The sequence below is a fragment of the Lentilactobacillus sunkii DSM 19904 genome, from assembly GCF_001435575.1.
Classification (GTDB): domain Bacteria; phylum Bacillota; class Bacilli; order Lactobacillales; family Lactobacillaceae; genus Lentilactobacillus; species Lentilactobacillus sunkii.
This window is the reverse complement of record NZ_AZEA01000002.1, coordinates 1-57,671: the sequence shown is the minus strand read 5'-3', so window position 1 is coordinate 57,671 and position 57,671 is coordinate 1. Positions and strand designations below refer to the sequence as shown.

The window sequence follows — 57,671 nt, the reverse complement described above, 5'->3', positions numbered from 1 at the left end:
GGTGACAGCCAAACAAAGTTGACGCCCAGTGACTTGATATATGGAATCTTTTGAATAATTCCCTGAAGATCGCCAATGCCATCATTGTTACTGTCATAAAAGCTTTTAGGATAGATTTGATAGCCAACTGCGTTCTTCCACCAGGCTGGATTCTGTTGATTATTAATCAATTTGCTCACCTCTCATGATTTTTGAAACCCCTTTCACAAAACACATGATACACGCTTACATCACAATATGTCAATCGTTTGACATAAAATAACATAAAGAATTTTTCTGATATGCTATACTGATACTAATAAAACGCGATAAGAAGGTGATCCGATGCAACCCAAATTAGCTGACGTGGCAAAGTTGGCCGGGGTTTCTGTGACAACTGTTTCCCGAGTGATTAATGAGCGGGGGTACCTATCGGCAGAGACCAAAGAAAAAGTGTTTTCGGCAATGCAGCAGCTCAATTACCAGCCCAGCTTGGCGGCCCGCGTGCTTCAAGGAAAGCAGTTTAAATTAGTTGGTTTGATCTTTGCCAGCTTGGAGAATCCATTAATTGCCCAAGTTGTTGAAGAAATCGAAAATAATCTGTTTAGTCACGGATATAAGGCGATTATCTGTAACAGTATGGACAATCCCGAAAAAGAACAACAGTATCTGAAAATGCTGATGGCGAATCAGGTGGATGGGATTATCACCGGTTCCCATAATGAGGGGATCAAGGAGTACAAAATGTCAGGGCTACCAATTGTTTCCTATGATCGGTATTTCCAAAACAAAATTCCCACTGTTAGTAGCGACAACCAAGCCGGCGGAGAGTTAGCTGCTCGGACAATGATTGAAAAGGGGTCCAAGAAGTTGATGCTAGTATCAGGGAGCTTGGAAAAACGGGCCCCCAACAATAGTCGGATAACCGGATTTGAGGAAATCGCCAAAGCCCATCAACTGCCTGTTAGCGTGGTTGAATTTCCGTTTAATGCGACGCCGACCATCCGCCGGGCAACACTGAGAGAAAAGCTTGGTGCCTATCAGCCTGATGGCGTCTTTTGTACTGACGATCAAACGGCGCTGTTATGTATCCAAGAAGCGAAGAAATTGGGGATGCGGGTGCCGGAAGATGTTCAGGTGATTGGATATGATGGCTCAAATTATGTTCAAGAATATCATCCTGAATTGAGTACGATCGTTCAGCCGGTTAGTGACATTGCCGATTTGCTGGTCCGCATTTTGTTTAATCGACTTCAAAAAAATGAAGATCAGTTGTTGGATAATTATGTATTGCCGATTAAGTTACTGCAGAGGGACTCACTGAGGAACTAACTGGGATTTTTCACTTTAAAGGTTTTCATGATTTACTAAAAAATATAATATTTATCTATTTACCGCATTCAAACAGTCATTATTACCATGGAAATGACTGTTTTTCTTTTGCACTCATTTTGTCGACTGAAAATCTGAACGAAAAAAGTTGCATTGATTAAAGAATTCAGCAACATAAGTATTGACAGCGCTTACTTTTAAGACCATTATATAGATGGTAGTGGTTAATCAAAAGAGAGTTTTGTCTGATTTTTTTGGAAAAGTTTATTTTACTAAACAGAAAGGAGCTTTACTATGGCAGAAGATAACAATGCTTGGAAAGAAGCATTAAAATCTGAATCTGAATTCAGAGACTATATCACTAATTATTTTAAGGATCATGAAGAACTGACCGGTTCGTATGATATTCCTTCATATTATGAACATTACACGGTTCGTCTGGACAGTCATAAAGGGATCATCATTACTCTTGTAACCGGCGTTCAAGCAACCGGCGGCGAGTCAAACTTACCCCTTCCTTTCAAGCAAAAGGAAGTTATCTCGATTGAAGATTTTCGTAAGTTGATTTTGCACAAAAAGTTTGCCGATCAAAGTCAGACATTAGCTGACGTATTCCAGACAGTTGCTGGAATTCCAAGCGCTAATAATGATTCGAAGGATGACTCAAAGAAGTAACGGATAGATTAGAAAAATAACTTCGTGTTGTCTAAGGATTGATAGCGTGTTGCCGTTGATGGCAACACGCTTTTTTTGAATATTTGCGTATTATACAACCGCATAAGCTCTTGGATTAACAACGGGTACAATGTATGATTAATTGTAGATCTGAATATTGGAAGAGAAAATACACTGTTCTTCTCTTTTTGAGGATTTCATGAGCTCATTCTAATTCCTTGTGAGGTGCAGCATGTTAAATTATAAATTGGATATTCAAAAGCAGTCTCTTTGGTATACCAACCAAAATTATGATGATATGAAGTCAGTTCCATTTCTGGTGGTGGAAGCGGGTGAATTTTTTGCAAATCCCACTTTTTATACCAATCGAGCCGGCCATTCATTCTTTAGCATGATGTATACTGTTTCGGGTGTTGGCAAATTGACGTATCAGAATCGGGAATATTCATTAAAAAAAGGTTCGTTGGTTATTTTGGATCCGCAAATTCCTCAAAGCTATGCATCAGCATCTTCCAAAACCTGGCAGTTCACCTGGCTGAACTTTTTATCCAGTTATGGGGATGGATTTAATAAGCAACTCATTGAAGAGCCATTTCGCCCGATTGAACTGGGATCGGACAACCCTGTTGCCAAGGACCTTAAGCAGATTGTCGACAACCTTGAAAAACCTCTCAAAGAAAATGATTTGATCAACAGCGCTTTATTGGATGGCATTTATATGAAGCTGATTTCACGAAAGATGCATCGGGAAGCAACTCCAGTAAATGACAGTTACAGCGATCGGGTGTTGGACTATATTCATCAACATTATAGCGAGGATATTTCAATTGATGACATCAGTCAGGCAGCAAATTTATCCAAATTTTATCTGATAAAAGTATTTAGAGACATTACTGGTGTAACACCGTACGAGTACCTGATTTCGTACAGGCTGTTTCAAGCTAAAAAGCTGTTGAAGTCAACGGATGACAGTATTGATGCAATCAGTGAAAGAGTTGGTTACAACAATAGCAGCGGGTTTATCAGAGCGTTTAAGAAACGATTCAACATAACACCTGATAAATATCGAAATATCCGTTCCCAATAAATCATTAATTACACACAGGAAAGCAGGAGGTCGTCGAAAGATGATTTCCTGCTTTTTAGTTTCGGGGCTCTGAAGAAGGCGTGGTTGATCTATCATCGCTTGTGGAATTGGGGACCACAGTTACAGGACTTTGATAATTGCGATATAACGCCCCAAAGAACACTCCACGATGCCAAATTCATCAGCAGTACAAAAGGCGTTACAAACGACTGTAGTGCGTCCAAATCTTCAGGACATGAAAATGGGAACCTACGAATCAAGCAATTCGTCGGTTCCCATTTGAGTTTCGTCGATAATAACTAGTCCATTGGTAGTGGTTAATTATTAAACGATATTATTGTGACCCCAAAGTTGTTCGTACTTGAATCCAGTCAAGCTTTCAACAACTTTCTTTGTTTCAGGATCAACATCTGACATCTTGCCACCGGCTTTAAGTCGATCGATTTCAGCACGGAGGATACCATGATGCTGACGATCCAAGTGGAAGAAGTAAGTGATAACGTGGGCTGCAAGAAGCATGACACCTGAACCAAGAACCATCCAGATAATCAAACCATTCATAGCAGTTGCACTTTGAGTCTTAGCAGTTTCGCTGAATCCAAATGCGGAAAGAACGATACCAGTTAAGAATGGTGCAAGAGCTGAAGTTGTCTTACGGGCGAAGGTCATGATACCAGCAAAGACACCTTCACGACGTTGTTTCGTAACGATTTCATCAACATCAGGAATAAAGGTATAAACAGTCCAAGGAACATAACCGGTACCGGAGTTTGAAACGCCCCAAGTAACCTGTAATGCATAGAGGGCCATGATTCCCCAACTTGTTCCTGCAGCTTGGCCGTAGAAGAGGGCAGCGTAGCAGGCAACGGTGAAGAACATCATAAGGTACATGATTCGAAGTAACTTGGAAGGTCCAAGTTTACTCATAATTTTTGGCCATACCAAGTTACATGGAATACCAATGATTGATCCAAAGGTCAAAATGTTTGATGCTTCTGTAGGGTTGCTCTTCATTGCGTACACGATGTAGAAGACGTAAGTAGCACCGATAATATCACGAGCGGTGAATGAGCAAAGATAAATAGCTAAATGCAATGCGTAAGACTTGATTCTAAATACTGAACCCATGTCTTTGATCATGTTCCAAAGGGCAAGAAGTGGATTGCCTGTCTTTGCAGCACTTTCATTAACGATTGAAGCAATTTCTTCAGGTGAACCTGAAGTTTCACGTTCAAAGGTTGAGAAGTAAGTTAATCCAATTGCCAAGCAGAATACAACGGCAAGAATGATACCAACAGTTAAGAATGCATTAGGGTTGTTCTTACCCATAACGGCAAATACTCGGCCAGGTAACCATGATGCCAGGAAGGTTGCCAGTGCTGACCATAACATACGGGAACTTGATAATTTCGACTTCATGTCATAACTATCGGTCATTTCAGCAGCCAAAGTTTCATAAGGGATCATAACCAAGGCTGTAAAGGCTTCCATTAATAGGTATGTTGCAAGGTAGTACCAGAATCCCATGTGAGCTACCCAAATGATAATGTATAAGAACATCAATGGAATAGCAATAAGCAAGAAGAATCGACGACGACCAAATTTGCGACCAAGCTTAGTGGCACCAAAGTGATCGGTCATGTAGCCCATCAGTGGACTGATAAATGAATCGGCAACACGGGCGATGGCTAAAATCGTTCCGGCAAGGACTGGTGACAAACCACCAAATGCTGTATAGAAGAACAGGATCCAAGTAGAAGCAACGGACATCGCACCGTTTCCGAATAAATCGGCGGCACCATAACCAACTATGTTGCGCCAAGTAACTTTTCGTTTCAAAATGCTTTCCTCCTTAAAGTTGAGAAAATTGAGAAATTTCTCGTTAATCAATGTATGTGATGAAAACGTTCGCAGGGTTACGTAACCGCTTACAGGTATTATTTAACTTCTTTTTCTTTGAGAAGTCAATGAGTTTTTACAGCATTTTAGTAAAAAGAATGGCAAATAGATTAATATTGTTGCCACAAGCGTTTTGAAAGCAATATATGCATATATTATGGCTAATAAATGAGAAAAAATAATTACTATCTAAAAATTGTGGGCAAAAATTAAATAAGTTTTACTAAAAGCATTGACTATGATTATTCCCATAGTAGAATGAATCATGATTTGTGAGCGAAAACGGTTGATAGGGCCAGATGTCCAATATTCAGCCAGACTAATTTAATTCAATGAACATTTTAATTTCGCAATATTGTTGTATTCAGGTATTAAAAATGAAAGGTAAAACAACCATGAGGGTAGAAAATAAATTAACAGTCCTTTCGATCTTGTGTCTTTCACTGTTAACGATGTCGATTGGTGCAACTGCAGCCACAATTCCGGAAATTGCAGCCGAATTTCCAAACGTTTCAAGAGCGACGATTGAATTAACCGTGACAATTCCATCCATCACAATGGCAATCTTTGTGATTGTCAGCAAATTTTTGGATTCAATCATCGAGACCCGAAAGATCACTTTGGTCGGATTGTCTCTGGTCATCATATCTACAGTGATGTCGCTGGTTTCACCATCAATCACATTCCTGCTCTTTTCACGGGCGTTGCTGGGGGCGGGAATTGGTTTGTTCAATTCATTGGCCGTCAGCATGATAGATTTTCTATATAACGGATCGCTCCGAGAAAAGCTGCTTGGTTATCAGAATACTTTTCAAGGGATTGGTGCGACAACCGGAGCACTCCTGGTCAGCCTCATCTTGATGGCTTTCAATTGGCGCATGGCATTCTTGATTTATTTGATCAGTGTCCCGATCTTTATATTGGATATGATGTATACGCCTAATGTGAATTTCAAAAAGGGTCAGACCGATGACACAGTTGCCGGAAAGCTATCGAATTCAGGCCTGAAGAAATTCGGGTACTACTTTGTTTTGTTGTTTGTATTGATGCTGGCGTATATGACAATCAATATTAAATCACCGTCATTTATTGCTGATAGCGGGATTGGCAATGCGTCAATGGGATCCTTGTCAGTTGTCGTCATGTCGGTGGGAACAATCTTTGGCGGTCTGATGTATGGACCACTTGTGAAGATCACCAGGCAATACACACTCTTTGTAAGCGTGGGACTGATGTTTACCGCAATGTACATATTGTCTGGAGCAAGCTCTGTCTTTTCAGCATTCTTGGGAATCTTCATTATCGGCTACTGTTTTGGATTATATGTTCCTGCTATTTTTTCACGGGCCTTGTCAACAATGCCGCCACGTTATTCAAATGGCGCATCAACGGTCTTACTAATTGGCTCAAATATGGCAAATTTCTTATGTCCGTATGTCGACAAAGTCATTGATTCAAGCAATGATGCCCGCATATTGTTCTTACGATTTGGAATTTTGCTAACGGTGCTTGCAGCGTGGGAATTGGTTCATGCATTCAAACTTTCGCATTGAGAATGCATCTATCGTTATCATTTTGAAATCATTCGAGGGGGATAAAAATGATGGTAAAATTACAAGATGTTGCTGATACAGCTGGGGTTTCAATTTCAACCGTCTCCAAAATTTTGAATAATGACACAACGCTGTCTGTATCCGAGACGACCAGACAACGGGTCCTTGGGGTGGCCAAACTTCTCAAATATCGCAGAAAATCCAGTCAATCACCGCAGCGGTATGCAATCATTTCATCGATTGAAATATTTCGTGCTAAAAGTGATTACCATTACCAAGCTCTTCGTTCAATGATCGAAACAGTCGCCACCTCAATGGGGATCACTGCTCAGACAGTGGTTTTTAAGAGCAATACTCAGCCAAGGTTATCCGGATTTGACGGGATTCTTGCGTTGGGGCATTTTACCGACCAGCAGATTCAGTATCTGATCGATAGTGAGGTTCCGGTTGTTTCCGTTGGGGAGAACTTGTTTTCCAGCGGGATTGACAGCATTATCTCCGACCTGGACACGCCGGTTGCCCAAGCGATCGATCATTTTCGGAAAACCGGCCAGGACGACATTGGCATTCTTGCTAGACATGAAAACGTCAAAGACAGTGACGGCTTGGACGATCCGTGGACGCGAGCAGTTTTAAAACACTTGAGACGCGGGGGAATTTATTCCAAAGATCGAATCTTTTGTGGCTCTTATGGTCCTGAAGCCGGATTTGATCTCATGAATCAGGCAATCGAAGCTTGCGGTGACAACTTGCCGCATGTTTTCCTGGTATGGGATGATTCTATGGCGATAGGTGCATTACGCGCATTAAAGCAAAGTAAAATCAAGGTTCCTCAACGAGTCAGCCTGGTCGGGACTGATGATATTGACATCGCAAAGTATACGCAACCGGCTCTTTCAACGATTAGGGTTCACAATGAGTCAATGGTTGAACAGGCTTTACAGATGCTTTTTGACCACCCCAAAGATCAATCTCTGATTCCCAAGTTGGTGATTGTTGGGACAAAGTTAATTCAGCGTGAGAGTAGTCTGTAATCATTTGGACTGTCAAAGCAATATTTGACAGTTCCTTTTTTTACCCTTGAATAACCAAAAAGAAGCAGGTACGATGAACAATTGCCGTTCATCGTGCCTGCTTCTTGAATTTTACCGGTACATATTATTTGTTAAAAGTATCAGATTCAACTTCGCGGATAAAGGTTGCCAGATGATCATAATAAACATCCGGGTTGTCGATCATATGATGGTGACCGCCTTCAGGAGTTGATACAAATTTGGCATTTGGAATCATCTTGGCCATCCGTTTACCAGTTGCGATCGGCATGGTTTCATGTTCGCCAAAGGTAACCAAAGTCGGCACTTTAATGTTCTTTAATTGATCAGTGAAGTTCCATTCAGCCAACTTTCCAGTCACAACGAATTCATTGTCACCTTGGAAGGCACCGTAGATATCGGTGTTGGTAACATCAATCAAATGTGACAGCTTTGAAGGCTGCTTACGGTCGATGTAACCCTTGTTTAAGATATCAACGTATGATTGATACTTGTCGTTGTCATAGTCGTTCTTGGCTTCGCATTCCTTCATGTAGGCAACTTGATCAGGGGTCAAGGCTTTTTCACGAACTTGTTCCAAATGCTCAGTGTAGTCGTCGATCCGGTCAACCATTGAAGAAATGATGGCACCCTTTAAGTGCTGACCGAATTTAGCTGCATATTCTTGAACCAGTAAACCACCCCATGATTGGCCGATGAGGTAGAAGTTATCCAAGCCGAGCTTGTCGCGAACTTCATCGACTTCGTTTAAGAAGTAATCATAGTTCAAAATGTCCTTGCGGTTCTTAGGATCGCTGAAGTCAGGACTGTCTGAGTACCATGATCCCAATTGATCGTACATGGTAACCTGAACGTCCAAGCCTTGTTTCTTTAACTGCTTGGCAGCGTCTTCCCAATATTCATGTTCACCACCAGGGCCACCGTGTAATGCCAACAAATGAATGTCACCGGTACCTTGCGTGTTGGTCCATAAGTGATAGCCATTATCCAAAGTAATGATCTTTGTTCCCTGTTTCATAAAATCACCTATCCTTATTCGTATTTATAAAAATCATATCACATTTACTGTTGATTATCATCGGTAGGAAGCAACGGAAGCTCAATCTTTGAGGCACCCAGATCAATCGTGTACGAGATGTCCTGGTTACTGCGGATTGTGTAATCCATGTCGGTTGCGTAAATAATAATCCCAAGTTGATGCCCTTTAAGCAGACGCCAGAACGTTGGCTGGAAAGGCATCGTGAAATCATAATACTGGCCTGGCTTGAGATCATCTGATTTATAATTATTGGTCCGGTTTTGCATGTTCATATGCGCATCGGTAAATTTCTTATAGGCCGTTTCTTTTTTCTCAGGCAGAAATTCTTTTAGATCATCCTTTCGCCAGTGGTATCCGGTAAGAATTTTTTGGGCGGAAAGGACTTGGGGAACGGCAGTTAGCCGATGGGCATTGCCATAATCGACCAAAGCGACACTCAGTAGGCCAAGATCTGCGCTGCTGGTTGCCCGTAAAGTAATCTTCACCTGGCCGTCAACGGTCATGTCGTGGTCAAGCGGTTCCGAAACCAATTTAATGGCATGTTTATTCAGCTTGGAGTGAGTCTTTGTGAACAACGCTTTTTGCCATTTCTTGGTGTTGGCAATATATTCTTTGAATAGATCATCCGGCAATTTATCACTGAATACGTGATTTTCGTTGAGATTGGTCAGGCGGCCATTGTCCAATGAAATGGTTTCGACGTTAGCGTCACCACCCCAATCTTTGTAAGTTGTCCAAGTTTCCGGTTCGGCATTATCCTGAACCAAAACATCAGGCAGGATTTTATTGGCTTGGTTATCGACGTCCAATAACTTGTTGGTCAGCCAGAGATTGACCATATCCGTAAAATCAACGGAACGGAAGTTATTTAAGTATTCATGCTGGCCTTGATGGAGGACCAACTTTTGAGTAATGTTTTCATTCTTCAAAGTTTGACGAAGATTGTAAACGTGTGACAGCTTGACGTTCCAGTCGTTGAGGCCGTGAACCAGCAGCATGTCCGCTTTGATATTGACATTCTTCAACAAATTCCGGTTGTCCCAAAAACTGTTGTAACTGCCGGTTGTTCGATCCTGGCCGTTGGTCAGCTTTTTGAGCTGATCAAGCCATGTGTCCTTAATTTTGAGATAGTCGGCAGCCGACTGCTCACGACTGAACGTCAACTCGCCGAGCACGTCGGCATCCTCACCTTGGAATCCACCAGGGGCAACGACCAAGCCGTTTTCGCGGTAGTAGTCGTAGTAATTGGAAATACCGGCTTCGACGACGGCAGTTTTCAAACCATCAACTCCGGTCATCGCTGCGGCTGTTGAAAGGGTTCCAAGATATGAGCGGCCGGTCATACCGACACTGCCGTTTGACCACCAAGCCTTGATACCGACTTGATCGTTCCGGTTGGTAAACGCGGTTCGATCGCCATGCAGCCATTCGATAATTGCAGTGGCACTCAGTGTTTCATCAGGGGTTCCGGTTGTCCGAACACCGTCAGAATCTTTTGTCCCAACGCCCGAAGAATAGACTACCGCGAAGCCGCGGGCCAGAAAGTAATCATTTAATGCGTAAGTCCAGGTTTTGACAAACGATTCTTCAGCGACTTTGCTGGTCGCTTTGACTTGCCGTGGGGCAGGGAGGTTTGAGTTGTCATAATCAACTTTGATATCGTCATAGGTTAAATTGTTGGGCTGCTTACGGGTGATTTTTTCTTGATTGACATCATGGGTCAGTGCATCAGCCTGCTTGTCATTGGTTCCCTGATCATATGGGCTTTCTGTGAAGACAATCGGAACTTTTAAGCCGTTTTCGGTATCGGCCGGACGGATTATTTCAGCTTTCAGGAGGTCGCGTTTACCGTCATGATCGTTATCCAGCGGGGCTTCAACGTAAACGACGTCATGAATCAATTTACTGGTATCAAATACTGCTTGAGACTTGCCGTTGAAGATTAACGGCCGTTTTAAATCATCGGTTCCAAAGAATTGATGATAGTAACCTTGACTGGCTAAATAATCGATCAGCGTTTGGCCAAATTTGGTGCGGGTATTCAATAATTTGTACCATGCATCAATCACTTGGTTGCGGTTCAGCGTATCGTCAACGATGGCAGCTGGAATTCGATATTCCTTCATGGCCTTGAATGGATCGGTGAGTTCAAAGTCCAAACCGACTTCAAATCCCAATAACTGGAGGCCGACATTATAGAAGGCGAGTTTTGTGACCGAATCGGAATTCGTGGTGTATTCATAGGCGTTGAGCTTTGGTGTTGCCATCAAGTTGGAAACTTTTTGGACCCGGGTTGCCAAACTTTGCTTTTCAATGAAGAACTTGAGTAATAATTGCCGGTAAAGCATAACCGGGTCAGCCATCTTTTTTGTTCTGGATGTCAGAAAGTGAATATCTGCGAGTTCCTGGACGATTTTGTCATGGCTGGTTGGAACGTATGCAAACTGATTGATTTTCATATAATTGCCTCCAGAAAATGTTTGTTATCGCCATTATACCTTACTTTGAAGCGTGCGAGACGGCCGTTTTCATTCGAAATTCTTTTGGCGTTTCACCAGTGACTTTTTTAAAGACTTTGGTGAAATAATTGATGGTTGAAAATCCCGTCATTAATGCGACATCGGTGATGGTTGACGTTTGGCTGCTCAGAAAATATTTTGCCTGTTGAACCCGCTTTAAATTAACGTAATCAGTGAAGGTGATGCCGATTTCATTCTTAAATCTTCGGGAGAGAAAGGATGCATTGACACCGATCTCCTGTGCGGTCTCCGATAGTGATAATGGATCGCCCAAATTAAGCAAGACATAGTCTGCTGCCCGTCGAACAATTGGGGAAAAGCCCGGCGTTGACGTGGATTGAACCAGTTGACAGTAATCTTCAGTCATCGAGTTGACCAGCTTATGCAGGCCCGCTATTGAGATTTGCCGTTCGATGAGCAGAGCGTACTTTTCAGACATATCGTCGAGATATACTGGGTGCACACCGCCCTTATGAGCAGCAATCCTGCAGATGGTATTGAATACGAAACAAATATTTTTGGATGAACGAAGCGGTTTATTGGGGATTCGATTGGAGAAAGAGTCAAAGAGTCTGCCCATGGTTTGATTCAGTTCATTGACGGCCACCTCGTTGCCAGTCGCAATTGCATGGGTGATTTTGTCCTCATTCGAGTAGTTTTGTTCAATTTGGTTACGATGTTCCGAGTTGACGACAACCACCGATTTCTCCCTTGGTTGAATGCTCCGGGTGATTTGTGCTCCCTGCTGGGCGTTAACCGGCGACTTGATGAAAAGATTAACCAGGAGAACACCCACATCGGTCAGCTGGTCTGGTGACAGGATCGGCAGGCTTTGATAAAACTGTTCCAGCTGATTGCGATCGCTGATTTTGAAAGAATTTTGAATCATGATGGTGCTGATTTCATCTGTTGTTTGTGAATTTGTTAGGAACGGTCCCACAACAACCGCACCGTCAGCCGGTGTCGACAGCCTGACAGCGACATAGGAAAGCCTTGCCGGGTCAACGTACGATAAATAGTCGGTCTGCTGAAAATTTTTGACTTCCCGTAATATTTCTGCCACGGGAGAGACTCGTTCAAAACTGGCGACTGGATTGTCCTGAAATTGCCCAACTGGTTTGCCACTCGAATCATAAATGGAGACCCCCAGCTTGGTGAGCGAATGAATGATTCCAGCGATTGAACGATAATCAACGATGATAAGCAACAACTCCTTTTGTTAGCGATTACATAAAAGTCATTAAAATGCTATAAAAGTAAAAATATGACAAGTATCTGTTTAAATTTTAGCTTATAGTGAGGACATTAAACAGGAAAATCGACAATTAATATGATTGATTGGAGGAATTAATTTATGCTATACCCACTCACAACACCAAGCAGGACGCTCTTAGACCTATCAGGACTTTGGAAATTTATGATCGATGAAGAAATAACGCCCATTGATCCTGCAAAGCCACTACCAACAGACGACGTTATCGCTGTTCCGGCATCATTTAATGATCAAACGGCCTCAAAGAAAATTCGGGAACACAACGGCTTTGTCTGGTACGAAACGCATTTTGATATTGCCAAGCCGCTGCGTTCCCAACGCTTGGTTCTGCGCTTTGGTTCAGCTACTCATGAAGCCTGGGTATATCTCAACGGCCATGAAATTACCCATCATAAGGGTGGCTTCACACCATTTGAAGTTGAAATTAATCAATATCTTAACGACAGTGATAACCGCCTGACGGTCAAGTTGAGCAACATTCTCGATTATTCGACTCTTCCGGTTGGAAATTATTCTGAGACCACTGATGAAGCAGGCCACAAGCACCGCCACGTTGACGAAAACTTTGACTTTTTCAATTACGCAGGCCTTCAACGACCCGTCAAAATCTATTCAACACCGACTGCCTACATCAGTGATATCACTGTGGTGCCTGACGTTGATTTGGAAAACGGCAGTGCTGACGTCCATGTTAAAGTCGCAACTGTTGGTGACTTTGATCAGGTGAAAGTCACGCTCTTGGACCAGGATGGTCATCCGGTTGTCAGTGGCGAATCTACGGATCAAACCTTACAAATCAAAGACGTGCACTTGTGGCAGCCTCGTCACGCATATTTGTATACCGCCAAGGTTGAAGCAATTCGAAACGGTGAAGCGATTGATTCATACACGGAAGAATTTGGTGTCCGCAAAATTGAAGTTAAGAACGCCCAATTTTTGATCAATGGGCAGCCGTTTTACTTTAAAGGATTTGGCAAACATGAGGATTCTTACGTCCACGGTCGTGGGTTTAATGAGCCGGTCAATGTACTGGATATCCATTTGATGAAAGACATGGGAGCCAACTCATTTCGGACTTCCCACTATCCATATTCGGAAGAAATGATGCGTTTATGTGACCGTGAAGGAATTGTGGTCATCGATGAAACCCCGGCTGTCGGCCTGCTGGTTAACTTTGGCTTCGATGTTTCGATGCTTGAAAGTGACGATTATCAAGATGATACCTGGACGAAGCTGAAGACGGCCGATGCGCATAAACAAGTCATTAAAGAAATCATCGACCGAGATAAAAATCACGCCTGTGTCGCAATGTGGTCAATTGCCAATGAGGCAGCAACTTATTCCAAGGGGGCATATGAATACTTCAAGCCGTTATTCGATGAAGCCCGTCAATTGGATCCTCAACAACGGCCATGCACGTACACAAGTATCATGATGGCCAATCCTAAGACCGATAACTGTGTTTCGTTGGTTGATGTCATTGCACTGAATCGTTATTACGGCTGGTATGTTGGTAACGGCGACCTGGAGACTGCCGAAAAAGCAACCCGGAACGAATTAAAAGAATATTCTGAAAAGTTCCCAGATAAGCCGATTATGTATACCGAATATGGTGCCGACACGATTCCCGGCCTTCATAGTAATTACGATGAGCCGTTCTCCGAAGAGTTCCAGGAAGATTATTATCGAATGACCAGCAAAGTCTTCGATGAATTTCCACACTTTGTCGGCGAACAGCTGTGGAACTTTGCGGACTTCCAGACCAAGTTTGGGATTCAACGGGTTCAAGGTAACAAGAAGGGGATCTTTACCCGTTCCCGTGAACCAAAAATGGTTGTGCGTTATCTGAAGAATCGGTGGACTAACATTCCGGATTTTGGCTACAAAAAATAAAACATCCTGACTCAAACATTCATTGAAAAATTCACAAGCCATGCATGAAATAAACAGGAAACGAACTAAAAATGTCTTTTTAGTTCGTTTTTTTATGCTTGTAAGCACGGTCACAAATCGTTGCATTTTTAAGCTAAGAAGACTAGCCTTAATGCTGTATTAAGCGTTTCCACACACATGTGAAGGAGGTAGCTTTAATGTCTACGATTATTTCTACTTTGAAGGAATCCGGTGATGAGAACCGTGTCGCGATCACCCCGGACGTTGCAGCAAAATTAGTTCACAATCAATTTGAAGTCTTGATTGAAAAGGGCGCTGGGCAGAATGCTTATTTTGCCGATCAAGCATACGAAGATGCCGGCGCAAAGATTGTCAGCAGAGATGACGCCGTCAGCAAGGCAAATTTAATTGCCGTCGTTGATCAGCCTGATTCAGAGACTTTAGGCAAGCTTCATGAGGGACAAATCCTCATTGGTTTGCTGAAAGCATTGACTGATTTGGACGGTATCCAACAGCTTGCCAAGCAGAAGGTCACGGCCCTTTCGTTTGAACTGCTGCCACGGACGATTTCACGGGCTCAAGGGATGGACGTTTTGAGCTCACAAGCTTCAATCGCCGGTTACAAGGCCGCTTTGGTGGCCGCAGACAAATTCGCCCGATACTTTCCAATGATGATTACCGCTGCCGGAACCGCCAAGCCAGCTAAGGTGTTGGTATTGGGAACTGGTGTGGCCGGCTTACAAGCAATCGGAACAGCTAAGCGTCTGGGTGCGATTGTATCCGGCTATGATGTTCGACCCGCCTCTCGAGGTGAAGTTGAATCACTGGGCGCACAATTTTTGACCAGTTCAGTCAGTGCCGTTGGTGAAGGCGGATATGCCCGTCAATTGTCAGCGGATGAAATTAAACAGCAGCAGACTGAATTGATTGGGTTTATCAAACAAAATGATATTGTAATTACCACTGCTCAAGTTCCTGGGAGAAAGCCACCGCTGTTGGTTCCCCAAGAAGCAATTGATAACGCCAAGCCGGGTAGTGTCTTCGTTGATTTGGCAGCCAGTGATCTCGGCGGGAACGTTGCCGGATCAAAGCCCGATCAGACGGTGGTTACGGATTCCGGTGTCCAAATTATCGGTGCTGGTAATTTAGCCAGTGAAATGGCCACATCTGCATCTGAAATGTTCTCAAAGAACGTCCAGGCAGTTATTAACGATGTTTCCGATAAGGATGCCCAAATTAAGATTGATCTTGAAGACGATGTGATGAGTCAGCTGGTTGCCACCGATCATGGTGAGATTATTTCCGATCGGGTTCGAAAAGCTCTGAATCTGCCGGACAAGCAGCCTGTAAAAGCTGAAACCGTGCCGGCCGATACAGATGAAAAGCCTGCTGAAAAGGGGGATCAATAGTCATGAGTCAAGAGTTGTATACAAATTTAGCGATCTTTGTTTTAAGCCTGCTTGTCGGGTTTGAAGTTATGAGTAAAATTCCTTCGACCTTACAGACCCCTATGATGTCAGGCGCCAACGCGATTCATGGGGTCGTTGTCGTCGGGGCGTTTGTGATTGCTGCTGAAGCCGACAATTGGTATTTCTACTTGTTGGCATTCTTGGCCGCTTTCTTCGCCGCCGTCAACGTTGCCGGTGGTTATACGGTTACTGACCGAATGCTTGGGATGTTTAACCGTCCCAAGAAACAACCGAACCCTTCTGACAAGGGAGGCGACAAATAATGTCAATGCTTAAAACGATCGCATCATTGATTTATTTGCTGTCTGCGGTCTGCTACGTCATGGGTGTTCATATGATGCGTTCACCAAAGACTGCCAGAAATGGTAACCTGCTGTCCGGTTTAGGGATGGCCATGGCAGTTGTCATGATTTTAATTGAAATTGTTGCCAAAGGACAGATTACTTTGATCGGCTGGGGTGTCTTGTTTGCCGGCTTGTTAATCGGAATCCTATATGGTGTCATTAAAGCTCGTAAAGTGCCAATGACCGACGTGCCTCAATTGGTATCGTTGTTTAACGCCGTTGGTGGTGGTGCCGCTGCGACAATTGGTATCTTTGACTATACTCACGAGGCTTTGGGAACCTCACTGAGCTTGGCTTTCTCAATTCCAGTTTTACTTGATATTATTATTGGTGGGATTACCTTCTCAGGTTCATTGATTGCCACTGGAAAATTGTCTGGACATGTTGCCGGCAAGCCAATTTCATTTCCTGGAGATAAATTGATCAATGGTATCGCCGTACTTGCAATTATTGTTGCCGGGATTTGGATGATTGGTTTTCCTTCCGCATATTGGCCAATGATCTTGGCGTTGGCTGCCAGCTTGATTTTTGGACTGTTGATGACCTTACCAATTGGTGGTGCCGACATGCCGGTTGTGGTTTCGCTTTTGAACGCCTTTACCGGTTTAGCCGTTGCCTTTGCCGGATTCGTTATTGATAATCAAGTCTTAATTATCGCTGGTGCTTTGGTTGGAGCGGCCGGAACAATTTTGACCTTACAAATGGCCGAAGCAATGAACCGGTCAGTTGCCAATATCATTGCCGGCGGCTTTGGTAGTGGTGATTCCGATACAAGTACCGGCGCCGGTGCCGAAGTGCCAACCAACATCAAGAAGACAACACCTGATGATGTCGGGATGCAGCTGGCTTATGCGCATAATGTCATGATCGTTCCTGGTTATGGTCTTGCCGCAGCCCAAGCTCAACACGAAGTTGCCGAGTTGGCCAAATTGTTGACCGACGCTGGGATTAACGTCAATTACGCAATTCACCCAGTTGCCGGCCGGATGCCTGGCCACATGAACGTTTTGTTAGCCGATGTTAACGTGCCTTATGATCAAATGAAGCAACTCGATGAAGCCAACTCAATGTTTGAAAACACCGATGTTTCACTGGTTATCGGTGCTAACGATGTTACAAATCCATTAGCTCGGGAAAAGGGCAATGCGATTTCCGGGATGCCAATTCTGGATGTTGATAAATCGAAATCAGTTGTCGTCATCAAGCGTTCAATGAGTACCGGTTATGCCGGAGTTCAAAACCCATTGTTCAGTGAAGACCAGACAAGCATGATGTTCTCGGATGCCAAGAAGGGGCTCCAGGAGATTATTGCGGCTACCAAAGGGTATTTGGATTAATGATTATAATGTAGAAATTAAAAAGATCTTCGGCTGAAAATTGCCAAAGGTCTTTTTGATTGGATTTAACACCAAAAAAATACCGATTCCACGGCATGAACCCGGTCAATTGGTATGTTAAACTAATATCAATAGAACAAGACCGGGTTTTGAAAGAAGAAAGGGTTTTTACATGGCGTTTGTGGGTCAAATTGCACTCATTTTAATTGCAACTTTATTAGCAGCAGCGATTAGTCAACGGTTGGGGATGCCTGCCGTGATTGGTCAGTTGATCGCCGGGGTGATTCTGGGTCCCGGAATTTTAGGCGTGCTCCAAAATACCGAATTGATGCATGCCGGAGCTGAAATTGGCGTCATCATCCTGATGTTTATTGCCGGAATCGAAAGTGATTTGGACCTGTTGAAGAAGTATTTCAAACCGGCAATGAGCGTCGCGGCGATCGGCGTCCTGTTCCCGATGGTGGTCTTTTACATCTACGGCCAAATCATGGGGCAGGGCTTCGAACGTTCCATTTTCTGGGGCGTCATCTTTGCCGCAACATCGGTCTCAATCAGCGTTGAGGTCCTCCGGGAATTCAAAAAGCTCAACACCAAAGAAGGTGCCACGATCCTGGGGGCGGCGGTGGTTGACGATATTATTGCCGTTATCCTGTTGAGTATCTTCGTTAGTTCATTTGGCGTCGGCGGCGGAGGTTCTGCTAATTTACTGGTTGCAACTATCTATCAATTGGTTTATTTTTTAGGTGTAATTGTCCTGGTCAAGTGGGTTGCGCCGGTGGTTTTACGCCTGGCAGAGCGGCTGCCGGTCCATGGTTCGGTTGCGATTACGTCATTGGTCATCTGTTTGGCCATGGCCTGGTCCGCAGATGCCTTGGGTCTGAGTTCCGTCGTTGGGGCGTTCTTCGCCGGGGTAGCGGTATCTCAAACCAAATTTCAAGACGAAATTTCCAGCAGTGTCAGTTCAGTCGGCTACACATTCTTTATTCCAATCTTCTTTGTCAGCATCGGGTTGGACATGGAATTCAACAACGTCATTAAAAACCTGGGATTCATCGTTATCATGACTTTACTGGCAATTATTACCAAACTATTTGGTGGCGCGGTTGGAGCGTGGTTGACCAAAATGAACTGGAGCAGTGCGTTTATCGTCGGATCAGGAATGGTCTCTCGAGGTGAGATGGCGCTGATTATTGCCCAGATTGGGCTGTCTGCCAATTTGATGGCGAAGAATCTTTATTCAGAGATTATCATTGTCATTGTGTTGTCGACGATTGTGGCGCCAATGCTGCTTAAAAAGACGATGAAGGTATAAAAGGAGATAAATTATGGTTACTGAATATGCAAGTGGAGCAGTTGTTTATCAAATAAGAGACGGCAAAATATGGTACCTGCTACTGCAAAGTGCCACTTCTGACTTCTGGGGTCTGCCAAAAGGTCACGTCGAACCGAATGAAAATCTGATTCAGACGGCTGTGAGAGAAATCCGCGAAGAAACCAATTTGAAGACTCAGATTGATTCTAATTTTAAGCAAAAAGTTGAATATGATATGAATAACGGCCATCACAAAGACGTCACTTTCTTTGTCAGCCGGGTTGCACCGGAAGTCAAAGTCCGCAAGCAGGATGAAGAAATTAATTCGTTTGGCTGGTTTGACTATGAAGATGCCTACGAGAAGCTGACCTATGATAATTTACGTCAGTTGCTTAAAAGTGCCGAAGCATATATCCGCAATAAAGAAAATATCGAGGACTAGATGATGGAAAATCGCGTATTTGTCATTACAGGAGCTGCCGGCAGCGGCAAGACCACTGTTCGGGACTACTTACATGATCAATATAAAATGGCGCGGGTGATCACCCACACCACCAGACCGCCCCGGGACTATGAACGTGACGGTGTCGACTACTATTTTGAAGATGAGCATTCTTTTTTTGAAAATCATTTTTTGGAATCGGTTCACTATGCAGGACAGTACTATGGTTCATCTTATGAGGGGTTGGAAAATGCCTGGGAGAAGTCCCCGCTGGCGACAATTGTGCTGGATACAGCCGGTGCCATTACATATAAGGAAAAGTTGGGCGAAAAGGCTGTGATTATTTTTCTGCAGGTCGGTGATACCAACGAGCTTCAACGTCGAATGCAGGGCCGTGGCGATAATGCCGAAATGGTCGCCAAACGCGTCAGCAGCAAGGAGTACAACCGGGATCTCGAGATGCCTTACGAATTACAGGGCAAAGCCTACAAAGTAGTGAACCATGATTGGGAACAGACTCGCAGTCAAATTGATGAGATTGTTGAGAAATACCGTGGCTAGCTGTCGGGATAGTTGTTGCTGGTCAGGGATTATGGTAGTATGCAATAAACAGTAATAATTACTTATTAGAGGTGAATGGCATGCCTGCATCTATCGAACAAGCAACCAAGGTTTTAAAAGAAAATAATTTTAAGATGACCAAACAACGCCGTGCAATGATTGAGTTTTTAGTGGGAACAGCGACACATAAATTTGTCGAAGTCACCAGCATCGATGATTTCATGCGCAAAACTTTTCCGAATATGAGTCACAACACGATTTACCGCAACATTTCCGAGTTTGCCAACTTAGGGATCGTTGAACGTCAGGTCCAGGGCGACCGGGCATCAGTCAAATTTCAGTGTGATTTCCAACACGAACATCACCACCACTTTATATGTAGTAACTGCGGTAAAGTGATTGAATTAAAAGATTGTCCACTGAGTCCGGAGATCACATCTCAATTGGATGGCTGCGAAGTCACCGGCCATCTGTTCCAGATCTACGGTTTGTGCCCTGATTGCGTCAACTTAATGAATAATTAACTAATTATTTAGGATTCGTTCAGATTAATGTGCGATAATTGAGGCTACAAAATTTAGTAAGGAAGTTTTTTGAATGGATAACAGAATTCCACCATTAATTACGCCGTTTGCCATTCTGTCTATTTCTTTGGCACTTGGCGCTACCAACGTTGTGGTCAACAATGTCACGTCCACAAATGAAGGAACCCCTAGAACCACTCAAACGACCAATCAAAAGAAAATTTCAGATTCAATCTACGGCAAGAAGAAAAAGACTGACGATTCCGATGCCAAAACTAAAGCGGAAAAGGCAAAAGAAGAAGCAGAGAAGAAAAAGGCGGCAGAGGAATCTTCTGCGGCCAAAGCATCATCTGAAAAGGCAGAAAGTGAAAAGAATGCCAGCTCATCAGATGATCAAACGACTAATGATACAACAACGAATAATAATACGGATACCAATAAGTCCACAACTACTGGTGGGACAACCAACAAGGGTACAACTACCAATAAAGGAACAACTACTGGCGGCGGGACTGATAATTCCAATACCAATACAAATGGAACCAACACTCAAACCAAAAACAATGATTCCGATGCCTCATCCAGTAGTGCTGGGACAACCGGAACAACGACACAGAATAATAATGATGCCAACGCCAATATTACAACCGGCAACACAGGGGAGGGAGGCAACTAATGTTTAGTTTTTTGGACATGGTTAACCACTACCTGGGTTACTTTAATATTAACGTGACTCTTAAAAGTCGGATCTATACGGTCCTTGGATTCTTTGGCGATATTTATCTGTTTTACATCAGCTTTAGATTCCTTCAAAATCAAATGTTTACCAAGGGCATTCTATTGCTTCTGGTTGCCATTATTTTGATGTACTTCACAGCCTGCAACTTCTTCTATTACTTTACCAAGAGGCAGCCGTGGTTTGATATTTCACCCAAGCTGGCCAAAGTGTTACACATTCAGGAGCATCCTCGAGAAACTCAGGTTGAATCCAAGATGGGCACAACCGTGATCTCAGAAGAACGGAACGTTCCAGCGAATGGACTGTTTGATGATCAGCATCTGCTTCCAGCTAAGGTTGAAGTGAGTCCCATCCAACAGGCCAACATCGACCGGTTAGTTGCTCAAATGGAACGTCAGCAGCTGTTTCAAGCAGACTATAATGGCATGAACGATCGCAAGATTTTTGAGCTGTTGAAGGTTAACAGCAAGCCGGTCTACGCAATCGGCAAAGGTGTTTTGATGCCTTATTTCGAGATGCGCAAGCAAGGATCGGCTTTGGTCATCTATTGTGGGTTAAACCAGTCGGAAATCTATCCGGTCGGCGAGATTAGACGAGTCGGGCTTCAGTCTGTTAGTTCTTTGGACCTGACTCACGTTAAGTTGTATTTGGCGTCAGTGACACTCGTTGGCGGACCATACAAGCAAATTGGTCGGGCTGGTGTCATCGAAGCACCTCAAGATTATACGTTAAGAGCAATGGTTGCATATAAGAAACTGTAAATGAGAGGAATCAATCATGAGAATCAACGTTTTACAGCACACCCCAAACGAGGGGCCGGGATCAATTCAAGACTGGGCACACGCAAAGGGTCACCAGATGTATATTTATCATCCGTATCAGTTTGGCCATTTTCCAAGCGCCGATGAAACCGATATGCTGGTCATCCTTGGCGGACCCATGAGTCCTAACGATGATTTACCATGGATCAAGCAGGAACGGGACCTGATTAAGCAGTTACTGGCGAACAATACCCCAATCTTTGGGGCATGCTTTGGTGCCCAGCAGATTGTTAAAACGCTTGGGTATCAAGTTACCAAAGGGCCTGCAAAGGAAGTCGGCTGGGCGTCGGTTTATCGAAAGTCGGAAGTAATCCCCGGGCTGCCAAGCCAGCTGACCGCGTTACACTGGCATGAAGAGATGTTTGAAATTCCTGATGGTGCCGATTTGTTGTTCTCAAGTGACGATCTTGAAAACCAGGGATTCGTATTGAATCATCACGTGGTTGGCTTACAGTTCCATTTTGAACCAAAGGAAGACAACGTCCGTGAAATGGTCGTTAATGATTTTCCTTATATTGAAGGATCGGTATTAAATCAGACGGCTGACGAAATCTTGGCCCGACAGGTGCCGGCCGAAAATAAGAATGTGATGTTTCAGATTCTTGATTATATTTCAGAAAATCAATAATTTAAACTCAATCAGGCTTAATCCTGCAATCGTTTCGGTTGCGGATGGGGCCTGATTTTTGATTACTCTAATCTCTCATTTTTCATACATAATATGAGCATTAGATTAAAGTTTATGCAAATAAAGGTTTCCCTTTTCACTTATTGTGAATTATAATTAGATAATTACCCAAAATTATGCATCCATATTTGTTGTGAATGACGATTTGCTTATCGCTTCATTAGGCGGTTGGCAGGAAATGTAACATGATAGTAAAATTTTTGAAACATTTTTTTGACCAATCAAATTTTTTAACATATTATGGAAGTAGTATCATTCTTAGGCGATTTTAATAATCAGCCTGAAAGCATTGGAGGAAAATGACATGGCAATGATCGAGTTTAAAGATGTACAAAAGTATTATGGCGATTTCCATGCTTTAAAGGATATCAATTTAAAGATTGAAGCAGGTGAAACCGTTGTTTTAATCGGTCCCTCAGGTTCTGGTAAGTCAACTTTGATTCGGACAGTTAATGGTCTTGAACCCATTCAGGAAGGTAAATTGATTGTTAATGGTCAGGATTTGGCCAATAAGAAAACGGATGTTAACCGGATTCGCAAGAATGTCGGCATGGTGTTCCAGCATTTTAATTTGTATGCGAACAAGACGGTGCTTGAAAACATCATGTTGGCACCCAGAATTGTGTTGAAACGGCCGGAAAAGGAAAACAAAGAATTGGCAATGCAGCTGCTGGATCAAGTTGGCCTTCAAAGCCAAGCTAACAAGCTGCCTGCCCAATTATCCGGTGGTCAGGCACAGCGTATCGCAATTGCCCGATCACTTGCAATGAGACCCAAGTGCCTCTTGTTTGATGAGCCAACCAGTGCGTTGGATCCTGAAATGATCGATGATGTTTTGAACGTTATGAAAGAGATTGCCCAAGATTCCGACATGACAATGTTGGTTGTTACCCACGAAATGGGATTTGCTCGTGAAGTTGCCAACCGGGTTATCTTTATGGATGACGGTCGGATTTTGGAAGATGACACAAGTGATAAATTCTTTGATGGTGAACCCTCCAATGAACGTGCACGACAATTTCTTGGAAAAATTATTACGCATTAAAAATTTCATTATTGGGAGGTTGCATCATGAAAAAGATCATATCAAGAATTGGGTTGTTATTAACCCTCCTCTTAATGGTCGTCTCGTTAAGTGCCTGTTCAAGTTCGGCATCACAAAAGAATGTGTTGAAGGATGATAAGCAGACTAAGACGATCACTTGGGGTGTTAAAGCTGATACCAAGCTGTTTGGGCTCATGGATGTTCGAGACAACCAGATCAAGGGATTTGAAATTGATTTGGCCAAAGCCATGACCAAACAAATTCTGGGCAAAGATGGTAAAGCAAGATTCATTCAAGTTACCAGTCAAACCCGGATGCCGTTACTTCGAAATGGTAACATTGACGCCATTATGGCAACCATGACAATTACCCCTGAACGGGCTAAACAAGTTGACTTTTCCCGTTCATACTTTGATGCTGGGCAAGCCATCCTCGTTAAGAATGGTAGTCCAATCAAGAACGTGAAGGATCTGAACCATAACGGCGCCGTTGTTCTTGGTGTTGTGGGTTCAAATTCTGTTCAAAATATTAAAAAGTTCGCGCCAAAGGCTAAAGTTCTTCAACTGTCAGATTATTCTCAAGCATTGACTGCCTTGAAGTCCGGTCAGGGTGATGCATTAACCACTGATAACGGTATTCTTTATGGTATGTCAATTGAAAACCCAGGATATTCGGTTGTCGGCGGGACATTTACCAAAGAACCATATGGTATCGCTGTTGATAAAGGCCAAGGCCAGATGAGGGATGCTATGAACAGCGCGTTGACCAAAGTTGAAAACAACGGCCAATACAACAAGCTCCTTTACAAGTGGTTCCACAAGGTTAAAGGATTTGATTTTAGGGGGGCAGAACGATGATAAGTATTTTTCAAAATTATGGTGGTGCCCTGCTTTATGGTTTGGGTCAAACACTTCTCTGCAGTATTATTGCATTGATTTTCGCATTGATCATAGGTTCCGGATTCGCCATTTTGGAAGTTGTCCCCAACAAGTTCTTACGAATCATTGCAAAAATTTATATCGAAGTATTCCGGAACATTCCATTACTGGTTATCACAATGTTCTTCTACGTTGTTATTCCAATGTATATTGTTGAGATCAGTGGGTTTGTTTCCGGTACCATTGGACTGATTCTTTATTCCTCAGCATTTATCGCCGAAACGGTTCGTTCAGGTATCCAATCTGTTGATCCAGGACAGATGGAAGGTGCCCGTGCCAATGGATTGAGCTTCTGGCAGGGGATGCGTTACATTGTCTTACCACAGGCATTTAGATACGTTATTCCACCACTGGGCAACCAGTTCATTAACTTGGTTAAGAACTCTTCAGTCCTAGCCTTTGTTGCCGGGTTTGATTTGATGTATCAAGGTAACGTGATTGCTTCTGACTCACTGCAAAGTATGAGCACTTACCTTTGTGTCGGTGTTCTGTATCTGATTTTGACTTTGCCGTTGAGTTATTACATGCGTTATCTTGAAAAGAAATTGGCATAAAGGAGGAATCGAGATATGTTAACAGTCTTAGGTGCGTATTCATGGATTAACATCAGGTTCCTTCTTGAAGGGGCTTGGGTTACGATCCTGGTTTCCGTTTGTTCGATTATTCTGAGTTACATCTTCGGTGTTATCTTAGGAATTATCAGATATGTTCAAATTAAATATTTATCAGCGATCGTCGGGTTCGTGATTGATATCATCCGTAACTTACCATTGATCCTGATTATCTTCTTTACCTATTTTGGATTACCAAATATCGGCTTTAAGCCGGATCCAATCTGGGCCTCGGTGATTGCCATGGCGATCTTTGAATCGGCGATGGTGGCCGAAATTGTCCGTGCCGGAATTGTCTCAATTCCAACCGGGCAAATGGAAGGTGCCCGGTCAACAGGAATGTCTTATTGGCAGGCGTTGAGATATATTATCCTGCCGCAAGCCATCAAGAACATGATTCCAGCCATTGTTAGTCAATTTATTTCCTTGGTTAAGGATACTTCATTGGCCACAATCATTGTGCTGCCGGATTTGATGAACCATGCGCAAATCATTTACGGGCAAAACACCAACTACACAATTCCAATGTTCTTGGCGTTAGCCGTCATGTACTTCATCGTATGTTACTCACTGTCACTGCTTTCACAGTACCTCGACCACAGACTGGGAACAGCCAAGAAGTCGGGCGAAGTGGAGGAAGTTGTCCAGAGTGCGGAAAGGTAGAGAGTGTGACGAGCAACGGGTGAGGCGGTTTCTAAGGGTACTTTGATTGAAGTCCTGGGTTTGGGACTTTAATCAAAGTGCACTTAGAAGTTAGCCTCAGTTGCGTCGGAACACGTTTTATCCAAATAACAGTGAACCAACCACCAAAAACAAAATTAAAATTTACCCTTCGAAATAGGATAGCAAAACATTATTCACAAATATTAATCAAAACCCGAGTCAACTATCATGAGGTAAGTTGAATCGGGTTTTTGTATACTTTAATTAATACATGAGAGGCTTGAATTTGCCTTTTTAAATTTTAAGGACCCTTCCCATATTTTGACTCCAAGACACAAGCAGGGCCCCAGAAAACTGAGGCCCTGCTTTAACTTATTCAGCTGAATTACTTAAACGCTTTGACGTAACGACCGTTACCGGTTATCCAGCCACCGCTAACTTGATAACGCAGGCTGCCATACTTATTTGGATTGTACTTTTGTGAGTATGCAGTTTTCTTAACTTTGAGAATTGAGCCTTTTCTGATAGTACCATTCTTCTTAGCTAAGTTTGCATCTCGGTAACGGTAAATGGTCTTCTTTACTTTGATATGTTTGGTAAATTTTACATTACCAAATTTTACCAATTTCCGATTACCAGTGATATACATGCCGTTGGTCAATACATACCGGGTGGTTAAGTTGTGACGAACAAACTTGACGACTTTCACTTTAGTACCTTGTTTGATATTCCTTGTCTTGCCAGTCAGGTTCTTGTTCCTGTATGCATTCACACCAGTTGGATTAATCACAGTCAAAGTCTTGTGATCGCTTTGGTAGTATACCGGACGAACGTAATTCCACGATCCGGTAATATAACCGATCTTTCCGTCAGACTTGCTGTGATGGTTGACATCTCTGACTTTGAATCGGAGCTGACCATTTGAATCATGATAATCTCCTAGGACAACAAACATTGGCCGATTGATTCGTGGCTTTTGAACGTATTTCATGATTCGTTGTGATTTGTTGAAGTTGACGTGTTTGTATAGATAAAGCTTGTTAATGCCATAAACAACGGTGTTCTTTTGAACATTCTGTTGCCCATTTTCACCGGCGTTACCATTTCCATTGTTTCCAGGTGTCGGCTGTGGAGTAGGTGTTGACGGAGTTGTTTTTGCTTTGACAACGACTTTGGTTGTTGCAGACATTTTGCCGTTAGTATAGGTAACATAGTAGGTTCCAGCTTTGGTCGTGTCGACATAATCGCCGCCCACTCGAATGTTACTAAACGATACTGGTTTACCTTGGGCATCAGTTGCAGAAATGAATCCCATTGTTGGACTCCAACTCTCACCAACGGTCAAATCAACTTCTGGGTTGACTTTAATGCTGGTTGCGTCTGGACTGACAACAACTTTTGTCCAGACTGTCTTGGAACCGTACGTATATGAAACGTTGTATTGCCCAGGTTTCCTTGTATTGACCTGATCACCGCCGACAGTAATCTTGTTGAACGTAACTGGATTTCCATTGGCATCCGTAGCTGAAATAAATGCAGACTCAGGTGTCCAAGTACCATTAATCGGTAGATTGATTTGTGGTTGGACTTTTACATCTGTTAAATCTTTGACGGGTGACTGCTGCCAAACGTAGGTTTCAGTTATCGCAGGACGTTCTGTCATCAACTTATTGCTAGTCCAGTAGTTTTCTTTTCCGGCTGGTTGATGGTCCGTCCCAGTTTCAACTGGTACCCAGAACGGTGCTGTGTTTTTGTATTGTGCTCCATTTGGATCGGAATCAGGGATGATGCGGTTATCACCTGGAACGTCGCTTAAACGAACACTTGCGTCTACGGCAAAATCTTTTCCAAGTGTCAGTTTCCATAAATTAGGACAATCCCAGAAGAGTCCATCCCATCTCGTTACTAGTTTAGTATTGAAGCTACTGAGGTTTAATTGTTGAAGATTGGTATCTTCAAGAAACATCTGCTTCATATTTGTGACCTTATCAGTATTAAAGTTGCTCAGATTAAGCGCAGTTAAGTTTGAATCGGAACCAAACATATTCGACATGTTTGTAACATTATCAGTAACAAAGTTTGAAACGTCTAACTTTTCCAAAGAACTGCATCCGCCAAACATCAGCTCCATATCTGTTACTTTACTGGTATCAAAATGTGAAACATTAAGACTCGGTAAGGAGCTGTCACCCACAAATGTAGCATTCATGTTGGTTACGTTAGGAGTATTCCATTTCGAAACATCTAGCTCAGTTAATGAATTGCATGCTCCGAAGGTATAAAATAGCTTTTCAACGTTGCTTGTGTCCCAGTTGGAGACATCTAGTGTTTTTAATGCTTTGTCAGCATAAAAGACACTGCTCATATTGGTAACATTACCGGTCTTCCAATGAGAAACGTCCAAGCTTGCTAAGCTCAGATCATTGTCAAACAGACTTTCCATATTTTTAACTTTACTTGTATCCCATTTTGCAACATTTAACGCTGTTAGTTTGGAATCATCATGAAACATGCTGTCCATATTGGTAACATTACCTGTGTCCCAGTTAGAAACGTCTATGGAAACCAAGTTATTATCTCCGGAAAACATAGTCCGCATGTTTTTAACTTTGCTGACGTTTAAGTTTTGAGCACCTTTGACTTCCGTCAATTCAGGGAAGAAGCCGAATTCTTGTTGTGAATCTGCATCTGCATATACCCCTGGTTCGATTATGATAATTGCTGCGTTTTGTTGTACGGGCCATGCCACTCCGCCTTGGAGTGTTCCTGTCGTGCCCTTAGGACTAATGGTCAATGTCTTACTTGACGCATTGTATGTCCATTTGCAACTCCCATTAGTTCCTGTTTGGTCAGAATCGTCGGCTTTCACGGACATGGGCTGAACCAAGTTGCTTAGAAAGTTTCCACCTTTTAAGTTATTGCTCAACGACTGGTTGGCGGTTAACTGAATGTCATTCTCGGGTAAAGGTGGGGCGCTTGCACGGACTGAACAACTAGGACTCCAACTCAACATAAGTAGCGCTGCTGCAGTTGATATCCCAAATAAACACATGTCAGATACAGCGTGCAACTTTTTTCTAGAATAGAACATAATTATTCCCCCTTGTTCTAATGACGAGTTCAGGTCAATAAAATCAACGGCCTAAACTTTTCGGTTTCATTATAGCATCCATAACTATTTATGTATTACGTTTTGCTCGCCGTTTTGTTTTGCTGATAACGTCAAAAAATCCCTGTTGAATGTGCAGATGCGCACACATAACAGGGATTTACCATAGATGTTCAATTATCCAAATAAATAAACTTTACTTTCATAAGGCCGAATTTCAGCACCCTTATCATCATCATAATTACTGATGACCAACTTTGATGCCTTACCTTGATCATAGTCCCGTGTAACAGTCTGATCCGTGAAGTTACTGATGACCAACAGCGTTTTACCTTCATAATGGCGTCGGTAGGCGAATACCAGGTCATCATCAGGGTCGAGTTCTTCATAAGTACCGAATTTCACTAAATCAGAATCATGACGCAACTCGATTAGTTTTTGGTAATGATAGAAAACTGATTGTTTATCTTCAACAGCTTCTTTGGCATTAATATCCTTGTAGTTGGGATTTAGTGCGAACCATGGCTTAACGTCAGTGAAACCGGCATTTTTGCTGTCATCCCACTGCATCGGTGTTCTGGCATGATCACGTGAGCGGCTGTTGAGGTATTTCAGCATCGTTTGCGGATCGACAAGCTTTTCCTGATCAACCAACTCATGCCAGGAATTGAGGGCTTCCAGATCTTCATATTGATCCAGGCTGGTGTATTGAACGTTGGTCATACCCAGTTCTTCGCCTTCATATACAAACGGCGTTCCCTGCATCATGTGAAGGGTGGTGCCGAGCATTTTGGCTGCTCGTACCCGATATTTTGGATCATCGGTGGCAAACCTTGAGACGGCTCGCGGCTGGTCGTGGTTGTTCCAATACAGACTATTCCAACCTTTGCCATCAAGCGCTTTTTGCCAACGTGACAGTGCCTGCTTTAACTCGGTTAACTTGACCGGGGTATCGTCCCATTTACCCAAACGTGGATCTGGATTCGGTGATAAGTGAACATGCTCGAACTGGAAGACCATGTTCAATTCATGACTATCCAAGCCCGTATATGCAATTGCGTCCTTGGGGGTTGAGCCGGGCATTTCACCAACCGTCATGACATCATAGTGCGAGAGAACCTTGTCATTCATTTCATGCAGATAATCGTTTAATTTAGGACCATCAGCCACTAAGTCTTCGACAATCCCGTAAGTGGCAGGTTCCGGTGCGTCGGGTAATCCAGCCGGCTTTGAAATCAAGTTGATAACGTCCATTCTAAAACCATCGACGCCTTTGTCCAGCCAGAACCGCATGATGTTCCAAACCGATTCGCGGACCTGGGGATTCTCCCAATTCAAATCAGGTTGGCCGGGAGAGAATAAATGGAGATAGTATTGCCCACGCTCAGGCACATAGGTCCAAGCCGGTCCGCCAAAAGCAGCACTCCAGTTATTGGGTGCATGGCCGTCTACCGGGTCACGCCAAATATAATAGTCGGCATACTTGTTATTCTTTGATTGTTTGCTTTCTTGAAACCAACGATGCTTGTCGGACGTGTGGTTCACCACCAGGTCCATTAAGAGCTTCATGCCGTGATGATGGATTTCTTTAAGCATCTGATCAAAGTCCGCCATTGAGCCATAAGTTGGCAAAACCTTTTCATAGTCGGCGATGTCATAACCGTTGTCTTTTAAGGGTGAGTCGTAAATTGGGTTGAGCCACAAGACATCAACACCTAATTTTTGCAGATACGGCAGCCGGCTGACGATGCCCGGCAGATCGCCGATACCATCATGGTTGCTGTCTTGAAAACTTTGTGGATAAATCTGATAAACAACGGCATTTTGCCAACATTTGTGTGTCATTAGTATATGTACCTCCATTAAAGTCGGCCACTGAATTAGATGGCCTGTTTCGTTGATATTAACATCAGTGATGTGTGTTTGCAATCCCTATATCATCGTATCACAAACGTTTGAGTAAAAAACAAGGATAACCCCATATGGTATAATTGTCAGCAGAGAATTAGCCGAAGATAATGTGGGTTGAGAGGTGATTAAATGGCTGCAACAATCAAAGATATTGCCCGGATTTCAGGTGTTTCACCGGCAACAGTATCAAGAGTCCTATCCAATCAAAAAGATTTTTACTCGGAAAAGACCGCAAAAAAGGTCCGCGAGGTTGCCAAAAAGTTGGGTTACCAACGGAATAAAAACGCGGTTGAGCTGGTTACCCGGCGCAGCAATGTGATTGCCGTGCTGGTCAGCTAAACGGAGACAAACTTTTCCGATCAGATTTTGAAAGGGATTCAGCAGCAGGCCCTTGTCCGTGGGCTGAGTGTCATGATCATATTTGCCGGTGAAGGGGATGCAGCCGTCCAAGCAAAAGCAATTCAGACAGTGATTGAACGATCGGTTATGGGAATTCTACTGGTCGCAATTGATTTGGATCCCGCAAATGAAACCTTATTGGAAAGTGCCAATATCCCATTTCTATTCATATCAATGACGTTGAAAAACAGCGAATTTCCTTTTATTTCGTCAAATGATTTTGATATTGGCTACCAGGCCACCAAGTATTTAATTAATAAGGGCCATCGTAAGATCGGCTTCATTGCCACTGATCTGCACTCGTTTATCGGTAATTTACGGTATGAGGGCTATCGGGATGCGATGCGTGACAACCAACTCGAATTCAACGAGGACTGGGTGCGCCACGGCCATTTTACTTATTCTGACGGGGTCAGTGCCATGAAGCACTATGGAAAAGACACAGAACTTACCGCAATGATTGCTTCCAGTGACCTCGCTGGAATTGGCATCCTCAATCAGGCGATGAGTTATGGCATGAAGGTCCCAGACAGATTGGCCATTCTTGTAGTTGATGGCACTTATCTTTGTGATATTGTCCGACCGAAGCTGACAAGCCTTACCCAATCTTTCTTTGAGATGGGCGCCAAGGGGATGGACATGTTGGTCAGTGAGTCGTTCAAAGACTTCTATTCGATGTATACGCCAATCAAAATTACTGAACGTGAAAGTGTCTAGGAGGCAATCAATATGAAAGCAGTCGTATTACGACACCCGGGTGGACCGACCGCCTTATCTTATGAAGATGTACCAATGCCTGAGATTAAAGATGGGTGGACATTGCTGAAAGTGAAAGGATTTGGAATTAACCGCTCGGAAATCTTTACCAGAAATGGCTGGTCCCCGTCGGTTAAATTGCCGCGGATCCTTGGCATTGAATGTGTGGGGGAGGTTGTTGAGACAACTGATCCAAAACGACTTCAAAAAGGTCAAATTGTGGTTTCTGTCATGGGTGGCATGGGGCGTGCATTTAACGGTAGTTATGCAGAATATACATTATTGCCAAATAACCACATCTACTCAGTTGATACCCAACTCGATGTTCAGGACCTGGCAGCCGTTCCGGAAACATATGGGACAGCGTATGGTTCCTTACTTAAATTGCGCCTTGATGATGCTGATTCGCTGCTTATTCGTGGTGCAACCAGCGGGGTTGGGGTGGCAGCCGGAAAATTGGCTCGGGCGATGGCACCGTCGATTAAGTTGGTAGGTTCAACAAGGCATTTGGAAAAAGCGGACGAACTTAAGAAAGTCGGCTTTGATGAAGTTGTCCTCGATAAAGACAATCAACTCCAGACTGATAAGAAATACGATCGGATTCTTGAACTGGTTGGTGCCCTCTCATTGCCGAATTCAATGCAATTCATTAAGAATGAGGGCATTACCTGTGTCACCGGTGAACTCGGTGGTGTATGGGATCTCACTCATTTTGAACCCATTTCTCAACTGAATGGTGGTTATTTAACCAGCTTTGAATCAGGAGCCCTTAACCAACAGAAGTTCGATGATTTGTTCGATATCATTAATGATAATCAAATTGATGTGGCACCAACCAAAACGTTTGATCTGAAGCATACTGCTGATGCTCAAGCTTATCTTGACAGTCATGATAGTTTTGGAAAAGCAGTTGTGATACTTTAAATGAACGCATTCAAAAAGCCCACAAGCAGGTTGTTTGTGGGCTTTAATGGTTCAATGATTAATCTTCATTATCGATCGATGCGCTTTTTGCAGCTTCACGTTCACGATATTTTTTACTTTCATAGTAGAATACGGGGATTCCAACTGCGACAAAGATGAATGACGTTAAAACACCCGGAAGATCCGACATGATTTCACTGACAATCACGAATAGAGATCCACCAATCGCCAGGATCGGTGTGATTGGGAACAAGGGTGTTGAGAATACCCGGTGCTGGTTGGGGTTGCGTTTTCTTAACAAGAAGACACCAACGAATGCCATGACATAGAAGCAGTACACAGTGAAGATACATAATTCTGAAAGACGGTCAGCGTTAGAGAAGATGATCATGATCGTAACGATGATCAATTCTGCGATCGTTGAAAAAATTGGTGTATGCGACTTTGGGTGCAGGTATGACAAAGTCTTTGAGAATGGCAGCTGGCCACGTTTTGCCATTGCGTACATAATCCGTGGGAAAGTCATGACCTTACCGTTCATACAGCCAACGATTGAAATGATGATTCCGATACTGAGAATTTTTCCACCAACTTCACCAAATGCCTGGTTGGCAATGTAAGGGATGGCACTAGTGCCCAAACGGTGAATCTGTTCTGCTGGAACTGAACGGTAAACACCATAGGAAACCAACAGGTAAATGACAAGGACGGCTAAGATGCCAAGGGTAATGGCTTGTGGCAGTAATTTACGAGGGTTCTTAATTTCACCACCCAGGTTGGCAACCAAAATCCATCCGTCAAAAGCGAATAAAGTAGCTAAGATGGCAACCCCAAAGTTGCCGGCGGATTGATGAACATGAACCAGGCTTTGACCAAAGGCGTTTTCGTTACCGAAGAAGAGGCCGAAGATAATCAAAGCTGCAACTGGAACCAATTTGCAGACGGTCGTAATAATAGCAAAAGTAGCACCATAACGGTTAGAGAATAAATTTAAAATACCGACTAAGATAATTGTGACAATGGCAAGAATGGCATTGTACTTACTTGGGAAGCCAAAGAAATCGGATAGCAAAATCGCAAGGTAGGCGCCAAGCGAAGCAATCATTGCCGGGCCATAGATAATGATCTGCATCCAGCCGGACAAAAAGCCCCAAAGCTTACCATAAATCCGCTCCATATAGACGTACAGGCCACCGGTTTCAGGCATTTGCGAAGCAATTTCAGCAATTGTCAATCCAGCGGTGATAGTCAAAATACCACCGGCAAGCCAAGCAAACAGGGCCATTGATGTTGAGCCGGCGTCGTCTAATACGGCTGATTGACGGACGAAAACACCGGCACCGATAATTGTTCCAATCACAAGTGATAGCGCTGACCAGAGGCCAAGGTCTCTGTCCAACGTGACTTCCTTTTGTTCTTTCATGGTTGTTCTTCCTCTCTTCTCATCTCAAAAATTACGAAAATAAATAAACCTCAAAATTGTTCTTAACCAGTTACTTACTCAGCTGGTAAGACGTACTTTTCAAATCGTTTGGCATCAACATCGTTTAACTCCGCCGTGATGACTGTGCCATCATCGCGGTAGTCGGTTTTCTCGATATTGGTGTTTTCATTTAAATAGGAAACAATGTCGCCGGCACTAAATGGAATCAGGAGTGTCAGCTTCTGATAGTTCTTAAAGATCTTTTCTTTAATCATTGTGGTTAATTCCTGCAGTGATTTTTCGTCCATTGCTGACATGATCAGGTTATCGCCCTCTCTTGATGGGAAGGTGACTTCCATCTTATCGGCTTTGTTCAAAGCGACAATCATTGGAACCCCGGTGACGCCGATTTCATTCAAAGTATCTTCGGTGGTCTTCATCATCAATTCACGATGGGGATCGGAATAATCGACAACCTGAACTAACAGGTCAGCGTTAGCTGCTTCGGAAAGGGTGGACTTAAAAGCTTGAACCAATTGGTGAGGCAGTTGACTGACGAACCCAACGGTGTCACTTAATAGGAAACGTTTTTGATCCGGAAGGGTCAGCTTTCGGACTGATGTGTCCAATGTGGCAAACAACATGTTCTTAACCATAACCTGTTTGTCTTCATTTTCACCAAAGAGGTTGATCATGCCGTTCATAACGGTTGACTTGCCGGCGTTGGTATACCCGACAAGGGCAACGGTCGGCATTTCACTGCGGTCACGCTGCTTGCGCTTGGTCTGATCCGCCTTGGCTGTTTCTTTAAGTTCCTGGTTAACATGGGTAATTCGTTTTTCAAGGGTCCGGCGGTTTAATTCATATTGTGATTCACCGGCACCACGGTTGGTGGCCCCACCAGCACCACTGCTGGTACCGGTTTGCTGGTCCAAACGCTGGCTGGCACTGGTATGCAAACGTGGCAGCTGGTATTTTAATTTGGCAAGTTCAACTTGAAGTTTGGCTTCCCGGGATTGTGCCCGGTTGGCGAAAATTTCAAGAATCAGGCCGGTTCGATCGATGATTCGTGCATGGGTGTTCTTTTCGATATTTCGAATCTGGCTGGGTGACAATTCATCATTTGCCACGACGGTGTCAACACCATCATCAATGATGACTTGTGTCAGCTCTTCAATCTTGCCTTTACCGAAGTAGGTGGCGGGATCTGGTTTGTCCAATTTTTGGACCAGGGTTTCAACAACCTTCATATTATTTGCTTCAGCCAGGTTATTCAATTCTGTCATTGAATAATCAAAGCTGCTTGAACTTCGATTGAGTCCAATCGTTACTACAGGAGTTAAGCTTTCTTGTAAATCCATGTGGTGCCTCCTAATAAATTATGTGTTCAAGTATAACACACAAATGTAATTAATTCGTAGACAAAGTGTGGATGACATGGAGATGAAACAATCCCCTTTTCACAATTATTAGAGAAAATGTGATCGAATGTTATGAATTGGCTGTTATTACAGCAACCAATCTAATTGTATACGTTGCATCCATTGGTAATAAAGAATTGCCGAATTTGTAAAATTGGCATTGATTTTAATCAAATTTTAATTTAAAATGAATAAGTTCACAGATAATACATAAACAGAAGGGAAGTTTCATATTTATGAGAACAAAATCATTATTAAAGATCGGTGGCGTTGGACTACTCACCGCTCTTGTTTTAGCGGGGTGTGGCAGTAAGTCTTCCGATTCAGGCAGCAAAAAGCAATCTGCCAATTGGATGGTGGCTGCTAACATCAATACTATGGATGCGTCAAAGATGACCGATTTGATTTCGAGTCAAAACATTAACGCAACTAATGAAGGCCTTTTGAGAATGTCCAAGAACAATTCAGTTGTTCCTGGAGTTGCCAAAAATTATACCGTTTCAAAGGATGGTAAAACTTGGACATTTAATCTTCGTCATTCGAAGTGGAATGACGGCAAGCCGGTTGTTGCAAGTGACTTTGTCAATTCATGGCGACGAACTGTTAATCCAAAGACCGCTTCACAGTATGCGTATATCTTCAATAACATTCCAAATGCCGAAAAAATCAATGCCGGCAAAATGCCTTTGTCGAAACTTGGTGTTAAGGCGGAAGGTAACTACAAACTGGTTGTTCACTTAATTAAGCCACAAAGTTACTTCAAGTACATGGTTGCTCAAAGTTACTATTTCCCTGAAGAAACTTCTGTCGTTAAAAAGTATGGCTCCGCTTACGGAACTGATGCTCAAAAGAATGGTTACAATGGTCCATTTGTATTAAAGGGTTGGAACGGTACCAATGATAATTGGAAACTGGTCAAGAATCCTAAGTACTGGAATGCTAAGTCAATTAAGCTTAATACTTTGAACATCCAAGCAATCAAGGATCCAAACACTGCTTTGAATGGGTATCAAAGCGGCAAGCTGGACTTCACGACATTAAGTGGAACGCAAGTTAAACAGTATAAGAACGATAAGAACTATCACTTGTACAAACAAGCTTCTATCTATTACCTGGAAATGAACGAGAAGAAATTCCCAATGTTTAAGAACAAGAACATCCGGAAAGCATTCTCACTTGCAATTGATAAGAAACAACTTGCCAACAAAGTGCTCGCTGATGGTTCACAGGCACCTAAGGGATTTGTTTCAGATGATATGTCACAACGTAACGGTAAAGACTTTGCGGATGAATCATACGTTAAGAGTGCCGTTTCATATAACCTGAACGAAGCCAAGAAGTATTGGGCAAAGGGATTGAAGGAAACCGGCAAGAAGTCGGTTAACCTGACGTTACTCTCAGATGATACTGATGTTGCCAAACGTTCAACTGAGTTTATCCAGAGTCAGTTGACAAAACTCCCTGGTGTTAAGATTACCAACCAAAACGTACCATATAAGACCCGTCTGGCACGTTCTGCAAGCGGCCAATTTGATTTGGTTATTAGTGCATGGAACGCTGATTATCCAGATCCAAGCAACTTCTTGGATATCATGACTTCCAAGAATGCATACAACAATGGTAAGTGGGGCAACGCCAAGTATGATGCGTTGGTTAAGAAGTCTGAAGGAACAGATGCTGCCAATGAAGGCGCTCGTTGGAAAGACATGGTTGAAGCAGAAAAGGTTCTGATGAATGATCAAGGAATCGTTCCATTGTATCAACCAGCAATTTCAACATTGATGAAGCCAAAGATTCAAGGCGTGGAATTCTTCCCAACAGCACCACAGTGGAATTGGAGTAAGATTAGTGTGAAATAAGTGTGCGACGAGACCCGTTTAGGGACCGGAGTACAAGGAAAAGCAGTCAATGATGAACGTTTCGTGTTCATCGTTGACTGCTTTTTCTTGTACAGTAGGCCCCTGGGTCGTCGGAGCATAGCTCAAAGGCCGAAGGGAGCAGTAAATAAAATAACAAACACAAATCCCGCAGCCTCAAAACAAATGACCAATGCGAGCACAAACCCAAGCAGTCAATGATGAACGTTTCGTGTTCATCGTTGACTGCTTTTCCTTGTACAGTACCAAGTAGGCCAGGCAGTCTTTTAGCCGGCAACACCGCCGAATAACTAAGCCATAAAACGCACACCCAACTATCACAACGATGTCACATTTGGGATAAATCCGCTCCTTTTATACACAATTCTTGCATATCCCACATTTGCACTCCCTCCTCATATTGTGAGTAAAGGATTGATTGAATCTGTGAATCGATTTACACCTTGTGCGGTCCATTGTCATAATTGGTTGGTATTTTACCCGGAAAATCATTTCGACCAATCATTTCACTATTTATTTATAAGTGAAACAGAACGTATAAACCACCGTCAATATGGCAATTGTGATTTCACAAATACCCTGCTATACCAATTTTGTAATAGGCATATTGAATAAAAAGCAGGATTTGGTTTGCTTTTAATCAAATTTTAATTTAAAATAAGGGCATCACAAAATTTATATTTCATATCAAGAAGGGAAGTATCGCAACATGAAAATTAATTCATTAGCGAAACTCGGTGGGGTTGTCCTCGTTACTGGACTTATCCTCGCAGGGTGTGGGAGCAAGTCTTCACAATCTAAGAAACAGGAGATCAATTGGAGTACTCCGGCAGCAATTTCAACTATGGATACTTCAAAGATGATTGATTTGTATTCAGCACAAGTTGCCAATGGTACAAACGAAGGACTTCTTCGAATGGCTAAAAACAACAAGGCCAATCCGGGGGTTGCCAAAAGTTATAGCGTGTCCAAGGATGGGTTAACATGGACATTTAATCTGCGTCATTCTAAGTGGAACAACGGAGATCCTGTTACCGCCAAAGACTTCGTATTCTCATGGCAAAGAACCGTTAAGCCAAAGACGGCTTCACAATATGCATACATATTTGCCAATATTAAGAATGCAGCAAAGATCAACGCTGGTAAGATGTCACCTTCTAAACTTGGGGTTAAGGCTGAAGGTAACTACAAGTTCGTTGTTACGCTTAATAAGGCGCAAAGTTACTTTAAATATATGGTTACCCAACCCGAATTCTTCCCCCAGAATTCTAAGACAGTTTCCAAATATGGTAATGACTATGCAACTAATTCCACAAAGAATAGCTATAATGGCCCATTTATTCTTAAAGGTTGGAATGGTACCAACGATACTTGGAAGCTTGTAAAGAATACCAAGTATTGGAATGCCAAAGATGTTAAAGTTAAGACGATCAACTTCCAAGCTGTTAAGACACCATCAACTGGTTTGAACAGTTTCAACAGTAACAAGCTTGATTACACCACTTTAAGTGGTACTCTGGCTGCCAACAATAAGAAGAACAAAGCATACACGGTGTTCCCACAAGCATCAACTTCTTATTTGGAATTCAACCAAAAGAAGATCAAAGCTTTAAGAAATGTTAATATTCGTAAAGCGATGGCATTGGCAATTGACAAGAAACAAATGGTTAATAAAGTTATGCAGGGTGGGGATATCACTCCTAAAGGATTTGTTCCTGCAAGCATGGCTAAGCATAACGGTAAAGACTTTGCTTCCCAAGCTTATGTGAAGGCTGGTACCGACTATGATCTGAAAGAAGCTAAGGCCTTATTCGCAAAAGGTTTGAAACAAGAGGGCAAGAAGTCATTGAGCTTGAGCTTGTTGGGCTCCGATGACGATGATAGTAAGCGATCAAGCGAATTTATCCAAAGTCAACTTGAAAAATTACCTGGTTTGAAGATTACCGTTCAAAGCATTCCATTTAAGTCAAAATTGTCTCGTTCAGAAAGTCAACAATTTGATTTGGTTACATCTGCATGGATTGCCGATTATCCAGATCCAAGTAACTTCTTGGACTTGATGACATCAAACAATTCATATAACGATGGAAAATGGTCAAACAAGCAATACGATGCTTTGATCAAGAAATCTGAATCTACAGATGCCAACAATGAAACTGCTCGTTGGAACGATATGGTCGCTGCTGAAAAGATCTTGATGCAGGATCAAGGAATTGTTCCACTTTATCAACAAGGACAAGCCGCTTTGGTACGTTCATCTGTTAAGGGTGTTCAAGCCTTTACAACATCACCACAGTATGACTTTAGTAAGGCTTACGTTAAGTAATTATTAAATGAACAGTTCAATGTATTTGAGGCTGGTTATTGAAATCCGGCCTCTTTTACATTATTATGGGGTTTATGAAAAAATAGTTACAACATAATTAGAAATGAGAGGAACACTTATGGCAAAATACTTGGGAAAACGAATATTTTATATTATTCTGACCTTGTTTATCGTCACTACAATCACCTTTTTCTTGATGAAATTAATGCCAGGTACTCCATTGACCAATCAAGCCAAGCTGACACCGACACAGATTCATCAGATTTATAAGCAGTATGGGTTGGATAAACCCGTCTGGCAGCAATACCTGGTATATCTGGGCGGAGTGATTCATGGTAACTTCGGTACTTCATTCCAGTTCAGTAACCAGCCGGTTTCATATCTGATTTCCAGCCGTCTTGGACCATCATTGATTATTGGTGGCCAAGGAATGGTCCTCGGGGTTCTTGCAGGATTAATCGTTGGAGCTGTTGGTGCAATCAAGGCTAATACCTGGGTTGATACTTCAGCTACCATCATTTCAATTCTGTTTATCTCAATTCCTTCATTCGTTTTGGCGGTACTGTTGCAGTATTACCTGGGCTTGAAGCTGAGGTTATTCCCAATTGCCGATTGGGGCGGGTTTATGTATACCGTCCTGCCGACCTTGGCGTTGGCCGCGTCGCCGTTAGCTGAAACCGCCCGATTCATGCGGACGGAAATGGTGGACGTGCTCAGCTCGGATTATATCGAGCTTGCGAAAGCCAAGGGGCTCAACAAAGTTGGAATTATTTACCACCATGCTTTGCGTAACAGTTTAATTCCAGTTGTTACCATTATTGGACCTTTGGCCGTTAACATCATGACCGGTTCAATGGTTGTTGAAAACATCTTCTCGATTCCTGGTATTGGTGAACAATTCGTTAAGTCAATCTTGACCAACGATTACCCAACTATCATGGGACTGACAATTGTCTATAGTGCGATGCTTTGTGTTGTGCTGTTAATTACTGACATCGTTTATGGATTGATTGATCCACGAATCAGAATTAATAAGTAGGAGGGAGAATAATAATGGCAGACAATGCAAAACAAACTTCAGCTGACGATTTCACACCAATTGCCGGTGCTGATCGTGCCAAGCTGGACGACGAAAAAATCGCAACGCCATCTTTAACTTTCTTACAAGACTCGTGGCGTCGATTGAGAAAAAATAAAGCAGCTATGATCGCTTTAGTCCTGTTGATTATTCTGTTCATCCTAGCGTTTTTCTCATTTATTTTTGAAACACATAATCCAAATGCAACCAACCCGAACTTGGCGAACTTACCACCCAAGATTCCGGGCATTGATATTAACGGATTTAATGGAACTATCGAGCAATCCGGTGAACGGATCAACGCATATGCGCAAGCTCATGCTGGGAACCATTTCTATATCTTAGGGACCGATTACCTTGGTCGAGACCTGTTCTCAAGAATTTTATATGGTACTCGAATTTCACTTGAAATTGCCTTGATTGCCAGTTTCTTCGATTTGGCATTCGGTGTTGTTTACGGAATCACTTCAGGTTGGATCGGCGGCAGAGTTGATACTTTGATGCAACGAATCATTGAAATCATGCTGTCAATTCCTAACTTGGTTGTTATGGTTCTGTTAATCCTGGTATTGAAACCAGGTATGACCGCAATTATCCTTTCAATTGCGATTACCAGTTGGATTAACATGGCCCGGCTGGTCCGGGCGCAAACTCTGGAACTAAAGAATCAGGAATTTATCCTGGCGGCTCGAACGCTGGGTGAAAGTTCTTGGAAGATTGCCTTCAAGCATTTATTGCCGAACTTGAGTAGTGTCATCATCATTAACTTGATGTTCACCATCCCAACGGCGATCTTCTTTGAAGCCTTCCTGTCGTACATTGGTATAGGTATCAGTGCACCACAAGCATCACTTGGTACTTTGATCAACGATGGGCAGAAGAACTTCCAGTTCTTGCCATATCAGATGTGGTATCCAGCAATCGTTCTTTCAGTATTAATGATTGCATTTAATATCTTGGGTGACGGGCTTCGTGATGCCCTTGATCCAAAGAGTAGAGAGTAGGTGTTTTGAGATGGAAAACGATAAAGATGTTCTTGAGGTAAGAAATCTCAAAATCAACTTCAATACTTATGCCGGTACTGTTAAAGCGATTCGAGATGTCAGCTTTGACCTGAGAAAAGGTGAAACCCTTGCGATTGTTGGGGAATCCGGTTCAGGAAAAACTGTTACCACAAGAAGTATTATGGGGTTAAATTCACCCAACGCTGTGATCGACAGTGGAACAATTATGTTCAAAGGTCAGGATTTATTAAAGAAGTCAAGAAAGCAAATGGATCAGATTCGTGGCCGAGATATTGCCGAAATCTTCCAGGACCCAATGACTTCACTGGATCCGACCATGAAGATCGGTAAGCAAATTGCCGAACCCCTCATTATTCATAAGGGTATGAAACGTGAAAAAGCCTATGCCCAGGCATTGGAAATGATGAAATTAGTTGGAATTGAAAACGCCGAACAGCGGATCAACAACTATCCTCACCAATTTTCAGGTGGTATGAGACAACGAATCGTGATTGCGATTGCTTTGGTCAACTACCCGGAAATTCTGATTGCCGATGAGCCAACAACGGCTTTGGATGTGACCATTCAAGCTCAGATTTTGGACTTGATGAAGGAATTACAGGCTAAGACCAACACCTCGATCATTTTCATCACCCATGATTTGGGAGTTGTTGCCGGAATGGCTGATCGGGTTGCCGTTATGTATGCCGGTAAGATCGTGGAATATGGAACAGTTGATGAAATCTTCTATAATCCAAAGCACCCATATACTTGGGGACTGTTGAACTCAATGCCGACGATGGATACAAGTGGTACTGAATTGCCTTCAATTCCAGGAACACCACCCGACTTGTTGGATCCACCAGTTGGGGATGCATTTGCTGCCCGTAATAAATATGCACTTAAAATTGATACTGAAAAGCAGCCGCCATTCTTCAAGGTGTCTGATACACACTATGCGGCAACTTGGTTATTAGATCCAAGAGCGCCTAAAGTGACCCCACCAGCACCAATCATTGAACGTCAAAAACACTATGCTGAACTTGTTCATGAGGAACTGAACAAGAGCAAGGGTAATCATGTTGAAGAACAGGAGGAACAACTGTGATCGATTATTCAGATGAAAATAAAATATTACAAGTTGAACACCTGAAACAATACTTCAACATTGGTAAAGCCAACGAGGTTCGTGCGGTTGACGACATTACCTTTGATGTTTATCGTGGTGAAACATTTGGATTGGTTGGTGAATCCGGTTCTGGTAAAACCACGACTGGACGGGCAATCATTCATTTGTACGAACCAACGTCCGGTAAGATTATCTTCAATGGGCAAGATGTTTCAAAACTTGATTCCAAGAAGCAAAAGCAGACTTTCAGACGTGATATGCAGATGATCTTCCAAGATCCTTATGCCTCATTGAACCCACGAATGAAAGTTAAAGATATCGTTGCTGAAGGAATTGACATTAACCATTTGGCAAAGGACGATGCTGATCGTTCCAAGCAGGTTGAAGATTTGCTGGAAACTGTTGGTTTGAATAAAGACCATTCCAGTCGTTACCCACATGAATTTTCAGGTGGTCAACGTCAACGGATTGGGATTGCCAGAGCATTGGCGGTTCAACCAGAGTTTATTATCGCTGATGAGCCAATCTCAGCGTTGGATGTTTCGATTCAGGCCCAAGTAGTTAACCTGTTGAAGAAGCTGCAGCGTGAACGAAATTTGACCTATCTGTTCATCGCTCATGACCTTTCAATGGTTAAGTACATCAGTGATCGGATTGGGGTTATGCATTACGGCAGAATGCTGGAAATTGCCAGTTCGGATGAGATTTATGCTCATCCACTGCACGATTATACGGCAAGTCTACTGTCGGCGGTCCCAGTGCCGGATCCAGAGTACGAGCGGGCACGTGTGCAAATTCCATATGATGCCAGCCAAGAATTTGACGGCAAGGAACGTTCATTAGTGGAAATCGTACCGCATCACTGGGTACGGGCCAGCGAAGATGAAATACCTATGTATAAAAAGCGCGCACAGGAAGATTCACGGTTAAAAAAATAGAGTGTGCGGAACCAAGCGTTTAGAGACTGAAATCTAACAGGGGCCGACCGAAAATCGAGTTTGATTTTTGGTCGGCCCCTGTTAGATGCAAGTCTCTGCTTGGTGGAGCACAATTCGGCTAGGTAGAAGTGGAGAGGGCCCCAAGTGAAAATCGAGTTTGATTTTTACTTGGGGCCTTTTAGATGCAAGCCCTTGCTTGGTGGAGCACAATTCGGCTAGGTAGTCAGAATAAAACTAAAAACAATATCAACAAATAAACGCCATCCAAGTTTTTCATACTCGGACAGCGTTTATTTGTTATTTTTTAGAATTGAGATTAGTCAAACTATAAAGATCATTTGCATTCTTCAAAGCTGTTTGATATTGGTGCTTGGTGCCTGGATTTACCACGTTAGTTCCAGGTGTGAAATGGATCTTTTCCGTCCCGGCTTCAACAGAAGTTTTATAATACCACTTTTTGAATCGGAGAAAGTCGAGCTGATCTTTCATCTTTTTTATTCGTTGTTCAAGCGCAGCTTCTTCGTGATCAAGGTAGTCATAGCGTTCTCGAAGAGTGCCGTCACCCTGCATACAGAGGTCAATAAAGTGGGCGATATCTTTGATAGGCACACCACTTTTTTTCAGGCAATTAATCACTTCAAGAAAATTTAAGTCGTTTTGCTTAAATTTTCTGCGACCAGCATTGTCTCTTTCGACAAATGGGAGAAGTCCTTTTCTATCATAAAAGCGGATTGCCGAAGTGCTGATTCCCATTTTTTCTGCTACATCACCAATTGAATACATATTTTACCTCATTTCTCTTTTGTGTTGACTTGAACCTTGGTTTAAGTTGTACCATAAAATTATCCGTTAATCAAAAAGGAGTAGATATATAATGGCAAATAAAACATGGTTCATAACTGGGACTTCTACCGGATTTGGTCGTTCTTTGGCCACCTATTTGGTTCAGCAGGGAAATACTAATGTGGTCGCAACAGCCCGTCACACTGATCAGCTGGGCTATCTTGACAAGTATGATCACGGTCAAATTCTTAAACAAACATTGGATGTGACCAATCAGCAAGAAATTAAGCAGGCTGTCGAAGCTGCTACGTCAAAATTTGGTACAATTGATGTATTGGTCAATAATGCAGGATTAGGATACTTTGCCACTTTTGAGGAAAGCGATCTGGATGATGCAAAATATATGTTTGACGTTAATGTCTGGGGATTGGTCGATATGACAAGAGCCGTCCTGCCAACTATGCGGAAACACCATTCAGGCGTGATTGTCAACTTTTCTTCAATTGGCGGGTTGTATTCATTTCCAACTCTGGCGTTCTACCATGGAACAAAATATGCAGTCGAAGGAATTAGCGAATCTTTGGCAAAAGAAGTCAAGGACTTGGGCATTAAGGTAATGTTAATTGAGCCTAGCGGTTTCAGAACAGATTGGGCTGGCCGATCTTCAAAGAAAGTTATGCCTAAGATTGATGATTATAAGCAGTTTGGTGAAATGATTGAAAGCAATGCCAAAGGAGCTCATCATGAAGCAGGAGATCCCGACAAAGCTGCTCAAATTATTTATGATCAGGTCACCAATCATGCTGATGAATTACCATTACGGCTGCCACTCGGGAAATTCTCCAGTGATACAGCGATTGCAAAGTACAAGCAGGATCTCGAGAATTTTGAAAAGCTTCATGATCTGTCTTCATCCGCAGATCAACAATGATTTTTTGAAAGGGGAACTTTGATTGACAGAATTAGAAAAATTAGATGCAGGCAAGCCATACTATTTCTTAGATGATGAGGTGGCTGCTCGAAAAGCCAATGCTGCCAAGCTATGTCAGGAATTCAATGAAATTCCCGCGACGGAACCAGAAAAGCAGACGGCCAAGATTAAACAAATCTTTGGGAAAACCGGTGAACGGGTATCTGTTCAGTCCACGTTCAATTGCGATAACGGCAAGAATATTTCAGTTGGCGAAGATTTTTTGAGCAACTATAATCTGACCATTTTGGATATTGCGCCTGTTACTATGGGACATAACGTCATGATCGGTCCCAACGTGGATATCTACACGGTCAATCATCCAGTGGACGCCTTGCAGCGACGCAAATACATGGCTCAGGGATTTCCAGTTACCATTGGTAATGATGTCTGGATTGGCGGTAAGGCTTCAATTATGCCCGGGGTTACAATTGGAAGTAATGTTGTGATTGCCGGCGGAGCGGTTGTTACCAATGATGTACCTGATAATTCAATGGTTGGTGGCGTTCCTGCCAAAGTGATCAAGAAACTCAGACCAATTGCTGAATAAAAATAAATAAGGAACTGACTTGAACGGTTGGTTCTTTATTTTTTGATCTAAATCACTTGCCTTAAAGTCGACTCGAAGGTTTATGATAAGTAGCAATAAATGAGGTGACACGATGAAAATTAATGAAGTTTCCAAGAAGTATCAGATTGCGTCAGATACCCTTCGCTATTGGGAAAGAGTCGGTGCCATTCCTGCAGTTTCCCGGGATTCTGCTGATTATCGGGACTACGATGAAGAGGACTTGAACTGGGTATCATTTGCCATGTCCATGCGGGATGCCGGCGTCAGTGTGGAGTATTTGATTGATTATATTTCATTATTTAGGCAGGGTAGCCATACGGTTCAAGCACGAAAAGATTTGCTGAACGATCAGTTGGAAATGGTTGGAGAACGGCTCTTTAAGATGCAAAAGTCTTACAACAAGTTGAAGTATAAAGCTGAACATTATGAGAAGATTGATAAGGATTACAAAGGAAAAATGGGTGTGCATTAACAGTCAGTGATTGAAAAATTCAACATTCTTGCTAACAATCAAGTGGCTTTTAAGTTGGCTTTAAGTTGAAGTGGGTATGCTTCTTGTATTCAAATGTTGAAAGGAAGTTTTGAATCATGCCCACTTTAATTGATGATACTAAAATGATTAATAATATTGTGCCTGCGCAACTTGCTCGAGTATTTTACCCATTTATCCTGGTTCATACTGAAGATGGACGATATATGCATATGAATATATCGACAAAGGAAAAACAAGATCCGCTGTTTTGGGAATCAATGAAGTTGATTTTACGATCAAAAATATGGGTCCCGATCGGCCGAAAGTACCATCAGATGTTGGATAATGGCTGGCAGGTACCGGCAGAAGAAAACTAAATAATTTGATATAAAAATGCATTGAGTCGATTTACGGATAAATGAATCCTTAAATCAATCCAATGCATTTTGAATTTGTATTTATTTGGAATGGTCATTGCTTTGCAGAAGCAAATAGTTAGCCATTGTACCCGCTGGAAACAACGCTCCAATCACCTGTAGTGGCATCCATTTGTTCCAACGCACCGTCAGATGTTACTCGGAAGCTGGCAACCTGCGGATTAGTGCCCGTATCAACACCGCTGTTCTTAAAGACAGCAGCACTGTGATTTTCAAGAACGTTGACATACATCTGACCATTTCGCATCTGTGGCATATAAGTGAAGTCTGTCGAGGCAACGTTCATATTAGGATACTTTGCTTTGACATACGGCCAGATCCAGTTGACAACCTGCTGATCGGTTAAGTGACTGCTCGTCGCAGCCGCTGTCGATCCATTAACCGCTGAACCCGATTGCGAGGTTGCAGACGACTGTGATGAGGAGGTCGTTGGACTCGTTGCGGATTTCGACATTGTCAGATCAGACGATGTTAAACCGTCAACTTTAATTTGGTTATTACTGATAAGCGAGATGCTGTAAACAACCGGTGTTTCATCACTGTTATAAGATTTGACGATATAACTGTCGCCGTTTTGTTTGTATGAAACGTTTGACGTCTTATTGGCGGTTTCTGAGTTGTACAAACGATGATTGCTGTCGTATTCATTCACAAAACTACTGGTTGCACTGCTCGTGATATTCAGGAATTGCTTGGTAAATGGCAGCTTCTGCGCGTCGTTTCCGGAATTCTCGGTAAAGTCGGTTGCCCAAGTACCTTGAACAGCTTGAGGAGCGCCGGTCTGCCACTGGCCTGCAACCTTGGCGTCAGCAAGGATAAAGTCGCTGTTGACGTTGTGGTAGGCGGCATTGACCGTATATGCCTGATGTCCGCCATTAATCCAGTTGAATTTCATATTGTAAGATTTATTCTTATTGCTAACCATTGAGAAATTGTAAACATCATTTTGATCAGTTGATTTCATTGATTTAATCTGACTGTTGTCAATGGTGCCGTCCTGCTGAGATGTCAGCTTCCAGTACCACTGGCCGCCTTTTTTATAAAACTGAGAATATACCTGATCCCCGTTGGAATTTTGCGAATCCTCCGGGACCTTCACCTTGGCGGGTGAGAGTAGATTATTTAATTTTGTAGAATTAGCGGGTGCAGTCGATGCATCTTCCGCATTGGATTGTTTGTGGCCGCAGCCTGCGAGTAAAAGAACGCCGGCCAGACCAACACCAATCATAGGTATCATTTTCTTCATGATGTGGACCCCCTGTCGCCTTCATTATACCAGAGCTTGGCAGTTACAAGCGTTCACAATTTCTTCAAATTTTTGTGGTTCAATAAAAGTAATTAAATGTGGAGGTGATTGAATGTTGGACAAGTTGTTTACACAACATCCATATGTAGCAGCGTGGGGAACTCTTGAACTTGTGTATCTTGTTAGTCTCGTGGTATGGGCTGTATTAGGTTCCGGCCGCTTTGGTGATGTATTTGTCGCGGGATTCTTAATCCCAAGTATTATCTGTTCTGCAATTTTTTGGATTGGCTGGAAACGGAAGCACTGATTTTCACTTGAATTCTGCCAAAATGAGTGGGTATACTTTTTTATGTTTAATACATAACGAGCTTTTAATATTGGAGTGGACAAAATGAATTTAAAGCAACATCAAGAATGGCTGGTCGATTTTTACAAAAAACGCGATTGGTACAAATACTCGTCGTTTATTCGGCTGAACTTTTTAACTGAAGAAGTCGGTGAACTGTCTCGGGCAATCCGCGCAATTGAAATTGGTCGTGACCACCCTGGGGAACATGAAACTAAGGGTGAGCGTGAGTACAATCTCCATGAAGAATTGGCAGACGTAATGGATCAGGTCTTAATTCTTTGTGATAAGTATGAGGTTGATCCTGATAGTTTGATGGCGTTCAGTGAAAAGAAATTGAAGAAACGATTTAATGAAAAATAAGAGAGTGGGAAAATAGGCGATTTGATCCCAGAATTTAAGGGAATACATCAATTATTCCCGGTTCTGGAATGGTTGATGTATTCCCTTAAATGGCCGGGATCAGCCGATTTGAGCACGTTTTTGCTAAGTAAGAATGACACCACCAAAGAAGAGGCTGAGGCAAAAGTTTACACTTTTGTCCCAGCCTCTTTTTAAATGCTAATAGTGGTACTTTAATTGAATAATTTGAACTTTATCTGAGAATACGCGATAAATAAGGCGGTCACGTTTATTAATTCTTCTTGACCACATCCCTGAAAGCTCATGCTGCAGTGGCTCAGGCTTTCCTGCACCATCAAAAGGGTGGCGTAAGATTTCGTTGATCAAACTATTGATACGTTTGAGGGTTTCCTTGTCCTCGGTTTCCCAAGAGACATACTCGCCCCATGCTTTCTGGGAGAACTCCAAGGAACAATTATTCATGCTGACTTACCATCTTTGCCCAATCTTCAGGAGTGAGTACCTTGCTATTGTTATCGTCCAACTGTGATAGGGATTCTCTTATCGCCTTTCGATTAGCGTCAGTTTTTAATAAATAATTTGTTTCCTGCCAGGAATTATATTCAGCTTCCGAGATCATCACAACGTTTTTATTATCAGGCCTGGTAACGATCACTGCATCGTCATAGTCTGCAACATCGTCAGCATATTGCTTAAAGTTTTTGCGGATGTCACGGGTTGTGGTTGCTTTTATTGTTGGCATATTTATCACCTCGACAACATTATATCTTAAAAAAAGATATGTGTACACAATTGTGAACACATATCGTTAGTTTTACAAGTCTTCACTCACATTATTAAAGTATTCAACGGAATAATTCTTGCCATCCCAATTAACCTTGGTCACACTGCCGTTCTTGGTTGAAACGTCAACCGGGATATCACTCCATTTGGATACGACGTTTCGAATTAGAGTGCCATGGGTGGCTAACAGGATCTTGTCACCATCTTTTGCCTTTGCAACGACTTCATCAATGGCTGGTTTAAGCCGTTTCCAGAATGCGTCGCCACTCTCGGCGTCTTTATATGGATCCGCAGCCGCAATCATGTCCTCGGCCTTGCTGATACCAAATTCGGCAATCAGGCCATGGAATGAATTAATGCCGATCGGACCGCCAATGGTATGCCAGGTCTTGACATCGTCTTCACCTTCATAGTAGCCGAAGTTTAATTCACGAAAAGCGGCTACCGGTACAGGATCGTTTACTTGAGATGGGTTTTCTTTTAAGATGAGGGTTCCAGTTTTCATTGCTCTGGAGGTGTCACTACTATATGCGGCATCAAATGGAATCTTCTTCAGTCGCTTACCGGCATCAATTGCGTCTTCGATTCCCTTATCGGTCAATGGCGAATCAATTACACCCTGAATCCGGTGGTATTTGTTTAAATATGTCTGGCCATGTCGAACGAAATATAGTGAGATAGTCATATGTGTCCTCCTGTGTATACAATTATTTAAAACATCTAAATTATATCATATCATATCGTCATATATACAGGTATACCAATTATAAAGATTAAGCATATTCAGTTCTTTTATCAGGCAAAAGGATAATGTTTTTTGAATTGATAACGGTTTTATGCTAAACTATTAAGTCAAGTTATAGGGGGTAAATTAATGGCCGATAATATCAAAACACAAGAACAACACCATTTGGACCATGTCATCGATGAGATTCACATTTCCCAAAAGGACCTTGAGAAAAAGATCAAGGCAACCAAGCGGGATGTTAAAGATATTAATCGTAATTTCAACAACGATGTCCGGCTCAAAACTGAAACTTATAGTGGAATGATGGAAACTGCCATGTCGATTCGGCAGCAACAGCAGATGCTATCCGAGCGTGAGAACCGCCAGGAGCACGCTGCCCGTGAACTTGGGACTCTCAATAAGCTTGAGAAGAACCCTTATTTTGCGCGGATTGATTTTCGGGAAGGTGATGAGAAGCGCGACGAAACGATTTATATCGGAATGGCTTCTTTTACCGATCAGCCGGACCATTACCTGATCTATGACTGGCGGGCCCCTATTTCAAGTATTTATTATAACGGCGGCATCGGGGATGTCACATACATGACCCCCGATGGTGAACAGACCGTTGATGTCAAGTTAAAACGTCAATTCCAAATTGAAAATTCCAAGATTAAAACGGTCTTTGATACCGAGGAAGTTGTAGGGGACCAAATGCTCTTGGATGCGTTAAGCAACCGCTCCGATACCAAGATGAAGAGTATTGTCACTACCATTCAGAAGGAACAAAACCAGATTATCCGGGATACCACCTCAGACCTCCTGTTCGTTCAGGGATCTGCCGGTTCAGGAAAAACTGCGGCCGTTCTTCAGCGGGTTGCTTTTCTGCTCTACCAATATCGTGGTAATTTGCATTCTGGTCAGATTATTCTGTTTTCACCTAATCAACTATTTAATGATTACATCAACCAAGTACTGCCTGAACTGGGCGAGCAGAACATGGTTCAAATGACCTTCTATCAATATAGCTCCCACCGACTGCCAAGCGTTCAGGTGGAGACATTGTCCGAACGGTTTACAGAGCAGCTTGATAAAAAAGCGCAAAAGCTCACTGATATCAAAGGGAGTCTGGATTACTTCCGGGCGGTCAGCGCTTACGCCAATCATTTGAATAAAGAAGATATGCGCTTTAGAAACTTAATGTTTAATGGCGAAGTGTTGATCCCCAAAGAAAAAATCGCCGAAATCTATTACGGCTTTAACGAGAATTACAATCTGCGCAACCGAATTGAATCCACCAAAGATGAATTAATGAAGATTTTGAATCGGAAGATCCACGTTGAAATGAAGAAGAAGTGGGTTGAAGAAGCCGTTCAAAACCTTTCGCGTGAAGAAATTCAACAGTTCCACAAAGAGGGCGAAGAAGAAATTTTGAATTCCGATAAAGAATTCAAATTTCTTGCCCGACGAATTGTTGTTAAATCATTCCGAAAGCTTCAACGGCAGATTTCAAGAAACCACTGGTTGAGCATTAACAATCAATTTATTCATATGCTGCGGGCCATTCCACAAATCATCAAGTTAAACAATTTTGATGTGACCAATGAAATGTGGCAGGAAGAAATTAAAGCAACAGTTGGTCGCTTGAAGAAGGGGAAACTGTCACTGGCAGATGCCTCTTCCTACATTTACCTGTATGACTTGATGACAGGTAAACGCGGTGACAAGGATATCCGTTACCTCTTTATCGATGAGGTTCAGGATTACTCGGCTTTCCAGCTGGCATTCTTGAAGTTCAGTTTCCCAAGAGCAAGATTTACCTTGCTTGGGGATTTGAACCAGGCAATTTTCACCCACGAAAACAGCCGGAAGTTATTGGGTGAGTTGGGGAGCATGTTCCCTGAAGATAAGACGCGGGTTGTTCAATTAACCAAATCTTATCGTTCAACCGAACAGATTACCAACTTCACGAAGAATCTGTTGACCAACGGCCAGGATATCATTCCATTCAACCGTCAAGGCGATTTGCCACACATTTACGTGAAGGACGGAATGGATGCGGGCGTGGAGCAAGTCAAGCAGCAGTCTGAATTGAACCTGGCTGATCACGAGACGACCGCCATCATCGGCAAAACCCTTAAAGAGTGTCAAGAACTCAGCGGTAAATTGTCTGAGCTCGGCATTAAGTCAACTTTGATTCGAACTGAGAATCAGCGTTTGGTCAAGGGGATTATCATTGTGCCATCATACCTTGCCAAAGGACTGGAATTCGATAGTGTGATTATGTGGGATGCATCGAAGGCTTGTTATCCTGATGAAAGTGACCGCCAATTGGTGTACACGATTTGTACCCGGGCTATGCATCGCTTGACCGTGGTTGCAATTAAGGAACTGTCACCGATTTTTGAGACGGTGCCGAAGGATGAATATGAGTTAGATTAGAGTGCGAGAAGGCTCGGTAGATGCGGTTTCTAAGGCTGGTTTGTTTGAAGCCGGGGTTTGGGCTTGAAACAAACCAGCCTTAGAAGTAAGCATCTGAGCCGTCCGAACACGTTTCAGCAAAATAACAGAACGAGAAATGCCATATAAAAATAAGCACCAAGAGGTCGGATCACAATGGTCCGACCTCTTTGTCATCAATTTGTAAATTCCAGGCAACATTGAAAGGAAAGTAAATGTTATACTTGTTGGGTTGAGTAAAGACTAATCGGAGAAATATCATGGATGACTTAATAAACTATTATTCATTCACTAAAGATGAGTGGAAACATTTTAATAATGAAAGCGAAATTGATTTGCCTTTGACTTCCAACGAGCTTCGGCATATCAAGGCTTTCAATGATCAAATATCTTTGCAGGATGTTGCCGACATTTATAAGCCGCTGGTGCATATGGTTCGTCTGCAAAAGAATAATTTTGATCAGTGGCAGACCAAAAAAGCCAGATTTCTGCATAAGCGGGTGCGTACAGTTCCGTTTATTATTGGAATTTCCGGAAGTGTCGCCGTCGGTAAATCAACGACTGCGCGGGTGCTTGAAGAGCTGCTGTCCAACTACTTCACCGGTGAATCCGTCAAGCTGATTACGACCGATGGATTTCTGTATTCCAACGCCGAATTAAAACAGCGCGGGATCTATAACAAGAAGGGCTTCCCCGAAAGTTATGATATGAGAAAGCTGATTGCCTTTTTGAATGAGGTTAAGTCCGGCGTGCCGGTTACCAAGTCACCGGTTTATTCTCATCAAAGTTATGACATCATTCCCAATCGTTTTGATTTGGTTGATCGACCGGATGTCTTAATCATTGAAGGAATTAATACCCTTCAGCTGCCAAGCAACGAGCAAATTTATATCAGTGACTTTACCGACTTTTCAATTTATATGGACGCCGATGTTCATTTGATTGAAAAGTGGTATCTGGAACGATTTGGCCGACTCATGGACACGGCTTTTCAGGATCCGGAGAACTATTATTATGACTATGCCCAAGGTGACCGCGAGGAGGCTTTTGATATGGCCCGCAGAGTTTGGGACACGATTGATTTGCCCAACCTCCGAGCAAATATCCTGCCAACCCGGTCACGAGCTGATATGATAATGCACAAGACGGACAATCATTTAATCGATCGATTGTACCTGAGAAAATATTAATGTTTGGATTTTCAGAATAATGTTGACCAAACCTAGTTGAATCGTTTATTATTTATGTAAGAACTTTGAAAGGGTGTATGATTTGGCAAACGTTGACTTATCAAGCTTCGATAAGATTTTGGTGCTGGATTTCGGTAGTCAGTATAACCAACTGATTACAAGGCGAATCCGTGATTTAGGCGTATATTCAGAACTTAAATCGCATGCATTGTCCGCAAAACAGATCAAAGACATGAACCCCAAGGGAATCATTTTCTCTGGCGGTCCAAATAGTGTGTATGAAGATGGCGCTTTGAAGGTTGATCCAGACATCTTTAAGTTGGGCATTCCGATTTTGGGAATTTGTTATGGCATGCAGATTATGGCATATACCCTTGACGGGGAAGTGGAGAAGGCTGATGACTCGGAATACGGTCATGCAGATATTCAAATCACTTCAGATGATGCCGTTTTGTTTAAAGGTTTGCCAAGAGAGCAGCCGGTATGGATGAGCCATGGTGATCTGGTTAACGAAGTTCCAGCCGGATTTACATCAGTGGCAACCAGCCGTAATTGTCCTATTTCTGCTATGCAGGATACTGACCGCAATTTCTATGGAATCCAATTCCATGCAGAAGTTCGTAATACCAAGTATGGTAACGAAATTTTGAAGAATTTTGCCTTCAATGTCTGCCACGCAGAAGCAAACTGGTCGATGGATGATTTCATTGATTTACAGATTGAACATATTAGAAAAGAAGTTGGCGACAAGAAGGTCCTCTTGGGCCTTTCCGGTGGCGTTGACTCCAGTGTTGTTGGTGTTCTTTTGCATAAAGCAATCGGAACTCAACTCACAAGTATCTTTGTTGACCACGGTTTGCTTCGTAAGAACGAAGCCGACGAAGTCATGGACAGCCTGGTTGGTAAGTTTGGTCTGAACATCATTAAAGTCGATGCTCAAGATCGATTCTTAACCAAGTTAAAGGGTGTCTCCGATCCTGAAAAGAAACGGAAGATCATCGGTAACGAATTTATTCAAGTCTTTAACGATGAAGCCAAGAAGCTTAATGGGATTGATTTTCTTGCCCAGGGAACCCTTTATACCGACGTTGTTGAAAGTGGTACCGATACCGCTCAGACAATTAAGTCTCATCATAACGTTGGTGGATTGCCAAAGGACATGAAATTTAAGTTGATCGAGCCTTTGAACACTTTGTTTAAAGATGAAGCCCGTGAGATTGGTGAAAAGCTCGGCATGCCTGAGAACCTTGTTTGGCGTCAGCCATTCCCAGGTCCAGGTCTTGGTATCCGGGTACTTGGCGAAGTTACTCCAGAAAAGCTGCGGATTGTCCGCGACAGTGACTGGGTTCTTCGTGATGAAATCAAAAAGGCCGGCTTAGACCGCGACATTTGGCAATACTTCACTGTCCTTCCAGGATTCCGAAGTGTTGGTGTTATGGGTGACGGCCGAACTTACGATTACACCATTGCTATTCGTGGCGTGAACTCCGTTGACGGTATGACAGCTGACTTTGCACGGATCCCTTGGGATGTTTTGCAAAACGTTTCAACTCGTATCGTAAACGAAGTTGATGGAATTAATCGTGTAGTGTACGACATTACGAGCAAGCCACCGGCAACTATTGAGTGGGAATAATCAATTAATTTATGAATTCAAAGCACAAAATCAAAATTTGATTTTGTGCTTTTTATCGTGTTATATTTCTTGTAAACTGAAGACATGGAAAAGAATATCCTACAGACGATCTTTTTTAACGAATATCAAAATTGGAAGAAGCTTTTACAAAATCATTCACGAGGAGTTAGACCTGTTGTCAAAAAAGAAGTTCGAAATCTCAGTATTGTGGTGATATTCGTAAGGGTTACCGGCTATTTGTCTGTGAAAGATGTCATGAAACTAAATTGATTCCTCTCAAATGTATAGGTAAGTTTTGCCCAACTTGTGCCGTCGGCGAAAGCCAACGGTGGAGTGATCTGGTTGCTGATGATATGTTTTCTGTTAACTGACTTTTGATCAGCGCAACAATCAATGCAATTAAGGCTACAATAAAAGTACCGAAAGCCAGCATTAATTATAATGCTTCTGCAACGGACACTTAGGCTACTCCTTTCGTTAGGATTTATGGGCTTTAAAGGTTTAACATCATAAGCACCACCTCTGATCGGAAATAACAACCGCATTAACTTCTCTACAAACTTTAAATACAGGAGGAATACAATATTGGCTACGTTACAAAAAATCATTTCAGAAGCTAAGGATAATAACAATTTCATTTATCGAGGGTGTGCCTTTGAAAAATATGATTTAGTTCCAACCCTAGCTAGAAAGTTAAAAAAAGACGTCAGTTTTGAACAATATAGTATTTATTCTGACGTTGTTAAAAAGGCCGCTGAGCGAGGGTATTCAGAAGTAGGTATGAGTGGGCTGGCAGATGGCCTTTCTCAGCACTATGGACTCAGCACTAGTTATCTTGACTGGAGTTATTCGGTCTATGTAGCTTTATACTTTGCATTTACCAGTTTTATTAAACAGTTTGTTGATGAAAATATTGTAGATCAGCATATCAATCATTGTAAAATGCTTTGTCTTAGAGACGACTTCAATAGGCACCAGTATTGCCTATATAGACTTAATAAGACCTTATATGATGAGTTAAAGAATCAATATCCTAAATTACCGCTAATAGTATATGATACAGATCATGAAAACGAAAGAATGAAATCACAACAGGGGCTACTATCTAGCATAGATAGCACAAAAGTAAACGATGAGGCTAAAATTCAAAGCTCTCAAATTGAAATATTAGCTGATTGGCTTCGATCTAATAATCCTGAAGATTCTTTGAAGCGATCCGGCGGTAAATACACATGGAATAACGAAATTCTTTTAGAAAAAATAACCTTTAAACTACCGCAAAGAGGTCGAAATTTCTTACAAAAATGCTTAAAAGAAAACGGAGCCACCAGTACAAAATTATTTCCAGATTTTGAGGGTGTAAAAAAGAACATAGAGTTTTCAGAAGATTATAATATTTTGAGAGATTGGGAAATCGCCTATCAAGACGCTCCTTTTCATTCAAACTTTATAGCAAAAGATGATTTATTGAAAATGGTAAATGGAGATCAAAACGTTATAGATTTAAGATTAAATACGGATCATCTTGGGGATGGAGAATTTTTCCCTTTTCAATAAGTTAACGCGACGGGGCTGGGACAAAAGTCCCAGTTAACGC

General features: G+C 42.6%; 51 protein-coding genes and 2 pseudogenes (1 of these 53 running past the window's edge). 39 read left to right on the top strand and 14 right to left on the bottom strand.

Annotation, left to right across the window (positions count from 1 at the left end; genetic code table 11):
- Positions 1-170 carry the 5' end (the start) of a glycoside hydrolase family 13 protein gene (locus tag FD17_RS02335; protein WP_057823276.1) on the bottom strand. 1,492 nt of this gene lie to the left of the window's left edge, so 170 of the gene's 1,662 nt are visible here — the first part of the coding sequence; its start codon is at positions 168-170; its stop codon lies off the left edge, out of view.
- A gap of 154 nt (positions 171-324) precedes the next feature.
- Here FD17_RS02335 and FD17_RS02330 point away from each other — a divergent pair, with 154 nt between their 5' ends.
- The 3 genes from FD17_RS02330 to FD17_RS02320 all read left to right on the top strand — a co-directional run bounded on the left by FD17_RS02330 (position 325) and on the right by FD17_RS02320 (position 3,073).
- Positions 325-1,311 carry a LacI family DNA-binding transcriptional regulator gene (locus FD17_RS02330; protein ID WP_057823274.1) on the top strand — a complete coding sequence of 329 codons (987 nt, stop codon included), beginning with the start codon at positions 325-327 and terminating at the stop codon, positions 1,309-1,311.
- Between the two features lie 294 nt (positions 1,312-1,605).
- Positions 1,606-1,986, top strand: coding sequence for a hypothetical protein (locus FD17_RS02325; protein ID WP_057823272.1), 381 nt, complete (start codon positions 1,606-1,608; stop codon positions 1,984-1,986).
- Positions 1,987-2,218: 232 nt separating this feature from the next.
- Positions 2,219-3,073 carry an AraC family transcriptional regulator gene (locus FD17_RS02320; protein ID WP_057823270.1) on the top strand — a complete coding sequence of 285 codons (855 nt, stop codon included), beginning with the start codon at positions 2,219-2,221 and terminating at the stop codon, positions 3,071-3,073.
- A 324-nt stretch (positions 3,074-3,397) separates the two neighbouring features.
- Here FD17_RS02320 and FD17_RS02315 read toward each other — a convergent pair whose 3' ends face one another.
- Positions 3,398-4,912 carry an MFS transporter gene (locus FD17_RS02315; RefSeq protein WP_057823262.1) on the bottom strand — a complete coding sequence of 505 codons (1,515 nt, stop codon included), beginning with the start codon at positions 4,910-4,912 and terminating at the stop codon, positions 3,398-3,400.
- 437 nt (positions 4,913-5,349) lie between these two features.
- Between FD17_RS02315 and FD17_RS02305 the strand changes: the two genes are divergently transcribed.
- Together FD17_RS02305 and FD17_RS02300 are read left to right on the top strand one after the other, a co-directional pair.
- Entirely contained in the window at positions 5,350-6,525 is a 1,176-nt protein-coding gene (locus FD17_RS02305; RefSeq protein WP_162256768.1) for an MFS transporter, read from the top strand.
- 47 nt (positions 6,526-6,572) lie between these two features.
- Positions 6,573-7,559 (top strand): LacI family DNA-binding transcriptional regulator, encoded by a 987-nt coding sequence (locus tag FD17_RS02300; RefSeq protein ID WP_057823256.1) that lies wholly within the window; start codon positions 6,573-6,575, stop codon positions 7,557-7,559.
- Positions 7,560-7,683: 124 nt separating this feature from the next.
- Here FD17_RS02300 and FD17_RS02295 read toward each other — a convergent pair whose 3' ends face one another.
- From FD17_RS02295 to FD17_RS02285, 3 genes are read right to left on the bottom strand one after another with little or no spacing between them, the layout of a single operon-like run.
- On the bottom strand, positions 7,684-8,595 hold the full coding sequence (locus FD17_RS02295; RefSeq protein WP_057823254.1) for a proline-specific peptidase family protein: 912 nt from the start codon (positions 8,593-8,595) through the stop codon (positions 7,684-7,686).
- A gap of 44 nt (positions 8,596-8,639) precedes the next feature.
- Positions 8,640-11,075 (bottom strand): Xaa-Pro dipeptidyl-peptidase, encoded by a 2,436-nt coding sequence (locus FD17_RS02290; RefSeq protein WP_057823252.1) that lies wholly within the window; start codon positions 11,073-11,075, stop codon positions 8,640-8,642.
- A 40-nt stretch (positions 11,076-11,115) separates the two neighbouring features.
- Positions 11,116-12,342 carry a helix-turn-helix domain-containing protein gene (locus FD17_RS02285; RefSeq protein ID WP_057823250.1) on the bottom strand — a complete coding sequence of 409 codons (1,227 nt, stop codon included), beginning with the start codon at positions 12,340-12,342 and terminating at the stop codon, positions 11,116-11,118.
- Between the two features lie 147 nt (positions 12,343-12,489).
- On the opposite strand from FD17_RS02285, the gene uidA reads away from it, so the two are divergent.
- The 15 genes from uidA to FD17_RS02210 all read left to right on the top strand — a co-directional run bounded on the left by uidA (position 12,490) and on the right by FD17_RS02210 (position 25,795).
- Positions 12,490-14,301 carry a beta-glucuronidase gene (gene uidA / locus FD17_RS02280; RefSeq protein ID WP_057823248.1) on the top strand — a complete coding sequence of 604 codons (1,812 nt, stop codon included), beginning with the start codon at positions 12,490-12,492 and terminating at the stop codon, positions 14,299-14,301.
- Positions 14,302-14,498: 197 nt separating this feature from the next.
- Complete coding sequence (locus FD17_RS02275; RefSeq protein ID WP_057823242.1) at positions 14,499-15,710, top strand: NAD(P) transhydrogenase subunit alpha; 1,212 nt, start codon at positions 14,499-14,501, stop codon at positions 15,708-15,710.
- Positions 15,711-15,712: 2 nt separating this feature from the next.
- Positions 15,713-16,033: an NAD(P) transhydrogenase subunit alpha part 2 gene (locus FD17_RS02270; protein WP_057823240.1), complete on the top strand. Its 321-nt coding sequence runs from the start codon at positions 15,713-15,715 to the stop codon at positions 16,031-16,033.
- Positions 16,033-17,451, top strand: a complete 1,419-nt coding sequence (locus tag FD17_RS02265) for an NAD(P)(+) transhydrogenase (Re/Si-specific) subunit beta (RefSeq protein ID WP_057823235.1) — start codon at positions 16,033-16,035, stop codon at positions 17,449-17,451. The genes FD17_RS02270 and FD17_RS02265 overlap by 1 nt, the downstream gene beginning before the upstream one ends.
- 172 nt (positions 17,452-17,623) lie before the next feature.
- Entirely contained in the window at positions 17,624-18,763 is a 1,140-nt protein-coding gene (locus FD17_RS02260) for a cation:proton antiporter (RefSeq protein ID WP_057823233.1), read from the top strand.
- Between the two features lie 13 nt (positions 18,764-18,776).
- Positions 18,777-19,205: a bis(5'-nucleosyl)-tetraphosphatase gene (locus FD17_RS02255; protein ID WP_057823232.1), complete on the top strand. Its 429-nt coding sequence runs from the start codon at positions 18,777-18,779 to the stop codon at positions 19,203-19,205.
- Positions 19,206-19,208: 3 nt separating this feature from the next.
- On the top strand, positions 19,209-19,766 hold the full coding sequence (locus FD17_RS02250; protein ID WP_057823565.1) for a guanylate kinase: 558 nt from the start codon (positions 19,209-19,211) through the stop codon (positions 19,764-19,766).
- A gap of 80 nt (positions 19,767-19,846) precedes the next feature.
- Positions 19,847-20,290 carry a Fur family transcriptional regulator gene (locus tag FD17_RS02245; protein WP_057823231.1) on the top strand — a complete coding sequence of 148 codons (444 nt, stop codon included), beginning with the start codon at positions 19,847-19,849 and terminating at the stop codon, positions 20,288-20,290.
- A 73-nt stretch (positions 20,291-20,363) separates the two neighbouring features.
- Positions 20,364-20,966, top strand: coding sequence for a hypothetical protein (locus FD17_RS02240; protein ID WP_057823229.1), 603 nt, complete (start codon positions 20,364-20,366; stop codon positions 20,964-20,966).
- The gene (locus FD17_RS02235; RefSeq protein ID WP_057823226.1) at positions 20,966-21,790 is read left to right on the top strand and encodes a DUF6681 family protein; all 825 of its coding nucleotides are present in this window, start codon (positions 20,966-20,968) and stop codon (positions 21,788-21,790) included. Before FD17_RS02240 ends, FD17_RS02235 begins: the two co-directional genes overlap by 1 nt.
- A 16-nt stretch (positions 21,791-21,806) precedes the next feature.
- Complete coding sequence (locus tag FD17_RS02230) at positions 21,807-22,478, top strand: type 1 glutamine amidotransferase (protein ID WP_057823224.1); 672 nt, start codon at positions 21,807-21,809, stop codon at positions 22,476-22,478.
- A gap of 364 nt (positions 22,479-22,842) precedes the next feature.
- Entirely contained in the window at positions 22,843-23,583 is a 741-nt protein-coding gene (locus tag FD17_RS02225; RefSeq protein ID WP_057823223.1) for an amino acid ABC transporter ATP-binding protein, read from the top strand.
- Between the two features lie 26 nt (positions 23,584-23,609).
- The gene (locus FD17_RS02220) at positions 23,610-24,440 is read left to right on the top strand and encodes a transporter substrate-binding domain-containing protein (protein WP_057823221.1); all 831 of its coding nucleotides are present in this window, start codon (positions 23,610-23,612) and stop codon (positions 24,438-24,440) included.
- Complete coding sequence (locus FD17_RS02215; RefSeq protein WP_057823220.1) at positions 24,437-25,075, top strand: amino acid ABC transporter permease; 639 nt, start codon at positions 24,437-24,439, stop codon at positions 25,073-25,075. The genes FD17_RS02220 and FD17_RS02215 overlap by 4 nt, the downstream gene beginning before the upstream one ends.
- Positions 25,076-25,090: 15 nt before the next feature.
- Complete coding sequence (locus FD17_RS02210; RefSeq protein ID WP_057823218.1) at positions 25,091-25,795, top strand: amino acid ABC transporter permease; 705 nt, start codon at positions 25,091-25,093, stop codon at positions 25,793-25,795.
- A gap of 385 nt (positions 25,796-26,180) precedes the next feature.
- Here FD17_RS02210 and FD17_RS02205 read toward each other — a convergent pair whose 3' ends face one another.
- Positions 26,181-28,886, bottom strand: a complete 2,706-nt coding sequence (locus FD17_RS02205; protein WP_057823217.1) for a BspA family leucine-rich repeat surface protein — start codon at positions 28,884-28,886, stop codon at positions 26,181-26,183.
- Positions 28,887-29,081: 195 nt separating this feature from the next.
- Positions 29,082-30,749 carry a glycoside hydrolase family 13 protein gene (locus FD17_RS02200; RefSeq protein WP_057823215.1) on the bottom strand — a complete coding sequence of 556 codons (1,668 nt, stop codon included), beginning with the start codon at positions 30,747-30,749 and terminating at the stop codon, positions 29,082-29,084.
- A gap of 195 nt (positions 30,750-30,944) precedes the next feature.
- On the opposite strand from FD17_RS02200, the pseudogene FD17_RS02195 reads away from it, so the two are divergent.
- Together FD17_RS02195 and FD17_RS02190 are read left to right on the top strand one after the other, a co-directional pair.
- A pseudogene (locus tag FD17_RS02195) lies at positions 30,945-31,931 on the top strand (LacI family DNA-binding transcriptional regulator).
- Positions 31,932-31,943: 12 nt separating this feature from the next.
- Positions 31,944-32,894 carry a zinc-binding dehydrogenase gene (locus FD17_RS02190; protein WP_057823213.1) on the top strand — a complete coding sequence of 317 codons (951 nt, stop codon included), beginning with the start codon at positions 31,944-31,946 and terminating at the stop codon, positions 32,892-32,894.
- A gap of 58 nt (positions 32,895-32,952) precedes the next feature.
- Here FD17_RS02190 and FD17_RS02185 read toward each other — a convergent pair whose 3' ends face one another.
- Together FD17_RS02185 and hflX are read right to left on the bottom strand one after the other, a co-directional pair.
- The gene (locus FD17_RS02185; protein ID WP_057823211.1) at positions 32,953-34,317 is read right to left on the bottom strand and encodes an APC family permease; all 1,365 of its coding nucleotides are present in this window, start codon (positions 34,315-34,317) and stop codon (positions 32,953-32,955) included.
- A 74-nt stretch (positions 34,318-34,391) separates the two neighbouring features.
- Positions 34,392-35,678 carry a GTPase HflX gene (hflX, locus tag FD17_RS02180; protein ID WP_057823210.1) on the bottom strand — a complete coding sequence of 429 codons (1,287 nt, stop codon included), beginning with the start codon at positions 35,676-35,678 and terminating at the stop codon, positions 34,392-34,394.
- Positions 35,679-35,974: 296 nt separating this feature from the next.
- On the opposite strand from hflX, the gene FD17_RS02175 reads away from it, so the two are divergent.
- The 6 genes from FD17_RS02175 to FD17_RS02150 all read left to right on the top strand — a co-directional run bounded on the left by FD17_RS02175 (position 35,975) and on the right by FD17_RS02150 (position 44,090).
- Entirely contained in the window at positions 35,975-37,597 is a 1,623-nt protein-coding gene (locus tag FD17_RS02175; protein WP_057823208.1) for a peptide ABC transporter substrate-binding protein, read from the top strand.
- 727 nt (positions 37,598-38,324) lie between these two features.
- Complete coding sequence (locus tag FD17_RS02170; RefSeq protein WP_057823207.1) at positions 38,325-39,941, top strand: peptide ABC transporter substrate-binding protein; 1,617 nt, start codon at positions 38,325-38,327, stop codon at positions 39,939-39,941.
- Between the two features lie 118 nt (positions 39,942-40,059).
- Positions 40,060-40,980: an oligopeptide ABC transporter permease gene (opp3b, locus tag FD17_RS02165; RefSeq protein ID WP_020281006.1), complete on the top strand. Its 921-nt coding sequence runs from the start codon at positions 40,060-40,062 to the stop codon at positions 40,978-40,980.
- 14 nt (positions 40,981-40,994) lie between these two features.
- Positions 40,995-42,023 (top strand): ABC transporter permease, encoded by a 1,029-nt coding sequence (locus FD17_RS02160; RefSeq protein WP_057823204.1) that lies wholly within the window; start codon positions 40,995-40,997, stop codon positions 42,021-42,023.
- 10 nt (positions 42,024-42,033) lie between these two features.
- Positions 42,034-43,131, top strand: a complete 1,098-nt coding sequence (locus FD17_RS02155; protein WP_057823202.1) for an ABC transporter ATP-binding protein — start codon at positions 42,034-42,036, stop codon at positions 43,129-43,131.
- Complete coding sequence (locus FD17_RS02150; protein WP_057823200.1) at positions 43,128-44,090, top strand: ABC transporter ATP-binding protein; 963 nt, start codon at positions 43,128-43,130, stop codon at positions 44,088-44,090. The genes FD17_RS02155 and FD17_RS02150 overlap by 4 nt, the downstream gene beginning before the upstream one ends.
- 297 nt (positions 44,091-44,387) lie before the next feature.
- Here the strand turns inward: FD17_RS02150 and FD17_RS02145 are convergent, their stop codons facing one another.
- A complete protein-coding gene (locus FD17_RS02145) occupies positions 44,388-44,873 on the bottom strand; it encodes a MerR family transcriptional regulator (RefSeq protein WP_057823198.1) in 486 nt (161 codons plus the stop codon).
- A gap of 91 nt (positions 44,874-44,964) precedes the next feature.
- Here FD17_RS02145 and FD17_RS02140 point away from each other — a divergent pair, with 91 nt between their 5' ends.
- From FD17_RS02140 to FD17_RS02125, 4 genes are all read left to right on the top strand, one after another.
- Positions 44,965-45,804 carry an oxidoreductase gene (locus FD17_RS02140; RefSeq protein WP_057823197.1) on the top strand — a complete coding sequence of 280 codons (840 nt, stop codon included), beginning with the start codon at positions 44,965-44,967 and terminating at the stop codon, positions 45,802-45,804.
- A 22-nt stretch (positions 45,805-45,826) separates the two neighbouring features.
- Positions 45,827-46,393, top strand: coding sequence for a sugar O-acetyltransferase (locus FD17_RS02135; protein ID WP_057823195.1), 567 nt, complete (start codon positions 45,827-45,829; stop codon positions 46,391-46,393).
- A gap of 112 nt (positions 46,394-46,505) precedes the next feature.
- Positions 46,506-46,886, top strand: coding sequence for a MerR family transcriptional regulator (locus FD17_RS02130; protein ID WP_057823193.1), 381 nt, complete (start codon positions 46,506-46,508; stop codon positions 46,884-46,886).
- Between the two features lie 116 nt (positions 46,887-47,002).
- Positions 47,003-47,263: a hypothetical protein gene (locus tag FD17_RS02125; protein WP_057823191.1), complete on the top strand. Its 261-nt coding sequence runs from the start codon at positions 47,003-47,005 to the stop codon at positions 47,261-47,263.
- Positions 47,264-47,381: 118 nt separating this feature from the next.
- On the opposite strand, the gene FD17_RS02120 is transcribed toward FD17_RS02125, so the two are convergent.
- Positions 47,382-48,569: a hypothetical protein gene (locus FD17_RS02120; protein ID WP_057823189.1), complete on the bottom strand. Its 1,188-nt coding sequence runs from the start codon at positions 48,567-48,569 to the stop codon at positions 47,382-47,384.
- A gap of 112 nt (positions 48,570-48,681) precedes the next feature.
- Here FD17_RS02120 and FD17_RS02115 point away from each other — a divergent pair, with 112 nt between their 5' ends.
- Complete coding sequence (locus tag FD17_RS02115; RefSeq protein WP_057823187.1) at positions 48,682-48,876, top strand: hypothetical protein; 195 nt, start codon at positions 48,682-48,684, stop codon at positions 48,874-48,876.
- Between the two features lie 84 nt (positions 48,877-48,960).
- Positions 48,961-49,278, top strand: a complete 318-nt coding sequence (locus tag FD17_RS02110; protein WP_057823185.1) for a MazG nucleotide pyrophosphohydrolase domain-containing protein — start codon at positions 48,961-48,963, stop codon at positions 49,276-49,278.
- Positions 49,279-49,476: 198 nt separating this feature from the next.
- On the opposite strand, the gene FD17_RS02105 is transcribed toward FD17_RS02110, so the two are convergent.
- The 3 genes from FD17_RS02105 to FD17_RS02095 all read right to left on the bottom strand — a co-directional run bounded on the left by FD17_RS02105 (position 49,477) and on the right by FD17_RS02095 (position 50,746).
- Entirely contained in the window at positions 49,477-49,740 is a 264-nt protein-coding gene (locus tag FD17_RS02105) for a Txe/YoeB family addiction module toxin (RefSeq protein ID WP_057823183.1), read from the bottom strand.
- A complete protein-coding gene (locus tag FD17_RS02100) occupies positions 49,733-50,020 on the bottom strand; it encodes a type II toxin-antitoxin system Phd/YefM family antitoxin (protein ID WP_156653600.1) in 288 nt (95 codons plus the stop codon). Before FD17_RS02100 ends, FD17_RS02105 begins: the two co-directional genes overlap by 8 nt.
- Before the next feature lie 72 nt (positions 50,021-50,092).
- Positions 50,093-50,746 carry a histidine phosphatase family protein gene (locus FD17_RS02095; RefSeq protein WP_057823181.1) on the bottom strand — a complete coding sequence of 218 codons (654 nt, stop codon included), beginning with the start codon at positions 50,744-50,746 and terminating at the stop codon, positions 50,093-50,095.
- A 189-nt stretch (positions 50,747-50,935) separates the two neighbouring features.
- Here FD17_RS02095 and helD point away from each other — a divergent pair, with 189 nt between their 5' ends.
- From helD to FD17_RS13395, 5 genes and pseudogenes are all read left to right on the top strand, one after another.
- Positions 50,936-53,230 carry an RNA polymerase recycling motor HelD gene (helD, locus tag FD17_RS02090; protein WP_057823180.1) on the top strand — a complete coding sequence of 765 codons (2,295 nt, stop codon included), beginning with the start codon at positions 50,936-50,938 and terminating at the stop codon, positions 53,228-53,230.
- Between the two features lie 278 nt (positions 53,231-53,508).
- Positions 53,509-54,438 carry a type I pantothenate kinase gene (gene coaA / locus FD17_RS02085; protein ID WP_057823178.1) on the top strand — a complete coding sequence of 310 codons (930 nt, stop codon included), beginning with the start codon at positions 53,509-53,511 and terminating at the stop codon, positions 54,436-54,438.
- An 82-nt stretch (positions 54,439-54,520) separates the two neighbouring features.
- Positions 54,521-56,074: a glutamine-hydrolyzing GMP synthase gene (gene guaA / locus FD17_RS02080; protein WP_057823176.1), complete on the top strand. Its 1,554-nt coding sequence runs from the start codon at positions 54,521-54,523 to the stop codon at positions 56,072-56,074.
- 84 nt (positions 56,075-56,158) lie between these two features.
- Positions 56,159-56,442: pseudogene (locus FD17_RS13555) on the top strand (transposase zinc-binding domain-containing protein); the annotation flags it as partial.
- Between the two features lie 217 nt (positions 56,443-56,659).
- A complete protein-coding gene (locus FD17_RS13395; protein ID WP_082617102.1) occupies positions 56,660-57,631 on the top strand; it encodes an FRG domain-containing protein in 972 nt (323 codons plus the stop codon).
- The last annotated feature ends 40 nt before the right edge of the window (positions 57,632-57,671 follow it).

What these genes read in the sequence shown, in the direction of transcription:
- hflX (WP_057823210.1), bottom strand. Translation starts at nt 35,678, where the DNA reads ATGGATTTACAAGAAAGCTTAACTCCTGTAGTAACGATTGGACTCAAT.
- FD17_RS02145 (WP_057823198.1), bottom strand. Translation starts at nt 44,873, where the DNA reads ATGTATTCAATTGGTGATGTAGCAGAAAAAATGGGAATCAGCACTTCG.
- FD17_RS02120 (WP_057823189.1), bottom strand. Translation starts at nt 48,569, where the DNA reads ATGAAGAAAATGATACCTATGATTGGTGTTGGTCTGGCCGGCGTTCTT.
- FD17_RS02100 (WP_156653600.1), bottom strand. Translation starts at nt 50,020, where the DNA reads ATGCCAACAATAAAAGCAACCACAACCCGTGACATCCGCAAAAACTTT.
- FD17_RS02295 (WP_057823254.1), bottom strand. Translation starts at nt 8,595, where the DNA reads ATGAAACAGGGAACAAAGATCATTACTTTGGATAATGGCTATCACTTA.
- opp3b (WP_020281006.1), top strand. Translation starts at nt 40,060, where the DNA reads ATGGCAAAATACTTGGGAAAACGAATATTTTATATTATTCTGACCTTG.
- FD17_RS02320 (WP_057823270.1), top strand. Translation starts at nt 2,219, where the DNA reads ATGTTAAATTATAAATTGGATATTCAAAAGCAGTCTCTTTGGTATACC.
- FD17_RS02210 (WP_057823218.1), top strand. Translation starts at nt 25,091, where the DNA reads ATGTTAACAGTCTTAGGTGCGTATTCATGGATTAACATCAGGTTCCTT.
- FD17_RS02215 (WP_057823220.1), top strand. Translation starts at nt 24,437, where the DNA reads ATGATAAGTATTTTTCAAAATTATGGTGGTGCCCTGCTTTATGGTTTG.
- FD17_RS02155 (WP_057823202.1), top strand. Translation starts at nt 42,034, where the DNA reads ATGGAAAACGATAAAGATGTTCTTGAGGTAAGAAATCTCAAAATCAAC.
- FD17_RS02290 (WP_057823252.1), bottom strand. Translation starts at nt 11,075, where the DNA reads ATGAAAATCAATCAGTTTGCATACGTTCCAACCAGCCATGACAAAATC.
- FD17_RS02125 (WP_057823191.1), top strand. Translation starts at nt 47,003, where the DNA reads ATGCCCACTTTAATTGATGATACTAAAATGATTAATAATATTGTGCCT.
- FD17_RS02270 (WP_057823240.1), top strand. Translation starts at nt 15,713, where the DNA reads ATGAGTCAAGAGTTGTATACAAATTTAGCGATCTTTGTTTTAAGCCTG.
- FD17_RS02105 (WP_057823183.1), bottom strand. Translation starts at nt 49,740, where the DNA reads ATGAATAATTGTTCCTTGGAGTTCTCCCAGAAAGCATGGGGCGAGTAT.
- FD17_RS02330 (WP_057823274.1), top strand. Translation starts at nt 325, where the DNA reads ATGCAACCCAAATTAGCTGACGTGGCAAAGTTGGCCGGGGTTTCTGTG.
- FD17_RS02200 (WP_057823215.1), bottom strand. Translation starts at nt 30,749, where the DNA reads ATGACACACAAATGTTGGCAAAATGCCGTTGTTTATCAGATTTATCCA.
- FD17_RS02260 (WP_057823233.1), top strand. Translation starts at nt 17,624, where the DNA reads ATGGCGTTTGTGGGTCAAATTGCACTCATTTTAATTGCAACTTTATTA.
- FD17_RS02305 (WP_162256768.1), top strand. Translation starts at nt 5,350, where the DNA reads ATGAAAGGTAAAACAACCATGAGGGTAGAAAATAAATTAACAGTCCTT.
- FD17_RS02095 (WP_057823181.1), bottom strand. Translation starts at nt 50,746, where the DNA reads ATGACTATCTCACTATATTTCGTTCGACATGGCCAGACATATTTAAAC.
- FD17_RS02130 (WP_057823193.1), top strand. Translation starts at nt 46,506, where the DNA reads ATGAAAATTAATGAAGTTTCCAAGAAGTATCAGATTGCGTCAGATACC.
- FD17_RS02300 (WP_057823256.1), top strand. Translation starts at nt 6,573, where the DNA reads ATGATGGTAAAATTACAAGATGTTGCTGATACAGCTGGGGTTTCAATT.
- FD17_RS02325 (WP_057823272.1), top strand. Translation starts at nt 1,606, where the DNA reads ATGGCAGAAGATAACAATGCTTGGAAAGAAGCATTAAAATCTGAATCT.
- FD17_RS02250 (WP_057823565.1), top strand. Translation starts at nt 19,209, where the DNA reads ATGGAAAATCGCGTATTTGTCATTACAGGAGCTGCCGGCAGCGGCAAG.
- FD17_RS02115 (WP_057823187.1), top strand. Translation starts at nt 48,682, where the DNA reads ATGTTGGACAAGTTGTTTACACAACATCCATATGTAGCAGCGTGGGGA.
- uidA (WP_057823248.1), top strand. Translation starts at nt 12,490, where the DNA reads ATGCTATACCCACTCACAACACCAAGCAGGACGCTCTTAGACCTATCA.
- FD17_RS02240 (WP_057823229.1), top strand. Translation starts at nt 20,364, where the DNA reads ATGGATAACAGAATTCCACCATTAATTACGCCGTTTGCCATTCTGTCT.
- FD17_RS02175 (WP_057823208.1), top strand. Translation starts at nt 35,975, where the DNA reads ATGAGAACAAAATCATTATTAAAGATCGGTGGCGTTGGACTACTCACC.
- helD (WP_057823180.1), top strand. Translation starts at nt 50,936, where the DNA reads ATGGCCGATAATATCAAAACACAAGAACAACACCATTTGGACCATGTC.
- FD17_RS02110 (WP_057823185.1), top strand. Translation starts at nt 48,961, where the DNA reads ATGAATTTAAAGCAACATCAAGAATGGCTGGTCGATTTTTACAAAAAA.
- FD17_RS02205 (WP_057823217.1), bottom strand. Translation starts at nt 28,886, where the DNA reads ATGTTCTATTCTAGAAAAAAGTTGCACGCTGTATCTGACATGTGTTTA.
- FD17_RS02255 (WP_057823232.1), top strand. Translation starts at nt 18,777, where the DNA reads ATGGTTACTGAATATGCAAGTGGAGCAGTTGTTTATCAAATAAGAGAC.
- coaA (WP_057823178.1), top strand. Translation starts at nt 53,509, where the DNA reads ATGGATGACTTAATAAACTATTATTCATTCACTAAAGATGAGTGGAAA.
- FD17_RS02230 (WP_057823224.1), top strand. Translation starts at nt 21,807, where the DNA reads ATGAGAATCAACGTTTTACAGCACACCCCAAACGAGGGGCCGGGATCA.
- FD17_RS02140 (WP_057823197.1), top strand. Translation starts at nt 44,965, where the DNA reads ATGGCAAATAAAACATGGTTCATAACTGGGACTTCTACCGGATTTGGT.
- FD17_RS02265 (WP_057823235.1), top strand. Translation starts at nt 16,033, where the DNA reads ATGTCAATGCTTAAAACGATCGCATCATTGATTTATTTGCTGTCTGCG.
- FD17_RS02190 (WP_057823213.1), top strand. Translation starts at nt 31,944, where the DNA reads ATGAAAGCAGTCGTATTACGACACCCGGGTGGACCGACCGCCTTATCT.
- FD17_RS02170 (WP_057823207.1), top strand. Translation starts at nt 38,325, where the DNA reads ATGAAAATTAATTCATTAGCGAAACTCGGTGGGGTTGTCCTCGTTACT.
- FD17_RS02245 (WP_057823231.1), top strand. Translation starts at nt 19,847, where the DNA reads ATGCCTGCATCTATCGAACAAGCAACCAAGGTTTTAAAAGAAAATAAT.
- FD17_RS02160 (WP_057823204.1), top strand. Translation starts at nt 40,995, where the DNA reads ATGGCAGACAATGCAAAACAAACTTCAGCTGACGATTTCACACCAATT.
- FD17_RS02225 (WP_057823223.1), top strand. Translation starts at nt 22,843, where the DNA reads ATGGCAATGATCGAGTTTAAAGATGTACAAAAGTATTATGGCGATTTC.
- FD17_RS02275 (WP_057823242.1), top strand. Translation starts at nt 14,499, where the DNA reads ATGTCTACGATTATTTCTACTTTGAAGGAATCCGGTGATGAGAACCGT.
- FD17_RS02185 (WP_057823211.1), bottom strand. Translation starts at nt 34,317, where the DNA reads ATGAAAGAACAAAAGGAAGTCACGTTGGACAGAGACCTTGGCCTCTGG.
- FD17_RS02220 (WP_057823221.1), top strand. Translation starts at nt 23,610, where the DNA reads ATGAAAAAGATCATATCAAGAATTGGGTTGTTATTAACCCTCCTCTTA.
- FD17_RS02235 (WP_057823226.1), top strand. Translation starts at nt 20,966, where the DNA reads ATGTTTAGTTTTTTGGACATGGTTAACCACTACCTGGGTTACTTTAAT.